Raw genomic sequence first — 56,341 nt, forward strand, 5'->3', positions numbered from 1 at the left:
GCCCTCGTGTGCGCCATCGTGAAGGAGCCGGTGCGGCTGGCGGCCACGGTGGCCCTGATCGGCGCGGCCGTGAACGCGGTGACCACCATCGTCTATGCCGTGACGCTCCAGTTTTTGGAGGGCTCGTTCACTACGGTGGGCTACTATTCCGACCCCACCATGCCCACCGCGCCTTTGGTGGACGTGACGGCCGTGGGCAATGTGTTCACCGGTGAGCTGGCGCCGCTCATGTGGATCGGCGTCATCCTGGTGGGCGCCGTGGTGCCCCTCATCGCGGCCCTGCTGGAGAAGCGCTCCGGTGCCACCCCGGCCGCCGACGGCACCGCCGTGGCCTCCCGGGCCGAGCTGTGGATGGCCGTGGCCGTGATCGCCGCCGTCATCGGCGCCATCTGCATGCGCGTCGTCTTCTACGAGCTGGGCGCCAGCGTGTTCATGCTGTACTAGGCTCGATTTTTCTCAGGGCCATCCTGAGACAACGAAAGCCCCCGATGAGGGCGGGTTCGCATCCCCAAACCCCTTGCAAACGCGAACCGCCCCCACCGGGGGCTTTCTGCCTCTTACGGATGCATGGAATAGCCGATGAAGATTGAGATGACACCTACAGATATGTGCGGATGATAATTTCCTTCACTTCTTCTGGGGCATAGGCAGCCAGGCCGATGTCCTTCATGAAATGCGGGGGACATTCGACGATCTCCACGAACTCCTTCACATCCGTTCGCAATGCCCCTGGTAACTCCACACGAATTGTCGGTGGCAAAAGCGAGCACAGGCGGAAGATATCGCGTCGGTGCTTTCCGATTTCCCCCGAACGTACGGGCTCTCCGTTGGCTCGGGCTTCTCGAAGATTGAGATACGCCTTCATTTTGAAGAGGGGCAAATACTCGTGGGAAAGGGTGGGGAAGCCGTAGCGGTGCGTGACGGCCTCCTTCGAGGCGAGAAGCCCGTAGTAGGCCTCATCCAGCAAAATGGCGGACAGACTGTAGGCGGCGTTTTCTACGGGAACCTTTCCGATACGGGCCTCGATGCCTTCCAGGTAGTCGGGTCGGCGACTGAGCAGTTCTATCTGATGGGGGTAAGCTGAACTCGCCGGACGGCAGAAGCGGAACATCTGCGCATCCCCGCTCTTGGTGACGTGGGTGTAGTGGGCTTCCCGAACGAACTGGATGAATTTCGCGACGAATGGGGCATCGAGCGCCTCCGCGATGAGCACCATATCGAAGTCCTTGGTGCCCGATTCTTCCCAGAGCCCCGCTTCGCGGTAGATCATCTCCCGCGCCACACCGCCGATAACAACGTAGCGCGTCGCATCTTCGGCGAACCAGCGCGTGAACTCTGCCAAGCCGGGAATGGCGTCTTCTAGATGGGCCATCCTTCGGCCTCCTTGATTTCGTCTACCGCCATGTCAATGCGTTCGTCGCGGCGGTCGATGGTCTTCAGCATGGTGAAGGGGTCAACGGCTTCGTCTTGGGCGAAGGGAGCTGGATCAAAGGCAAGGACTTGGATTATAACTGCTGGATCGCCCTCTTCGACGGCTAAGGGCGTGAGATTCGCGGCTTGTTTGGGGCCTATCGCAAAAACAGACGTCTGCGGTGCCATGAGAAGAGTGCGAGCGGCGAGGGCGGAAAGGCCGCTTCGGAACGCATCCTCTGGAACGGCGTCGCGGGGCAAAGACAGTGTCTTCTTGACAGTTCGGCCAAAGAGCCGCCAGCCTTTTTCAAAGTATGCGGCAGGGTCGGCGACGGTGTAGTAGGCGGTGCGGTTGGTGGGGCCTCCTGTCCTTCGCTGCAGCAGCCCGTGGCGGAGAAGTTCCTCGCAGGCCCGCTGGGCTCCCCCTCGCGATAGGCCGGTGCGAGCGCACACGTCCTTGATGGTCGAGGGGGTTCCCCCGTAGTAGAGAAAGTGCAGGAACGCGGTTTTCCCCATGGCGGTCAGCTCAGTGTCGAGGGGGCGCGGCTTTGTCGCGGGCGATGGTATCGTGCGAAGCAGTCCGGGAAGGTAGAACTCTCCCGCCTGCGTTAGGAACGGCGCACGAGCTGCAATGAGGCGTTTTCTCAGGTAGGGAGTTATGGTGTCGAGATGGCACACCACAGGTGCCTGAAGTGCCGACGATATAAGCTCGCTCTGAGAGAGGAGGATCTCAGGTTTGATGGAAGCGGTAGGGCGGACGAACAGCGTGCGATTTCCGAAGAGCAGAACCGAATCGAACGAGAAAAGCGCGCACGTGGCGAGAGGTAGCTTGTCGCGCAGGGCGGCATGGTCAAAATCCACGTCAGGGGCGATGGCCTCGTTTCCGACGATGTCTCTCAACTGATTGATGAGATCACTTTCTTCCATATGATACCCTTTTGTAGCAATTAAAAATTTTGAGTATCAGTTTATATGAGAGAAGATGGGAGCGCAAGCGCGGCACCACGCAAAAGCCCCCGGTGGGAGAGGCTCGCGTTCCCCAAATCCCTTGCAACGCGAATCTCTCCCAGCGGGGGCTTTCTGGCGGATGGGACACCCTACCGGGTAAGGTGTCCCACTGGCTTTGGAAAAGTGGGCTCCGCATCCGGCGAAGTGAGACGCGTTATCCGGTAGGGTGTCTCACTTCGCGGCGGGGGCGTCCCGGATGGTGCGGGTGCCGGTCCCGGCGGGCGAATGAGTGCCGGGACCGACGTGTGACGGCGAGGGCGGCCGCCCCAGGCCGCGTGGGAAAGACGCAGCGGGAGGGGGAAGGCGGGGCGGCCGCGTCGCTTACGCGGATTGGTCTTCGGTGGGCTCGATCTCCTTCAAGTAGATGCTCGGGCTCGTGGTGGCGATGCGCTCGCCGCGGCGCAGGCGCACGCGGCCGATCTCCAGCTTGAGCTGTTCGGCCCCCACCAGGTCGATGGAGGTGAACCAGCTGGCGACGAGGCGCTCGGTGGGCTTGCCCGCGGCGGCGTAGAGGCGGCGGATGTCGGTGGCCCGGGCGAGCTTCTGCTTGTCCGGGGTCATGACCGTGGCGTCGAAGTAGTCGCGGCTGGGGAAGAAGCCGTTCACGAAGCCGGCCAGCACGAGCACGGCCGGCGAGCGGCCGACGAGGTGCTCGGGGGCGCCCACGAGCACCCGGCCCGCGGTGTCGCCGAAGGCCGCGCCGCCCAGGGCCCGCCGCGCCCGGCGGCTCAGGGTCGCGGCATCGGTGCCGCCCTCCTCGCCGGGGGCCGGGGCCGTGAGGGCACCGACGAGGGCCCGCGCCCGCGCCGCCCCGTCGCCTTCCAGGCCGAGGCCGGCCGCGAGGGCGTCCAGCAGCCCGTCACCTTCCAGGCCCTGCACCGAGGCGACGAGCTCGCGCCCGGCGCGGTAGGCGTCCACGATGCGGCCGATGCCCGTGTTCGGGAAGCCCTCGGCGGGCGCGGCGGCCGACGCCTCCTCCAGCAGCGCCACGAGGCCCGCGCCCTCGGCGGCGGCCCCGGCCCGCATATCGGCGAAGGCGGCGCTGTTGGCCAGATAGTCGCCGAAGCCGCACCAGGAGCGCCAGGCCAGAGCGTTGGCGGGGTCGGCTGCCAGGTCCAGGGCCGCCAGCAGCCGCGCCGGGGCGCAGCGGTCAAGGTCGCGGTAGTCGCCCACGGAAAGCCGTCCCTCCACGGGCGCGGCGGCGGCAATGTCCCGCGCGGCCAGGGCCCGCAGGACCTGGCGCATCCAGGCGGGATGGAAGGTGAGCACGTACACGTCCTCGGGGGCGCAGCCCGCACCCAGGGCCGCTTCCACGGCCTCGGCCACGGCGGCCACCTCGGCGGCGGGGTCGGCGCTCTCCCGGGCAGTGAAGGAGTCCGTCGCCGGGGCGTCGCCGACCCCGGTGATCTCCGGGGCACCGGGGGCCGCGTCCTCGCGCAGGCGGCTCGCCGCGTGGGCGGCGGCCCCGCAGGCATGGCTCTCGGTCAGCACGATGCGCTCGCAATCGGCGTTGGCCTGGGTGAACTCGCCCACGCCCTCACCATAGGGGTAGGAATCGAAGACCTCCACCACGGCCGCGGGATCGGCGGCCACGGCGATGGAGTCGCGGGCCAGCAGGTTCGCCACATGTTGGGAGGCGCGGGAGAGCATCTGGTAGTCGTCCACGAGCACGTGGGCCCGCTGGGCGCCGGCCAGCGCCTCGCCGTCGGCCAGCAGGTAGCGCACGGCCAGGGCGGACAGCTCCGGTTCCAGAATGCCGCCGGTGAAATCGAGGATGCCCTTCAGCAGCCCGTGCACGTCGGCCTCCTCGCCGGCCAGCAGCCAGTCGGCGTTGCCGTCGGCGTCCTCCACCAGCTCGGTCCAGCTGCGGTAGAAGAACTTCAGCATCTCCTTGAGGCGGCGGTTCTTCAGGCCGCAGGTCTTCATGTCCTCCATGATGAAACCCATCTCCACCGGGGTGACGAGGCGCCCGGCCCGGTCGCTGAACGCGCGGCCTCCCTCGGTGGCAAGCAGCCCCAGGGCCACTTCGCGCACGCAGGTCGCTTCCACGGCCGCGCCGCAGGCCGCCTCCAGACGCGCCGCCAGCATGCGGGCCGCATCGGGCGTGGCCGCCAACACCAGCAGATCGCTCGGGGCCGCGCCGCCTTCCAGCAGCGCCGCCGCCCGTTCCACCAGGCGCGTGGTCTTCCCGCAACCGACGGCGCCCTCCACCAGCACGGCTTCGGGGGTCGGGGTCAGTTCGATAGCCATAGCCTTCCTCTCTTCCGTCGGCGCGGAGAAGCCCCCGCGCCCGTCGTGTCTTTCCCCGGCAAAGAGTACCGAATACTCCCTGCCGGGGAAAGACCGCTGAAACGGTCTTTCCCGTGGGTTGCCTTTGTCGGCGGCAAGGGCAGAGCCCTTTCCCTACGGCTCGGGGCAAGGGGGGCGGCGCCTTCCGCCTCCCTTGCCCGGGCGGCCCTGGGCCCTGCGGCCCGGGCGCGTTCCCGGTCGCAACGCCCGATCCGCGCGGGTTCTACGAAGCCGTCACCGCGTCCTCGTCCTCCACGACCACGGTGGATGCGCCCTGCACCTTCTGGGGCAGGAAGGGCATCTTGATGGCCTGGGTGGGGCAGGCCTCCACGCAGGCGCGGCACTTGGTGCACTCGCTGAAGCTCATACCGGCCTCGGGATGGCGCACGTTGATGCCCTGGGGGCACACGGCGGCGCACACCTCGCAGGAGGCGCCCTCCACGGTCTCGCGGCACTTCGCGTCGTTCACCTGTGGCACGAAAGTACGGTTCGCCTTGCCGATGAGGCTCATGAGGGCGCTGATGGGGCAGAAGGTGCTGCACCACTTGCGGAAGAACACCACCTCGGCCAAAAGCAGCGCCGGCACGAGGATAACGCCCCAGGCCACGTCGCCGAAGGCGAACAGGCGCATGACCAGCACGATGGTGGCGAAGGTGAGGCCGATGGGGCAGATGAGGCAGAACACGGGGAACCCGAACACGGCCGCCGACAGCAGCGAGCCGCCGAGGATGACGTGGCGCGAGTCCAGCGCGGCCCGCTTCTCGGCGCAGGAGGAGCAACCGGCCTTCGAGCCGCAACCCTTCAAGGCCGCCTGCTCGTCGGCGGAAAGCGGCGCGGGCTCGGCCGCGGCTTCGGTCCCCGCCCCGGCGCCGTCGGCCACGGCGGCCTTCACCAGCGGGTTCTCGCTGGCGGGCAGCACGCCGGTGCCGGTCATGTCGGTGTTTGAGGTCTTCTTCGAGAAGATGCCGCGGATCTTCGACACCACGGGCACGGGGCACACCCAACCGCAGAAGGCCCGGGCGAACAGCAGGATGAGGGCGATGGCGATGACCACCGAAATGACCGCCCGGGGAATCATGGTCTTGGTGGCGATCATGGTCATAAGCGCCCCCAGGGGGCAGAGCAGCGAGATGTCCTGCCAGCCGATGGCCGACAGGGTGCCCACGCCCACGTGGGTGGCGAATCCCACGGCCACCACGGCGATGACCGCGAGGGGAATGATAGTGCGGAGTCGCTTGGTATTCACAGCGCTGGCCTCCTTTAGGCTTCGAGGGGACGGACGACGATGGCGCGCTCGGTGGCCCCGGCGGAAATGGAGCCGTTCTGCAACGAGACGCACACGCTCTCGCAGGCGCCGCAGCCGTTGCACGCGTCGTTCAGCACGTAGGGGCGGTTGTTCTCGTCCAGCGCCATGGCCTCGTACTCGCAGGCGTCGTAGCAGAAGCGGCAGCCGATGAGGCGGTAGGCCAGACACAGGTCCTGGTTCAGCTCGGCCAGGCCCAGCACGCCGGTCTCGGGGGTGCTTCCCGGTTTCAGCGCCTCGGTGGGGCACGACGCCACGCACAAGGGCTCGCCGCCGTTCTCCTCAGTGCACCAGTCGCACCAGTTCGCGCTGAAATCCATGACGGGGGTGCGCATGTTCAGCAGACCGTCCTCCAAGTGCGCCGGGGCGATGACGCCGCGGGGGCACACCTCGTAGCACTTCTCGCAGCGGATGCACGCCGACACGAGGGCGTCCTCGTCCTGGCCTCCGGGCGGGCGCACCAGCGGAGCGCTGCCGGCGTAGCGCACAGCCCCCAGCCCTACCAGCGCCGCCGTGCCGCCGAGCCCCACGCAGAGCGCCCGGCGCGTGATGACCGGCCGCCCGTCCTTCTTCGGGGCGGCCTCGGCGGCCTTCTCGTCGTTCTCAGCCATGGTCTTCTCTTCCTCTCTCATTCGCCCTTGGGTTGCAGTACGCAGTTGGCGGGAAGGACCCAGGGCCCTTCCCCGTGATGGGGCTTATTCGCCGTCCTCGTCCCCATCCTCGAAAATCTCGTCGAAGAACTCCTCTTCCACCTGCAGAAAGCCGTCGGTGAGACTCGCGAGGCCCTGGTAGAGGCCGCACTGCGCGAAGCGTCGCAGATCGGCGGTCATGAGCGGCACCCAGCTGGACAGGTGATCGGCCAGGAAGTTGCGCTGGGTGGCCAGCAGGCGCTCCACCTCGGCCTCGTCGTCGGCCTCGGCCGCCGCCACGATGCGGTCGCCGAGGGCCGCCATGAACTCCAGCTCCAAGGCGATGTGGTCCTCGGCCTCCTTCCAGGTGGGCAGCTTGTCGAGGCCCTCGCTGCGGTACACGGCCAGCACCTCATCGCGGGCCTCCTGCATCATGAGGCGCTTGGGGCTGGTGTACACCGACTCGAAGGGGTAGGCGGCGGAATAGGCGTCGATGCCGTGGCCGATGAAGGCCCGCACGTAATCGACGGCCAGGTCGGTAATGGCGTGGGCGTCGGCCCCGGACAGGTAGGTGGCGATGGTGCGGTAGCCGGTGTCCACGGCGGTGTTGCCCGTGGCGGCCGGGAAGCGCATGGTCTTCAACTCGGCCAGGAACTCCTCGTCCACTTCCACGCGGTAGAGGCGGGCGAGCAGGCGGTACACCGCGGAGCGCTGGGCGGTGAGCTCGGCCAGGGCGGCCAGGTCGGTGGCCTCCTCGGTCGCGGGGGTTGCTGCGGCGGCAGTGGCTATGGTGTCGGTTTCGGTCATGGGAATCTCCTCTGTTCTCGAAGGGGCGTACTCGACCGCCCTCTGGTTACCGGAAGGGAAGCGGTGGAAGGCGCCGCGCTACTGGGCGTCCGCGGTGGTCTCGCCGGTCTCGGCACCCTTATCGGCCTGCGCCTCGGGCTCGGGCGCGGCCTGGGCCGCTACGAGGTCGGCCACGATGCGCTGTCCCGCGCGGCCGACTTCGGTAATGCGCCAGCTCTTGTCGCGCCATTCCACGGCATCGCATTTCTCCAGCTTGTCGATGAAGTGGGGCGCGTACAGACGGGGGCTCTTCAGCAGCTCGTCGTTGTCCACGGCCTCGTTGATGGTCGGCATCGAAGCGCCGGCATCCTGGGCGGTAAGGCCGAGAATGCGCTCGTAGATCGTGGCGTACTTCGCGTCCTCGGCAAGCAGGTTGGTCAGGCGGTCGAGGGGCTTGTCGGCCTCGGCGTACGCCGCGCCGTCCTCAGTGGCAAGCCAGCAGACCTCCGGCGCCTCGCCGGCCTCGTAGTAGGACACGCCGTCGACTTCCACGAGCACCGGCTCCGGGTCGCCCTCGGGGTATGGCTCGCCGTCGGCGGTCACGCGGGCGAGGGCCCCGGCGCGCTCGAGCAAGTTCGCGAGCGAAGCGGGGGAGTACACGGAGAAGTTGTCTGTCTGCAGGCGATCCACCTCGGCATCCAGGGCGTCGGTGGTCTGCGGCGCGGCGCAGAACGTGATCATGCCGAGCAGCGTGCGACGGCGCGGCGCCATAGCGCTGAACAGGTCGGCGATGCGCTCGGGGGCCGGGCGCGTATCCACGACGGGCGCCGGGACGTCGGTGTGGGGGGTGCCCAGATAGCCCCCGGTTACCTCCTCAGCATCTTCTTCGACATCGTCGTCGAAGGCGCCGAGGGGGTCGAAACCCATGGAATCGTCTAATGCGAGATCGAGGAACGAGGAAGTGTCTTTCATGTCATCCGCCCTTTGAACAAATGCTTGCAGTCTTCCCTCTCGCACGCAGCGAGAGATGAACCTCGCCCCCGAGGTTCGACTTTTGCAAACATTGTCCGTCCGAGAATTCGGGCGGTATCCCCACAGCGCATAGTAGCCGAGGCCCATCGAATCCGTCAAGGGGGAAATTCCCCTGCGTCATCAGTCTGCCTGGCAAAAAGCCGTACTGGGCTGCGGGTTTTTGCTTCGAGTCCGCAGCCCGACACGGCTTTTTGCCAGAGTATCCGCAGCCCGACCAGGGAAAATGTCGGGAAGTCCATGGATGCCGGGAGAACCCCGACCGGATGCGGCCCTACTCCCTCGTGACGCCTTCGATGACGTCGAGCATTTCCTGTTTGGAACGGACGTCCATCTTCTGGTAGATGTGGCGCAAATGGGTGCTCACGGTCCCCTTCGAGATAAACAGCTCCTCTTGAATGCGGGCGGCCGAGCGGCCCTTGGCGAAGAGGATCATCACCTCGGTCTCCTTGGGCGACAGCTCGAAGGCGGCGGCCACTTCCAGGCAGCGGTCCTGGAAGCGCGGGCGCGGCGTTGCTAGCGGCGTTGACGATTTTGGTGCTTGTAGCTCGGCGGCAGCATTCTTTGAAGAAGCCCTGTCGACTTGCGTCACGGTTCCCGAAAAATTCTCGCTCGACGGATCCTCCGGCTCTTCGGTCAGTGCGATGAGGTCGCTCTCGCGGAACACGAACAAAAACGACAGCAGCACCGCCATGGTGGCGACAAGGGCGATGAAGCTCAGGAACTGCGGTGAGAAGGGGGCGAACCGATCCACAGCGTCCCCCGCGACGGCACCGAGCAGCACGCCGAGCGTGACCATGCCCCAACCGATGCCGAATACGCGGGTGGAGGACAATCGGTAGTTAGCAGATATTTCTGCTAGCAACATCCATATGAGCACATTAAAGGTGCCGTAACCCGTCAGAGCCAGCACGCTCTCGATGTCCTGGGCGCCGGTGAAGATGGGCAACAGCATGAAGAAGAAGGCCATGACGACGATGGCTGCCTTGTAGATAGTACGGGTGCTCTGCTCAGAGCCCAAAAGGGCGGCGCCGTAGACAATGAGCATGGTGATGAGACCAGCACCGGCTAGCGGCCATTGCAAGAGTAAATGGATGCTCAGATTGTTCGAGGAAAGGAACGCTGCGCGCACCATGCCGTCGGCAATGCCCACCAGGCAGGCGCACAAGCCGATGCGCCAGGCGAAGGACTTCAGATCGAACTCGATGGGGCGCACGGTTGGTTGGCGCTTGCGTGACCAGGCGTGCTGCTGCACGAAGAGAATCCATCCAGAGACCACGGGCAAAAGAGCGCAGAGCACGCAGCTGGTGACGGGCGGGAGCATAGCGGTGAGGGAATAGGCAACAGCGGCGAGAAAGAAGGCCAAGGGCACTTCGAAGGTGGTACGGCCTGGTGGTTCGTTGCGGTACAGCTCGCCATAGCCCAAATCGATGATCCCGGAGCCGAGGCCCGTGGTTATCGCCCCTATGATTCCGCAGACGTCGCCTATCATGCCCTCGGCACCCGAGGAGGCCAAAAGGACAGTGCCCACGCCGGTGAGCGTTGGTCCGGCGGCGCGGGCTGTCGGATGCAGCATGAGTTTCGCGAAACGATCGCCGGTGAGAGCGCTTCCGAACAGCGCAATGCATAGAGCGCCCGCGGAAACGAGAAAGAACGCTGGTCGGATCGCCTCGCCGCTCCAAGTCATGAAGCTGGCGGCAGCGCCGACGAACATGAGGTACACCCAGGCCCGAATGAGCGCGAAGCCGAATACTCTATCGAGGCCTAGCGGGTGCCCTCCTGTTTCAGCACGATAGGCGAGCAGGTTCTCTTTGATATTGCAGAAATTCATGCGACCCCCCTCGGCGCGGCGGGTGACGCGGCCCTGACGAGACAGCGGATCGCGCCCTGGTCTCCTCGTCGGTCGATGAGGAGAACCCCTGTTGACGAAAGAAATTATACGGCGAAACAAGATTGCCCCATCTCACTTTTTAAATGATATGCAAGGCGATGAACTGGGAAAACTTAAAAATAATGGCAAATATATGATGTGGTACTAGCCTTCTTTTGACAAGATGTGGGCGCTGAGAGCCTCGATGCGGGGCTCCGAGGAGAATAGGAAAAGGAGGAGAGATGGGCAAGCTCAATCTGAGCCGGCGCACCTTCGCCAAGCTCACCGCAGCCACGGCTGCTACGGCCGTTGTCGGCTGCGCGGTGCCCGGTGCCGCCCTGGCCGAGGACGCCGAGGCGCCCAGCCGCGGAAGCGAGATCAAGCGCGTCCGCACCTGCTGTCGCGGTTGCGGCAAGATGGAGTGCGGCGTGTGGGTCACCGTGGAGAACGGTCGTGCGATCAAAAGCGAGGGCGACCAGTCGTCGTTCCAATCGTCGGGCAATCACTGCGGCAAGGGCCAGGCGTCCATTCAGGCGGCCTACCATCCCGATCGTATCTATCATCCGCTGAAGCGAACGAACCCCAAGGGCGAAGACCCCGGCTGGGTGCGCATCACGTGGGACGAGGCCATGGACACCATCGGTGAGAAGTTCACGGAGATCATCGATCAGTACGGCGGCCAGTCCATATTCAACATGTGCGGTACGTCTCGCCAGTGGGTTTACGGCCCCTACTGTTTCTACAAGTGGCTGTTCGATACTCCCAACGCCCATGTGGCTTCGGAAATCTGCAAGGGGCCGCGCCGCCTCATGGGCTCCATCACCTCGGTGGACGGCGCTCCGTGGATGGCGTTGCGTGACGGCCCGCGGGTCTATGTTCAGTGGGGTACCGCGCCGGAGAACTCGAACTACGACGACAGCTGCCGTAACTTGGTCGACCAGATGAACAATGCCGATGTGCACATCTGCATCGACCCGCGTCTGTCCGGCTCTGGCAAAGAGGCCGATTACTGGCTGAACCTGCGCCCCGGCACCGACGGTGCGCTGGCCCTGTGCTGGCAGCACATTATCCTGAAGCACGATCTTGTGGACTGGGAATTCGTCAAGCGCTGGTCGAATGCGTCCTTCCTCGTGGTGGAAGACATGGAACCCACGGGCGGCCGCTACTATGAGCTGTTCACCCCCATGGCGGGTTCGACGGCCGATTCGCCAGCACCCCCGGCCGATGTGGTGGGTACCAAGCTGAAGACGCGCCTTCTGAAGGAGAGCGATGTCGTCGAGGGAGGCAGCCCCCGCAAGTTCTATGCCTGGAACAAGAACGCCAATGGCGGTCAGGGCGGCCTGGTGCTGTGGGACGTGGACACGACCCAATGGGAGGGCTGCAACCACGTGGCTCCCACCCGCGATCAGATGGAGGTCATGTACGCCGGCACTTCCCAGGAGGGATACCTGCCTCCCATCTCCTATAACGAGCTGGTGGAAGCCGGTATCGATCTGGACATGCACGACTCCCATGAGGTGACCCTGGCCGACGGCAGCAAGCACACGGCTCGTCCCGTGTGGTCCTATCTCGAGGAATCCGTGGCCGACTGCACCCCCGAGTGGTGCGCGGAGATCACTGGCCTCGATCCGGCGCTCGTAGAGGAGGCTTGCGTGGTGTGGGCCACCCGTCCCGAGGGACAGACCTACGGCAACGGTGGCATCCACCTGCAGCTCGCCCCCGACCAGATCGGCAACTGCACGCAGTCGGTGCGCGCCATCCTGCACCTCATGTACATGACCGGGAACTTCGACGGGCCTGCCGGCAACCGCGGTCTTACACGCTCGCCCCTCGACGAGCAAGCCACGGGCGTTCCCGGCTCCAACATGCCCCAAGAGGTGAAGGCGCAGCTCATCTCGCTGGGCGTCATCCCCGTGGAGGGTGTCGAGCCGGATCCCATGAACGTGCCCGACCGCATCGAGACCTTGAGCAACATGGTCAGCGCCGACCGCTTCCCGCTTCTGGCCTACTACAACGAGTGGTCCGATGCCACCCGCATCTGGAACGCCTGCATCGAGGGAGACCCCTACCCGCTGAAGGGCGGCATCAACGAGTCCGGCTCGTTCATGAACATGTCCAACGCGAACCTGGCTTGGGAGGCTCTCTCTAAGCTGGATTTCTGGGTGGACATCAACATGTTCCATCACCCCGGCACCGAGATGGCCGACATCATCCTGCCCTGCCAGCATTGGCTCGAGCTGAACAACATCCGCGTGTCCCAGGGCGCCTCGGGCGGCATCGGACTCACCCAGCGCGCTATCGAGCCGCCGGCGGACACCAAGTTCGACTACGACATCAACCGTCTCCTTTTCGAAACCATGGAACGCCACGGCAGCCCGAACGGTACCTGGACCAACATCGCCGGCGACGGGCCGGGCGCCTATCATCATGATGATCGCCTGGAAGACTGGTTCCAGAACAATTCGAAGACCAACCCCAAGGTGAAGTGGGAGCACTGGGAGGACTTCCGTCAGGATTTCCAGGAGAACGGCTGGATCAACGCCAAGGAGATCGAGCCCGACCGCTGGGGCACCTACCGTCGCTTTGAAACCGGTTGGATGCGCATGGGCAAGGACGCTTGTACCGGCAAGCTTTTCACCTGCGATGAGAAGGGCGAGCCGGTCAACAACTTCGGTTGTCCCACGCCGACGGCCCTCGTCGAGTTTTGGCCGCTGCTCTTCGAGAACTACTGCGTTGACCGCGCTAACGAGATCGAGCCGGGTCGCTACGACCTGCTCCATGAGATGATGCCGCACTTCGACGAGCCGGCAAGCGGTCCGGGCGGCGGTCAGGTTGACCTGGAGGAGTACCCGATCATTCTCACTACCGGGCGTCGCATTCCCGTGTACTTCCATTCCGAGCATCGCCAGCTGCCCTGGTGCCGCGAGCTGTGGCCGGCGCCGCGCCTGGAGATGAACCCCGCCGACGCCGAGAAGCTGGGGCTCAAGCAGGGCGACTGGGCCTGGATCGAGACCGAGTGGGGCAAGGTACGCCAGTGCGTCGATCTGTACCACGGCATCGCGCCCGGCTGGGCCAACGCCGAACACGCCTGGTGGTTCCCGGAGCTGCCGGCACCGACCCATGGATTCACACTCTCGAACATCGAGTGCATTTGGGATCCCTATGGGCAAGATACCCATATCAGCTCGCACCACATGCGCGGCGTGCCGGTGAAGATCTACAAGGCCACGCCCGAGAACTGCCCCGACGGCAAGGTCATCCCCTGCGCGCCGGAGGACGGCACCCAGATCATCTGCGATGCCTCCGACCCGCGCCTGAAGGAATGGCTGCCCAACTACGACATTCGAGAGGAGGCGTAGGGCATTATGGCAACGAACGCTATCGTCACCGACCTGAACCGTTGCGTGGGCTGCCTCGCATGCATGGTCGCGTGCAAGGCCGTGAACAACGTGCCTATCGGCAGCTACTGGAACAAGGTGCTCCGCATCGGCCCGAGCCTGAAACCTGGCGCCACGAGCGCCCACGACGTGGAGATGTACTACCTGCCCGTGCAGTGCCAGCACTGCGAGAATCCGGAGTGCGTGAAGGTATGCCCGACTCAGGCATCGCACGTGACCGAGGATGGCACCGTGCAGATTGACAAATCGAAGTGCATCGGCTGCCAGTTCTGCGCCATGGCCTGCCCCTACGGCGTGCGCTATCTCAACGAAGAGGAGCGCGTCGTCGAGAAGTGCACGCTCTGCGAGCAGATCACCGCCCAGGGCGGCCTGCCTCAGTGCGTCATCCAGTGCGGCGGCCGCGCCCGCTTCTTCGGCGATCTTGAGCAGGGCATCGACACCTTCGAGGCGCCGGCGGTGGGCTACGACGTCGACCGCTCCTACGACAACCTGTATACCGGCAACCGCGTGACGCTGGGCGAGCTGGCTGTGGAGTACGGCGATGCCGACGTGCACCATCTGCCTGACGTGGGCAATGGCCCGCACTTCGCCTACATCCTGCGCGACCGCGAATGGAAAGGCGGCGAATAATGGAACTGCAATGGCCCCTTATCTTATTTACCACGCTTCTGGCCTGGGCAGCCGGCCTGTTTGCGGCTCAGTGCGTCTGGGCGCTTCGCGGGAAGGGCGCCCGCGCCCAGATGCCGGCGCTCATCACCTCGGCCGTGCTTCTGGTCGTCGGCGGTATCGCCGTGTTCTTCCACCTGGAGCACTGGGAGCGCATCTTCAACGGCTTCGGCCACATGACCAGCGGCATCACCCAGGAGCTCATCGCCATCGTGGTGCTCGCCGTGGTGATGGTGGTGTACTTCGTGTACCTGCGCCGGGGCGGCGATGAGGCCAAGGTGCCGACGTGGCTGTCCATCGTGGGCATCGTCGTGGCGGCGATTCTCGTCATCGTCATGGGCCACTCCTACATGATGGCCTCGCTGCCCGCCTGGAACTCGCTTCTGCAGATCGCCTCACTGCTCGGTGCGGCCTGCGGCTTCGGCCCGGCCACCATGGCGCTCATCTGCGCCGTGCGCGACGAGTCGTCCGACCTCGACGCGAAGGCGAACCTCATCGGTCAGGCCGTGAACGTGGTGCTCGTGGTGGCCTACCTCATCGCCATGCAGGCCACGGCCGGCTCCTACACGGCGGTGGAGTTCTGGTTCGACCCGACGAGCCCGACCATGGACATCACCCCCGACGGCTCGACGGCGCCCTTCTCCGGCGCATCGCTGGCCTGGGCGGTCGTGGCCATCGTGGCCGCTGTTGCCGGCTTGGGCTCCGCGCTGGCCGGGCGCGCCAAGGGCGACTGGAAGGTGTGGGGCGCCGTGGGCGCGGCCTGCGTGCTCGTGAGCGCGCTTGCCCTGCGCGCGGTGTTCTACATGACCGGCGTGTCCATCTACCCGTTCTTCTAGAGCACGGGGGAGGCCGGTCTCCCGGTCGGCACCCGTAGGGGGCGACCTCGGTCGCCCCTCCCGACTGGGAAACTTATGCTGGTCCTCCCCCGTAGGGGGCGACCTCGGTCGCCCCTCCCGACTGAGAAAGATTGTCTTTGTCGAGGAGGGCCGACCAAGGTCGGCCCCTACGGAAGAGCGGTCGCAGGTCTCCTACTTCGCCCCGATATCGAAAGCCCCCGATGGGCGCGGTTCGCATCCCCAAACCCCTTGCAAACGCGAATCGCCCCCACCGGGGGCTTTCTGCGTTTTCCTGTTTTGCGGAACTCCTTGCTATCGCATGAGAGCAGGGAGTTATAACTGACGAGGGCCTAGAGCCGGGTCCCTCTCTTAACGGCGATCCTGTAGCGGCTGTTTCACGAGCTGATTGCCCGCGGCGCGAGCAAAAGACGCCACCGATCCGCATGCTCCGGACGTTGTTGGTGGAGATGGGCGAAGCTGGGTGTCGGGGGCGCGATCTCTTGAGGGTCAATATTGCATAGAGACCGGTGAAGTAATGGCTTCATTTTCTCTCGTTCGAGCAGGCGGCTTCGTCGAGGCGGTCGAGCAGATCTTGCCGGCTCGAGATACCGATTTTTCTATAAGCATTGGACATATGGTAGTTGACCGTTCCTCGTGCAATGACAAGCGTCTCTTGGATGCGCTCATAGCTCCTACCTCGCGCGAAGAGGAGAAGCACCTCGCTTTCGCGAGGCGTAAGGTGATAGAGGGCCGCAAAGTCATCCCACCGTTCGAACGGGTCCGCTACGGCTTCGGCGTTTGCGCAAGCATCCCCTTCAGCTGAATGATCTGTTGCGGCTTCCTGCATGGTCTCACTTGGCTCTGACCATATGGCCGAGCGGTGGTTGAATACGAGTTGGTAGGCAGCGAAGGAGGCGAATGCCCCGATCAGGCAGAGGGTGTTGAGCTCTATGGGGGACGAGGTGATTCCGCTGAACGCATCTCGAGCAATGGCGCGGGCTATAACAATTTGCAATCCGAGGAACGAGCCTATTGCGCAACCATACACCATATTTGAGCTGAGCTGATAGGCCTGGCAGATCTGAGCAGAAAGAGTCCAGGTGAGTACCGACAATGCCGCGAAGCCAAGAAACAGGGCATAGAACGGTGCCGTATTTTGTATGCCAAGAATTGGAACCAAAAGAAAGGCGAGCAGTACGGTGGCGAATATGATTGTGTAGAGCTGGGTGTCCTTCACCCTTTGCCTACTAGCTACAACGAGAAGAAGTCCTAACAATGCTATCTCGATTAAGGCGGCTGGGGCCGATAGATCTTCAAAGTCGAGAGGTGCGCAATAGCGATAAATGTTGTAGAGCAGATTGATTGCGGCGCCCCAAAGGTTGATGGCGATAATGAACCGAACAAACGGCTGCCATTTTGTTGCCGATTGACTGTGGTCGTGCTGTCCGCTCAGGAGATGGGAGAGTTTGGTTGGTTGAGTGGCTTTCGCTGCGATCGCGAACATGAAAGCCGATCCGATAAGGTAGATCCCGCGCAGAACGGCTTCGAGATGCGGCGGCTGAAGGCATCCTGTCAGATGAATGGCTGACATGAGGAGTTGTGCTGCAATGGTTTCCAGAATGACCGTAGGCATACTTCGCTTGCTAAAGAGAGAACCCCAACCGAGAACAAGAAAAGCAAGACCGGGCGCGGTGAGCAAGGAGCAGATTATACTAATGATGGGGCTGTCGGCAGTGAAGGAAGGAACAATAGTTCCAACTGCAGCTACTGCGCTGAAAACTGGACAGAGTATTGTCGCCTGTCGCCTGATGTCGCGAGATCGACCGACGAAAGCTGCGATGAATAGCAGCGCGGTGAAAGCTACCAAGGTAAGAAAGTCCGCACTGTTTGCAGTGGCGGAGGAGACCAAAAAACCGCTTGCGCTGAACCATGCCAAGAGGAGCGCAAATCCCACGATCCGAGCGCCCTCTATAGCGATGGGCCCCTTTTTCCGAGGACGGGTAGTATTGTCTGCTGTCATGCTCATTCTGCCATTATATCTTTCTTGCTTTCTCCCTACACCCATACGTTTTTCTCGGGGGCGTTTTGGGATAAACAGAGAGTTCGATATGATCACGGCGCATGGCTCTCTTCATATTATTTTGCCAGCGTCGGCATGACGCCGGCGCGATACAGCTAAGGTACAGCTAAGGAAGGGAGATGCTATGGCGATTTGTCACAATGGCAAGGAGGGCGGACTCGTTAGTCGCCGCTCTTTCCTGAAAGGAGGCGTCGCGGTCGGCGGAGCAGCGCTCGTTGGAGGGGTGCTCGGTGGCTGCAGTCCCCAGCAGTCTGGAAGCGATGCCGCGCCTTTGAGTCCTGTTGGGCTTCCGGAGACGTGGGACGCGGAGTCGGATGTGGTAATTGCTGGTTTTGGCGGCGCGGGCGCAGCGGCGGCTTGGGAGGCGCTAAATGCAGGCGCTACGGTAACTATCTTGGAGAAGCAAGGTAAAGCTGGTGGATCTACCAACATCTGCGGAGGTCTAATTTACATGGGCGGGGGAACTCCCACTCAAGTAGCGGCTGGGTTCAACGAGACAACGGATAACTACTATCAATATCTTGTTGCGGCAACGGGACCTGGCGTGAGCGAAGACCATTGTCGTGTTATGGCTGACGAGTCTTTGGATTTGTACCATTGGCTTGTGGACACGCTTGGCGTCGTATTTAAGCCGGGATACAACCCTCCCTGGCCCGAGGAGGAGAATTACGACGCTGGATTATCATGCACGGGCGATGAGTTCAATCTGGATTACGTCGGGTACTGCGAGGCGGTGCCCCACAGTCACTGGGTCGAAGGCTTGACCGATAATTTGGAAGGTACGCTCACCGGGGCAAAAAACGGCTCGGGCTTCTTTGCCCCCCTTCAGAAGGCTGTGGAAGATTTGTCGCCCGAGATTCTCTATAAGACACCTGCCGAACGTCTTATCGTGCATCCTGAAACAGGTCGTGTGGTCGGAGTGCAGGCTAAGAAGGATGGAAAACCCTACAACATTAAGGCCAACAAGGGCGTCGTTCTTTGTACGGGTGGATTCGCTTGCAATGACGCCATGGTTGATCAGTATGTCCCGTATGCTGCCGGAAGCTTCATCATAGGCACTGAGGGGGATACCGGTGATGGCATCCGCATGGGTCAAGGGGCTGGCGCCGACACGCGTCATATGAACTTTGCTTACGGCCAGCTTTCCCACGGTGCTTGGATAGCGCGCGATAGCGTAGTTGGCGGTCCTCTCCTCTTTAGCGCGCTTGTGAATAAGCGCGGCGTACGGTTTATCGCCGAAGACCATTACGCGGGCTCTTACTATGCGCAAGTTGCTCGTAATCCTTACTATTTCCGTGATTATGAGACGTGCTACATGGTTTTCGATCAGCAAACTTATGATCAAATGGAAGAGATTTCCGAGGTGGGCGCCGATGTTATCGTGGCTCAGGCCGAAACCATCGGTGCTTTGGCCGAGGCTCTCCAAATGCCGGCAGGAACTCTCGAGAATACCATTGCATATTATAATGAGTATGCTCAAAAGGGAGAAGACCCCCTGTGGATGAAAAGGCCAGCGTATACGAGACCAATTTCTCAGCCACCTTTCTATGCGGTAGCTGCCACGACGCTTAATGGTCTCTTTACTTATGGCGGTCTCAAGATCAACACTGATGCGCAAGTGCTTTCAGCGATGGACGATTCCCCCATTTCTGGGTTGTATTCTGCGGGCCGTAACGCGAGCGATATTCTCGGAACTGGCTATTGCGGCAGTGGTGCGTCTGTGGCCAGTTGCTATACCTTTGGGCGTATAGCGGGTAGGAAAGTTGCGGGCGAAGAGGCCTGGGCCTAAATCTGCAATTTGTTGCCTCCCCTTGCGAAGGGGGTCGCTGCGGCGGCCCCCTTCGATTGTTGATGTATAAGTTGAAGTGTTGTCGGTTTACGTCCCGTAGCGCTCGGCGACCCATTCTCGGGTGACTTCGGCGAAGGCGCGGGTGGCGGCCGAGGCGGTGTCGCGCGAGCGCACGGCGAGCGAGATGCTGCGGGAGCACTCGCGCTCGGCAGGCAGGACGGCGAGCGGGAACAGAGGGCGCGACAGAATGAGGCTCGGCAGCACGGAGAAGCCCAGGCCGGCGCTGACCATGGACATGACGGCGTAGTCGGAGTCCACCGTGAAGCGCACGTTGGGGGTGACGCCGTTGGCCTCGAACAGCGCCTCCATCTCGGAGGGGCGCGCGTTACCCTGCAGCTGCACGTAGGGCTCGCGGGCTAAGGCTTCGGTGGGGAAGAAGGGGGCGCCCGCGAGGGGATGGTCCGGCGGCAGCACCACGAGGAGCGGGTCGGTATGCAGCGGCACCGCCTCCAGGTTGCGCCGCTCGGGCGCGATGGAGAAGGCGCAGTCGGCGCGGCCCTCCCACACGGCGTTCACGAGCTCCTCCTCGTCGTCGATGCACAGAAGCTTCAGGTCGATTTTCGGATACTGGTCGAGGAAGGCCCGCGCTATGGAGGGAAACCACTCGATAGCGACGCTCGTGAAGGCTCCCACGCGCACAAGGCCGCCCTCCCGATCGGCGAGCTCGCGCACGCGGGCGGCCAGGGCGTGCTCGTCGGCGTTGATCGCCTGCACAAGACCGAGCACTTCGCGGCCCTCGGTAGTAAGATGCACGCCGCCGTATTCGCGCAAAAAGAGCGTCAGTCCCAGCTCCTTTTCCAAGGCGTTCACCAGGTAGCTGATGCCGGCCTGAGTGTAGCCCAGTTCCTCGGCGGCGGCCTTGAAGCTGCCGAGGCGCGCCACTGTGAGGAACGCGTCGTATTTCTGGTTGGCCATAAGGCGCCTCCTGGGGTGCGGATAAGCCTGCTCTGTGTTGTGCGTCTGCACAATTATAAGACTTTCTTAAAATGTTTTACAAGAAGTCTCGTTTTACTTTTTTCTGCCCGGAGCTTAGTATAGCCATCGTTCCAAATTCAGAGAAAGAACGCCCCAGGTGGGGCTTGGATTTTTGCGCTTTGAAGGAGGTTGCGCGCCGCCATGTGCCGGATGCGGGCCGCGACGAAGCTGAGAGGAGGAGCCATGAGTCATTGGAAGCAGGCGCGTTGGCCGTTCGTGGTCTTCGTGCTCATTGAAGTGGTCATTTTCGGATCGGGCAGCGCTGTGACGAAGTTCGCCTACGACTCCATCACGCCTCTGTGGTGCCTGGCCGCTCGCTTCGGCTTGGCCACGGCGGTGTTCGCCCTCTTCTTCGGGCGCCGCATCGTCGCGCGGCTTCGCAACGTGAAGGTGCGGTTGTGGCTGCCCCAGGCGCTGTGCATGGGCATTTCGTATCTGTGCTGCAACGTGGCGCTCGACCTTACCACCGCCACCAACGTGGGATTCCTCGTGGCGCTGCCGGTGGTGTTCGCGCCTCTGCTCTCGACGGTGGTGGAGCGCTCCCGCTACCCGCGCGCCATCATTCCCTTTCAGGTGGGAGTAGCCGGCGGCCTGTACCTTCTGTGCAGCCAGGGCGGCAGTCTCGCCGTGGGGCCGGGCGAGCTTCTGGCTTTAGGGTCGTCGGTGGCGCTGGCCGGCGCGCTCGTGTTCGGCAAGCAGGCGCTGGCCGAGCTTGACGCTGTGACCGTGGCCGGCACGCAGATCGCCGTGGCCTTCGCGCTGTGCCTGGGGTGCGCTCTGGCATGGGAGCCGATGCTGGACGTGGCCGCCGTGCGGCCGGTGGCCTGGGGCATCATCGTGTTCTTGGCGCTGTTCTCCACCTGCCTGGCGTTCTTCCTGCAGAGCTTGGCGCTCGACCGCCTCTCTTCCACGACGGTGTCGCTGCTGCTGACGGGCGAGCCGGTGTTCACGGCCCTGTTCGCCTACCTGTTCCTGGGGGAGACGCTTTCGGCGATGGGGCTTCTGGGTGCCGCGGTCATCGTGGGCACGGTGGTGGCCGCCACCTGGGCCGACGGACGCACGGGCGCTCCCGCAGCTCCGGCTGCTCCCGTCGTCGTTTCCCGTCGAGCCGTGCCGCGCCCGAGATTGCTCGTGTCGAAGCGCCGCGACGACAGGATGGCGGCTTAGGCTACTCCGCCACGATGACGCCGAGGCGGCGGGCTAAGGCTGCGGCCTGATAGACGTTCATCTTCGTGCCGTAGATTTCCGCCATGGTGTCGGAGAGCGCCACGCCCTCCAGCTGACAGGTGGAGAAATCGAGCCCGAGCAGGGGCGTGCGGAAGAAGCTCGTGCCGATGAAGCGGTCGTCGTCCAGCGTCACGTAGTGCAGCTCCATCTCGGCCATGTCGGCACCGGAGAAATCGCAGCGCGTGGCCGATACGGCCCAGAAACGGCAACGGTTGAAGGCGCCGAAGTCCAGCGTGCAGTCTTCAAGGGCCACGTGCTCCAGGTTCGCTTCCATAAACGACGCGCCTGTGAGCTTGCAGTTCTTGAAGGTGCAGCGGGTGAATCCGGCGCTATCGAAGTAGCTGTTGGCGAAGTCGCATCCCTCGAATACCGTATCGGTAAACAGCGAGCCGGAAAAGTCGCAGCAGGAGAGGAAGCAATTCGCGAACCGGGCGTGGGCCGCCTGCAGCTCCGAGAAATTCTCGTCGGCGATGATGAGGCCGCTCGCGTCGATGGCCTCCAGCGGTTCCTCTGCCCCGCCGCGCAGATCGTCGGCCTCCAGGGCGCGCAGCTCTTCCGGAATGGTCGGCAGCGACAGGGTGCGCTGGGCGGCGGCCGCCTCGTAGGCGGTTTGGACGGGATCGGGAATAGCGGCCACGGGGGTCCTTTCTTCGACATGGCGATGGTGGTGCGTGAGGGCCATGCTGCTGGTGCGAGCAGCGATCCCTTGACGCTCCGGCCATTGTACTACGTCTACGAAGAGGAGGGCGAGGCGTGGCCGCGGCGTTGCCCTCGGCGAGAGCCTTTGCGGTTCGAAAGCATGAGGCCGGCGATGGTGAGGGCGACGCCGCCGACGATGGGAGGCGTCATCGGCTCGCCGAGCACGAGGGCTGAGGCGGCGCCCGTGAGCGCCGGTACCAGGTAGATGTAGGTGCTCGTGACGACGGCGCCGAGATGCTTCACGGCGAAGTTCCAGGTGGCGAAGCAGGCAGCTGAGGCGCCGAGCCCCAAGAAGAGCAGGTTCGCAACGACGAGGGGGTCGACCAGGCCCAGTGCGGGGAAGGCCCCTGCAAAGGGAACGGCCGGCATCATGAACAAAAGGCCCCACGCGAAGATGCGCTTGGTGGCGGCCAGCGTTTCGTAGCCCGCGTCGGCGATGCGATCGACGAGGGTGGAGTAGACCGACCACACGAGGGCGGCGACGAAGGTGGTGCTCCAAACGAGGATGGTGAACAGGGCGAGCGCGTGCGCTTTCATGGGCGCACCTGCTCTGGCGACGAAGCAAGCGCGTCCGCAGGATCGGCTCCGGCGATGGCGCGCTGGTAGAAGCCGGGCGTCATGCCGAGACGCTCCTTGAAGGCGCGGGTCAGATGAGCCTGGTCGGAGAAGCCTGCCGCCCAGGCGGCGTCGGCGCAGCTGGCCCCGGCGGCGAGCGCCTCGCGGGCCGCTTCCACCCGCAGCGAGGCAAGGTAGCGCATGGGCGTGAGGCCGAAAGCGGCGGTGAACGACCGCAGGGCGCGGTACTTGTCCAGGCCGGCCGCAGCGCACGGTCTCGTGATGTCGGGATGAGCGGGGCTGTTGGGTATGTGGGGCGCGGGGCATTTCCATAACAGGGAGAGATGATAGCCATTTGCCCGTAGATTTCTTGCATGAAATTGCAGCGGCGCACCATGCGGTCTTGCGGACGATGAGGGCGCCGGGGAACGTCGCGGGCGGTGGGGAGCGGATGACGCTGCGACCTACCGCCACCAGGCGATGGCGATCTGGGTACGGTTTCTCAGGCCGCACTTCTGCAGGATGGCCGAGATGTGGTTGCGCACGGTGCCCTCGGACAGGTACAGCGCCTGCGCGATCTCGCGGTTGTCGAGCCCCTCGGCGATGAGCTCGGCGATATCGCGCTCGCGCTGTGTGAGCCCCTCGGCGAAGGCGGGGGCGGCCTGGCTGTTATCGGGGTGCGACAGAGAGTCGTCGAAGGCGGCTCCGGCGCCGTTCGCTGGCCGTTGCCCGATGAGCGCACTCACGCGGTCGGTGACATCGGATCCCAGGACAATTTGGCCTTCCATGACGGAATGCAGCGCTTCGGCCAGACCACGAGCTTCCTGCTTGATGAGGTAGCCGCGGGCCCCGATCGCCAGCGCGCGCACGATGTAGTCGTCGTCGGCGAAGGTGGTGAGGAAAACGATGCGCGCCTTCGGGTGGGCGGCGAGGATGGCCTCGCCGGCGGCCAGACCCGACAGATCGGGCATGCGGATGTCGAGGAGCATGATGTCGGGGTGGTGCTCGTTGAAAAGCGCCGCCGCCTCGGCCCCCTTCGTGCCGAGGCCCGCCACGCGCACGCTACCGCGCGCCTCCAGTATCGTGCGCAGCGATTGGGCCACGAACTCGTCGTCGTCCACGATGACGACGGAGAGGGGAGATGGGGCGCTCATGGGCGAACCTCCTGGGTTTTGGGGAAGGTGGCGAAGACGCGGGAGCCGGTGCGCGGTGGGGGCAACGGTTCGAACGAGAAGGTGCCGCCCAAGGCCGTCGCGCGCTCTTCCATCGAGGCGAGACCGAGGCCGCCCTCGCCAACCAGGTTCGCCGCGCGCCCGTTGTCCTCGATGGCGAGCTGATAGAAGCCGGGGAACTCGAGGAGGGAGACGGCGACGCTCGTGGCGCGCCCGTGCGTGCGGGCGTTCGCGAGCGCCTCGCGCACGATAGCCACGACGGCAAGGGCGACAGGGCGCGGAAGGCTTTCGGCCTCGAAGGCGAGCGTGCCGGCAATTCCCGGGAATTCCCCGATCAGCTCGGCCAAGGTGGTCTGTGGATCGAAGGCCTCGTCGTGCAGGTCGTGCACGCTGGCCCGCACGGTGCCGAGGGCCTCGTGGAGGGTGGCGCCGACCGCCGCCAGCTCTTTGGCGAGCGCCGGATCGTCCTCGTGCGTGACGGCGAGCGCCTCCATTTGCAGCACCGAGCGGGTGAGCAGGTGGCCGACGTTGTCGTGGATCTCCCGCGCGATGCGGGCTCGCTCGGCCAGCACCGCGCAGCTCACTTCCAAATCTTGCCGCTCGGCGAGGTCGCGAGTGCGCTCGGCCAGGGCGAGGCGGTCTTCCTGCACGGCGTCGCGCCATTGGCGGAGCGAGGCGCGCTCGGTTTGAACTTTGGTCGTGCGCCGGGCGGCCAGGCAGGCGAGCGCTCCCAGCAGAAGGGCGGCTGCCGCCAGCGCGCCGCTTCCGGACACTGCGGCGCCCAGGAGGGCCGCGGGCCATAGAAAGCGCAGGGGGCCGAGGTTCTGCGCCACGGCGGCGTAGGCCAGAAGCGGCACGAAGGCGGCGAGGGCCGGCGCGGCAAGTGCGGCGATGAGGTAGGCGGCGGCGATGACGGGACGTGCGACGCGGATGAAGCGCGCGGCGCGGACGGGGCTTGCGGCGCTGGCAGGGGCCTGGCGCTGCGCACCGCCTTCGCCGCGATCGAGCAGTTCGAGCGCGCCCGTGGCGATGAGGGTGAGAAGCGGCGCCGCTACGGCTGCGGGGGCAGCGGGAGCGAGCAGAAGGAGGGGAAGCCCCAGCCCGAAGAGAACGATCTCGTCAACAATTCTGTCCATGGGGCCATTATAAGGCGCACGTTCGCGAAGCAAGGGGCACGTCGACATTCGTGACATTTGGCACTTCTGCGGCGCGGCGGTTCTTGGAATAATGGGGCCATGACCGATAGGGGAAGGAGCGCTCATGGACGGCGAGCTTACGAACGGCAGCGCGCGGACCGGCGCGCTGAGGATCGATGGCACGCAGGATGGCGCGCAGGGCGACTGCGCGAGAGACGATAGCGCACGGGCCGGCGCTATGTCGGCGCCCATCGTCGAGGTGCGCAACTTGGTGAAGCGCTACGGAGACGTGGTGGCGCTCGACCACTTCGATTTGCGCATCGAGCCCGGCGAGATCTTCGGGCTTTTGGGCCCGAACGGTTCGGGCAAGACGACGGCCATCAATTGCATATTGCAGCTGCTCACCTTCGACAAGGGCGACATCTGCCTGTTCGGCGAGCCCATGACGCCCACGCGCTACGACCTGAAGCGCAAGATCGGCGTGGTGCCGCAGAACGTGGCGCTGTTCGAAGAGCTCACGGTGCGGGAGAACATCGACTTCTTCTGTGCCCTGTACGTGGACGATCGGCGCGAGCGGGCGCGGCTCGTGGACGAGGCCATCGCGTTCGTGGGCCTCGAGGACTACGTGAAGTTCCGCCCGCGCAAGCTCTCCGGCGGCCTTCTGCGGCGGCTCAACATCGCCTGCGGCATCGCCCACAGGCCCCGGCTCGCCTTCTTCGACGAGCCGACGGTGGCGGTGGATCCGCAGAGCCGCAACGCCATTCTGGAGGGCATCCGCCGCATGAACGCGCAGGGCTGCACCGTGGTGTACACGAGCCACTATATGGAAGAGGTGGAGGAGATCTGCTCGCGCATCATGATCATGGATCGCGGCCGGTCGGTGGCCGTGGGCACCAATGTCGAGCTGAAGGCCCTAGTGGGGGCCGGCGAGCGCATCATCGTGGAGGTGGCGGCGCTTGGTGATGCCGTGCGCGGGCGCCTGGCCTCGCTGCCCCATGTGCGGCGCGTGACCTACACCGAGCCGGAGCTGGTCGTGCAGTGCGAGCAGGGCGGCCACAACGTGGGCGACGTGCTGGGCGTGCTTGCGGACGCGGGGTGCGCCGTGGGCCGCGTCTATGCCGAGCCGCCCACCTTAAACGATGTGTTCCTCGAGATCACCGGTAAAGAGCTGAGGGATTAGGAGCGGGCTATGGGCACGTTGTTCGCAAGCACGTTGCGGGCGCTCGTTCGCGAGAAGAGCCTGTTCATCTGGTCTTTGGCCTTCCCCATCCTCATGGCGACCATCTTCATGTTCATGTTCGCGAACTTGGACGGCGCCATGGAGTTCGACCCCGTGCCCACCGGCGTGGTGGCCGATGAGGCGTGGGACACGTCGCCGTTTTCGGCGGTGGCGGAGGCGCTGGGGGAAAGGGGCGACGATCAGTTGCTGGACGTGTGCCGCTTCGCCGATGGGGAGGCGGCCGCATCGGCCCTCGTCGACGGCGAGGTGATGGGGGTGTTCTCCGTCGACGAGGACGGCGAGCCGGTGCTGTCCCTGGCGCCGGGGCTGCAGATCGGCCAGACGACAGATATGGATGCTATCGATCGCAGCATCCTGGAATCGGTGGTGGGCACCTACGTGCGCGACGCCGACCTGATGACATCCATCGCCCGCGAGAACCCCGGGGCCTTCGCCGATCCGGGCCGTCTGGAGGCGCTGTTCTCGAGCGTCGATGCGACTGAGGAGGTCTCGCTCACCCACGCCGCGCCCAAGGAGTCGGTGCGCTTCTACTACGCGCTGTTCGCCATGGCGGCCCTGTTCGGCGCCCAGATCGCCGTGGTGGCCGTCTGCTGGACCCAGCCGAACCTCTCGCCGTTGGGCGCGCGGCGGGCGTTGGGGGCCATCGGGCGCACGCGCACGCTTCTGGCGACGCTTCTGGCCTGCTGGCTGCTGTCGTTCTGCTGCCTGCTCATCGCGTTTCTGTACACGCGTCTTGTCGTGGGGGTCGACTTCGCCGGCCGCGAGGGCCTGTGCGTGGCGGGACTGGGCGCCGCATCGCTGCTCGCCTGCGCCCTGGGCACGGCGCTCGGGTCACTCCCCAAGTTGGATGTGGGATCGAAGACGGGCATTCTCACCGGGGTGGTGTGCCTGCTCTCGCTGTTCACGGGGCTCTACGGCGAGCCCTGCATGGAGCTGGCCGACATGGTCTCGCGGGAATTCCCCGTGCTGGCCTCGCTGAACCCGGCGAAGGCCATCTGCGACATGTTCTACAGCCTGTACTACTACGACGGGCTGGAGGTGTTCGCGGGGAACGTGGCGCTCATCGGCCTGTTCTCGGCCGCGCTGTTCGCCGTAGGGGCCCTGTTCGTGAGGAGGCAGCGCTATGCAAGCCTGTAGATATGCCTTGGAAGTGGTGGCGAAGCATCCCATCTATCTGCTGGTGTACGTGGGCTTTTTGAGCCTCATGGGCCTGTTTATCACCAGCGGCGTGTACCCGCCGGCGACAAGTGCGGGCTACGAGTCGGCCGAGGTGCCCTTCGCGGTGATCGATCGGGATCAAAGCGACTTATCGCGCTCGGTGGCGGCGTTTCTCGAAGAGCGGGGAACGTCGGTCGAGGTGGCCGATGAGGCGCGGGCCTGCCAGGATGCCGTGGCCACGGGCTTGGTGGACTATCTGCTCATCGTGCCCGCCGGGTTCGAGGAGGGCTATCTGGCGGCGGCCCGCGACGGCGGCGACGGCCCGCGCCTTGAGACGGTGTTCAGCTTCCAATCGATGGCGGCCACGCTGGTTGATACCCAGGTGAACCAGTATCTGGGGCTGGTGCGGGCCGCGGCGGTGCTCGAGCCGGACTCCTCGCCGGAGGTGCTGGTGGCCCAGGCCGAGGCCTCCGCGCAGAAGGAGCCGCGCATCGAGGAGGTTTCCGTCCCGGGCGTGGCGGTGGGGAGCGAGGCCTTCGTATTCTATCTTATGTGGAGCGCCTACCCGCTCACGGTGGCCGTGGTGGTGTCGGTGGGCATTCTCATGGGGGCCTTCAACCGCACCGACGTGCGGCGGCGCGTTGCCGTCTCCTCCACCTCGGGCTTGGGTCTGGGGCTGCAGAAGGCGGCGGCGGGGCTCGTCGTGGCGCTTCTCGTGTGGGCCGTTATCATGGGCATCGGCCTTGTCGCATTCGGCTATTCCGCATTCACCCTCGCACCGGCCGATCTTGCCTGCGTGCTGGCGGTGGAGCTCGTGTTCGTGCTCATCCCGCTGGCCATCGCGTTTCTGCTGGGGCAGCTGGGCTGCGGCGAGAGTGTGTCGAACACCGTGGGCAACATCACCGGCATGGTGCTGACGTTTCTAGGCGGTACGTGGATCAGCCTGGATCTTATGCCCGAGGCGGTGCGCGTCGTGGCCACCTTCACGCCGGTGTACTGGCTCGGCGAGGGCCTGCGCGCGGCGGTGGGCGATGCGACGGGGTCGGCGGCGGAAGGCGTCGCGCTTGCGGTCGACGTGCTCTTGCTGTTCGCGGCGGCCATCTTCGTTACGGCGCTCGTGGCGGGCCGGATGCGCGCGACCAGCGACGACGCCGGCGGCAATGCCGCGGCCGCTGTGCCGAGGTAGCGCCGTGGGCGCCGTGCCGGGATCGCGCCGCACGCTGCGCCGTGGGCGCTGTGCCGCGAGGTACGTGGGATGCGCTATCGTCTCGGCGCCCTGCTTTCCATTTGCTCCGGCGGGGAACTTGTGGCACAATACGGACTCGCGCATTTAGGCGCGTAATATGTTCGGTCGCGTGGCGCAGCGGGAGCGCAGGTGCCTTACAAGCACAAGGTCGGGGGTTCAAATCCCTCCGCGACCACCATGAATTGAAGCAGAAAGCCCCAGGTTGCCTGGGGCTTTCTTGTTTACCCTGGCATTTCCCTTCGCCCTTGGGACGCCAGTGCGGTCGAGGATGCGACTCCATGACGGTCGGCGCGAGGAACGAAACGGGACATTCCCGCGTCATTTTTACGGTCGTGATCTTGCATGATGTCATCGTTTCCGAAAGTCAGGAGAAGCGATGGCAATCAACAAGACGAAATGGGGTGCTCTGGCCTGCGGGCTGTGCTGCGCGTTGTGCGTGGCCCTCTACTTGGCCAGCGTGCGCGGGGAGGTGGACGCGGCCCGAGCCGAGGCGCTTGAGCGCTATGGGGGCGATCAGGTGGAAGTGTGCGTGGCCAAGCGCGACTTGGCGGCGGGCGAGGTGGTGGACGCCTCGGCCGTCGTCACGAAGATGTGGGTGGCCGATCTTCTGCCCGACACTGCCGTGACTGATTCCTCCCAAATCATCGGTAAACGTCTGGGTTCGAACGTCATCAAGGGAGAAGTCCTCTGCTCCCGGCGCACCGAGATGTCCGACTCCGAACTGGCGGTGCCGGCGGGCATGGCCGCCATCAGCGTGCCGGCGCGGCCCGTGCAGGCCGTGGGCGGTTCGGTGGAGCCGGGTATGGAAGTGGACGTGTACGCCACGGGCCCCGTGTCCACGACCAAGCTGGTGGGCGGCGCTCTGATTCTGGCCACGAGCGCTGCGTCCGAATCGGGGGCGACGGCGGAGTGGGTCACGCTGGCCGTCGAGCCCGAGCGGGTGCAGGAGGTTGTGGCGGCGGCGCAGAACTTGGAACTTTATTTCGCGCTGCCGGCTTTGGGTGGCAGCACGCCATCGGACGGTTCGACGGGAGAGGGGGTTCGCGATTCGGCGCCCCAGGGGCAGGAGGCGGCAGAGCCGTCGGCTTCGGCGGAGGCGCCTTTGGAGGGCCCCGCTGCCGAGACGCCTCCCGCTTCTGGGCAACCAGCGGCGCCTGAGAATGGGGCGATGGGGGAAGGAGCGAACCTATGACGAAGCGCAAGCGTTACTTGCTCTGCGGCCACGGCGAGAGTCTGCCGATGGCGGAAGACGGCACAACCTCGCTTTCTTCGGTGCTGGAGGAGCTGGCTGTGGAAGTGTGCGCCGAGGCGGTCTCAGCTCGGCGGTGCGTCAACGAGGAGCATTTCGATTTCGTGTGGGTGTCGTGCTGTGAAGGGGCGGAGCCCATCAATCTCGCGGCGGCTTGCAAGCGCGACAGCCCGCAGACGGCCGTCTATCTTGTGACGGCGGATCGCACGGGATCGGTGGCCTCCCGGGCTCAGGCCGCCGAGCTGGACGGCATCGTGTCCCCCGCGGAGCTGGGGGAGTATTTGCTGAAAGAAGCTGCGCGCAACATCGATGGCGACAGGGGCGATGGGGAATCCGTCGCGCTGGCGCTACCCGACTCCGAAGGCGTCCGACAAGCTCTCACGACGGCAAAAACGCAGGAAGAGAATCGCGCGGGCTTTCTGCTGACGGTGGTGAGCGGGAGCGGTGGTGCGGGTAAGAGCACGGTGGCGACCCTTGCGGCCCTTCTCGGGGCTCGGCGCGGCCTGCGCACGGCGCTGCTCGACGCTGATCTGCAGTTTGGGGATCTCGCGGCCCTGATGGGAGACGCTCCGTCGGTGCCGGTTGAAGAAGTTGCGAGAACGGGAGCAGTGCCCGATGAGCTGAGTGGGGCGCCGCTGGTGCTCGTCAGCGCTCCGCGCGCCCTGGAGCGCTCGGAGGTCGTAGCGGCCTCCATGGGATCGGTCGTCGACGTCCTCGTCGCCTCCTTCGATTTCGTGATCGCGAACACGGGAGGCGGCTGGGACGACGTGCATCTCCTTCTGCTGGAACGGGCTGCCGCCTCCCTGTTCCTCGTCGACCAGCGCGCCTCCTCGGTACGTGCCTGCCGCCATGCCCTCGATTTGTGCCTGCGCTGCGGCATTGCAACGGGATCGTTTCTGCTCGCCGTGAACCGCTGCACGCGTCATGCGCCCTTCACGTCCATCGACGTGTCCAGTGCGTTGGATGGGGCCCATGTAGCGGAGCTGGCCGACGGCGGTCGCGAAGTGGAGGAGCTGCTCGGCGCGGGCATGGCGCAGAGCCTGGTAGAGGCTTCGAGCCCTTTGTGCATAAGCATCGAGGGTGTTCTCGACGAGCTGCTGCCCTTGGCTTCTCGTCCTGCAAGTGCGGGGGTGCAGGCTCCTCTCGCCCGCATCGGCTTGGCGCCCAAGGCAGACGCGGGGTTGCGGGGCAAACAGCGCAAACGCAAGGGTCGCGCGAGCCGTCGCGAGGCCGCCTTGGCCAAGGGCGCATCGTAAGGAGGTGAGGAAATGTCTCTTCTGGAATGGGTTCGCGTGGCGGAAGACGCCCGCGATCAGCAAGACGATGAGCGCGTGGCAACGGGGCTCGAGTCCTTGCGGATGGCCGTGGGCGAGCTGGTTCCCCTGGATAGGGTCGCGCTCATCGCCGTCGACAGCCCGGAGCGGGCGCGCAACGAGATCCGGGCCGCCTGCCGGAGGCTCTCGACGCGAGATCCGTGGAAGGCGCTTGCGCCCGCGGTGTTCCGCGACTTGGTGGAGGGCCTGATCAGCACGGTGTTCGGGCTCGGGCCGCTGGAGGATCTGATTGCCGACGAGACGGTGACTGAGATCATGGTCAACGGAACGGACAGCGTGTACATAGAGCGCGACGGCCGCCTGTCCCGAGCGAGCGTGAGCTTCGAGAGCGACGAGCAGGTGCGGGCGCTCATCGATCGCATTTTAGGCCCTTTGGGCCGGCGGGTCGACGAATCGTCGCCCATGGCCAGCGCCCGCTTGCCCCAGGGCCATCGCGTCAACGCGGTGCTGCCGCCGCTCTCCCTCAATGGGCCGCTGCTCACCATTCGCGCCTTCACGCGGCGCGTCATGACGCTGGCCGAGCTGAAAGCGAGAGGTTCGTTCGACGAGACGGTAGAGCAGTTTCTCATTTGGGCTGTGGGGTCGCGCCGTTCCATTGCGGTTTCCGGTGGCACGGGCAGCGGCAAGACGACGCTCTTGAACGCCCTTTCCTGCCATATCTCCCACGAGGAGCGCGTCATCACCATCGAGGATGCCGCCGAATTGAAGTTCGACGAGCACCCCCACGTGGTGCGCTTGGAAGCCCGGGCGCCCAACGCCGAAGGCACCGGCGAGGTGACCATACGGGAGTTGGTGGTGAACGCCCTGCGCATGAGGCCCGATCGCATCATCGTGGGCGAATGCCGCTCCGACGAGGCCATCGACATGCTGCAGGCCATGAACACGGGCCACGACGGATCGCTGACGACGCTGCATGCCAACGCCCCGCGCGAGGCGGTGGAGCGCCTGGTGACCATGGTGCGGTTCGCCGTGGAGCTGCCTCCCGATGCCATCGAGGCGCAGATCGGCAACGCTTTAGATCTGATCGTGCAGACGGCGCGCCGTCCTGGGGGCGCCCGCTGCATCTCCGAGATCGCCGAGGTGTCCTTCGACCACGGGCGCCGCCGCTGCGTCGTTCGCACGCTGTACCGGTGGGAAGTGGGCCAGGAAGCGGGCTTTTGGCTGGACTATCCGCAGTGGGTCGACCGGCTGGCTCCCATGGGCCTGGCGGACAGACGGGAGGTGAAGACATGGATGCGGTCGTTGGACTTGCGGCAGTCGGCGTAGTCTCGTCGGGGGCGGCGGGGTATCTGGTCGCGCGGCTTGCGACGATCCGGCACGAGCGCCTTCGCCGTACCTGGGCCCTTGCGGCCGAAGGTGGTCGGGGAGCCGCCCACCCCGGGCTTGCTTGGCGCTTGCGCCACGGGGTGTCGGGCTTGCGGCCGGTCGCCGAGGCGCTCCTGCGCCGCGAGCCGGTGCGGCGCTATGTCCTGTGGGCGCGGATGGCCTTGGAGCAGCGGGGCTATGCCTCGACGTCCGACGCCTTGCTCTCGCTGGTTCTGGGCGTTTGCCTTGCCTTGCTTGTCGCCTGCTGGGTGGTGGCCGCATCGCCGGTATTCGGGGCGGCGGTGGCGGGGTGCGCCCTGGTGGCGCTCTGCGCTGCGGTGAAGAGCGATGCAGAACGGCGCGAGGCCGCCTTGAGAGACGAGATTCCCGATGCGCTGCGCTCGTTGGGCGTGTGCTTTCGGGCGGGGCTCTCCCTCATGCAGACGCTGGAACAGACGGGCTCGGAGATGAAGGGTCCTTTGGGCGAGTTGTTCCTCTCGGCGGCCCTGGTGCTTCAGACGGGGGGCACGGCCTCGGAGGCACTGGCGCTGTTTCGTCAGCGGGCCGATGTGCCGGAACTCGCTTTCGTGGCCGTTGCCCTGGACGTGCAGCATCAGAGCGGCGGCAGTCTTGCGGCGGTGCTCGATGCGGCCCGGGAGTCGGTGGAAAGCGAGATCGACCTCGCTCGCTCTCTCAAGGTGCAGACGGCCCAGGCCCAGCTGTCGGCGCGCATCGTCACGGCGATGCCGTTCGTGCTTATCGCCCTGTTCTCGCTTATGAGCCCCGGTTTCCTCTCGCCGTTCTTCGAGAGCATGGCGGGTATGGCTCTTCTGGCGGCGGCTCTGGTCATGCAGGTGGCCGGCGTCGTCTTGGTGCATCGGATGCTGGACGCGGGCGGGAGGCGGTCGTGATGGATGTAAGTTGGGCGCAGGGAGCGGCGGCGGTCGTTGCGGTCGGCTCGGCGGCGCTGCTCGGAGGTATGGCCTCGCGCATCGTCGGGGCATGGCGGCGTCGCATCCGTCATCGCGCGGCGGTGGTGGAAGGGTCGTCCGCGCTCCAGGCCGGCCGTGCCGCAGCGGTCGGGGAAGAAGGAGTGGATGCGCGGATAGTCGCCTATGCGGTGGAGCTGTCCCAGCGGGCCCGAAGTCCGCTGTTCCGCTTCCTGTCGCCGTCGTCTCTACGGGAGCGGCCCTTGCCTGACCGTCGCTTGGCCGCAGCCGGTCTTGGCGGCGCGCTGTCGCCTGCGGGCTATGGGGAGGCGCGAGTGCGCCTGATGCTCGGCGGCGCGGTTCTCGGCGGTGCAGTGGGGCTGACGGCGACGACCGAGCTGGCGGTTCTGCTCGCTGTCATCGGCGCCGCCGCCGGGTGGAGGGCGTTGCCCTGGGCGGTGAAGCGGCGAAGTTGCCGGCGAGCCGAGGCCATGGAATGCGACTTGTCCGAGATGCTCGACGTGGTGGCGCTCGGCATGCGCAGCGGAATGTCCTTCGACCGCAGCCTCGATTTGTACACCGGGTATTTCCGCACGCAGTTGGCCGATGCGTTCCGAAGCGCCCAGCGCCAATGGGCCTGCGGCCTGGCATCGCGGCCGGAGGCGCTGCGCGAGGTGGCCGACTCCTACGCCTCCCCGCTGCTCGCCCGGGTGATCGAGAACATTGTGCGCTCCCTGCGCTTCGGCGCGACTATGGCCGACAACTTGGAGGACGCGGCGCGGGAGGCTCGCAGCGGATACAAGGCGCGTCGCCAGGAGGCGGTGGCGAAGGCGCCGGTGAAGATGATGGTTCCCACCGGCGTGCTCATCCTGCCCGCCATGCTCATGCTCGTGCTGGGGCCGGTGCTCCTGGAATTGGCGGGGGGCTTTTGAAGATGAAACGAACGAGAAAGGAAGTGCGACATGAAGAGGCTCGAATCCGTTGTGGGAAAAGTAGCGGGTGCGCGGGAGGCGGTCGATCGGCGCACACGCGCGTGGTGCGCCGCGGTGCGCTCGCGCTTGGTGGACACGCGCGGCCAGGGGACGACCGAGTACGCCATTCTCGTCGGGGTGCTCGTGGTCATTGCCATCATCGCCATCACCCTGTTCCGGCCAAAGCTGCAAGAGCTCTGGGACGCCATCGCCTCGGGAATAAACAGCCTTTAGGGAACGAGTGCGGTCAGGGCACGGTGGAGTACGCCATCGTCACGGTGGCTTTCCTATGCGTGATTGTTGCCGGGGCGGCGCTCTGGCGGGCCTTGTCCCAAGGGCTTTTCGTCGATCACGGGCTCGCCTCGGCGTCGCATCATCTCGCTGGGGCGGCCACGTGGATCGCCGATGTGCTCGTGTTTTAAGGAGGTGCGAGGCAATGGGGCGGATGGGTGCGAGGGCCCGCGATGCGCGCGGCCAGTCGACGGTGGAGGCCGCCGTGGCCCTGCCGGTGGTTTTCTTGCTCGTTCTTCTGCTCGTACAGCCGGGCATCGTGCTGTACGACCGCATGGTCATGGCCGGTGCGGCGGCCGAGGGCTGCCGGCTTCTGGCGACGAGCGACGGCGATGCGGCGACCTGCGAGGAGTACGTGCGCCGCCGCTTGGGGGCGATCCCGCCCCTCGACGTCTTCCATGTGCATGACTCCGGCTGCACATGGGAGGTGCGTTGCGAGGGCGGCGGTGCGGCGGATGTCGCGCGGGTGACCGTGCGGACGGAGGTGAGGCCGCTTCCCCTGCTGGATGGAGGGGCGACGCTGCTCGGGATGGTGAACGAGCGGGGCAACTTGGTGGTGGAGGTGACGGCGACGGCGCCGACGCGCGCCTCGTGGGCTCAGGAATCATTGAATGGCGCGAGCGTCAATGGAAAGGCAGGTGAATGGCGCCATGAAGGATAAGTCGATATTCCGCGACGAGGAGGGCTCGACGACGGCCGGCATGGCCGTGGCGCTGCTCGTCACTCTGTCGCTGCTGTTCTCAGCGGCTCAGGTGTACCGCATCCACGCCGCTGGTGCCGAGGTGCAGGAGGTGGCCGATGCCGCCGCATGCGCGGCCTTAAACCCCGTGGCCGAGTTCATGGTGGCCGTGCGCGTGGCCGATGCCGCCGTGCTGTCACTCACGCTTCTGGGTGACATTGCGTACGGGGCCGGCGTCGTCGCCCTGTGCGTCCCGCCGGCGGCGGAGTTGGGCAGCCAGCTCGTTTCGGCCGGTCAGAAAGTGATCAAGGCGCGCGACGCGTTCTCCCAGAAGGCCTGCGAGGGGCTGGAGGCGCTGCAGCGGGCGCTGCCGTTTCTCGCGGCGGCCAACGGTGCGGCGGTGGCGGCGGCCAATGGTGAGGGGAGCGGCTATGCGGCCATGGCCCTGCTGCTGCCCGGCGAGGGATCGTCTATTGCGTCAGGGGCGAGCGCGGTCGAGGAGTCCATGGAGGAGGCCGTGGAAGCGGGCAAGGGCGAGCTTGCCGAGGCGGCGTCCCGGGCCGAGGAGGCGGCGCGTGCCGCCGAGGAAGCCCGGGCTCGGGGTTTCGCCCGCGACTGCGGCGACAATCCGTCCTATTGCATGTACGAGCGCGCGGGGCGCCTCGCAGGGCTGAGCGGTGCCGATAACCCTCTGTTCGCCTCGGTGGACAGTTGGTCGTTCTCCGTGCCTCTCGAACGGGCGCGAGTCTATTACCGCGAGAGGCTGCTGAGCGAGCGTCCTGGCTCGGACTCTGCCGAGGAGCAGGCCCGCAGCGCCCTGCGCAAGCGATTCTACGCCTATGCCATAAGCGAGCTGCGCGAGGCCTTCGTCCACGAGACGGCCGACAGCTTCTCAGCGTCGTTCCCCCGCTTTCCGCGGAACATCGAGCAGATGCGGGCCACGCGGCTGTATACCGAGCCCGTCTATCCGGTGGCCGTCGATGGAGAGCTGCCGGTGATGCATGCCTGGGACGGCTGCCCGGAGGCGGGGCTCGTGGACTATTACGGGTCGGCCGAGGAGTGGGAGTCCGGTTCCTTCGAAACCTGCCCTGCCTGCAAGTTCACAGCGAGCGCCTTAGGATCGGTGGCCTCGGCCTCCACCTCCATTGACAACGGGTTCGAGTACCACTACGACGCCGTCGCCCAGGCTGCTGCCGACTACCAGAAGGCGAGAGCGGATGCTGAGCCGTTGAGTCGCGCGGCGAAGGGCAAGGCGGAGGGCCTTTTGAACGAGGTTCTGGCCGCGCTCGGTGATGCGGGCGCCTTCCGCATTAAAGCGGATCCTCCCGGAGCGGCGGGGTGCATCGCCTTCGTCGTCTCGACGGGAACGTCGGAGCCGACCGCCTTCGAGAGCGCTTTTGCGCCCTCGGGCACGCTGGGCACTCGGGCCGCGGTGTCGGCGGCGACGCTCATCCGGGACGAGGGCGAGGAGGCGTCGGTGATAGGCGACTTGCTCGACGATCTGTCGGGGTCGGGCTCTGCTCTCTCCGGCGTCGGCGGTTTGGTGCTGGACGGATGGGCCGGCGTCCTGGAGGCCTATAGCAGCGGCACCGAAGGGTTGAAAAACGGGGTGGAGGCCGTGCTTTCGGGCATACCGCTCGCCGGCTCGACGGGATTGGGAGAGTGGGCCGCCAATGGCCTTCGCGAAGGGCTCGAGGCGGTGGGCCTCGAGCCGGCCGACACGGCTCCCCTCAAGCCAGTTCTTGCCGGTACGGAAGCCGTGGCGCGCGCTGGCGGCGGCGACTGGTCAGCCCGGTACCTCTCTCTGCGCGAGCAGGCATTGGCGCGCCCCGAGGCCTCCAGCGATGCCCTCGGTTTGCTAGCGGAGCGGGTGAGCGACGAGGCCTATCAGCGCTTGGCCTCCCTGGAGATCACCCTTGCGGTTGTCGAGATTCCTCTGACAGGGGTCTCGGTTCCGTTGACGGTGACCCTCCCCGCCACCTTGGCCGAAGGAGCGACCGGACTTGTCGATGGCGCTTTCGCAGCCCTGCGCAACATCGTCGGCGCTCCGACGTATCTCGAGAGATGGGAGTGAGCTATGGACGTTCTGCGAAAGGAGCGCGGGGATGCGGGTCAGGCTACCGTCGAGCTGGCTGTCGTCCTTCCCGTGGCCATTGTGCTCGCCGTCATCGTCGTGAACGCGCTGTCGTTTTTCGAGGCATGCGCGGCTTTTGACCAGCTGGCCCGTCAAGCCATCTGCGCCTATGCTCCGTCGCCCGATGCGGGCCAGGGGCCGGCCGAGGTGGCCGCTCTTGTGGAAAGCGAGCTGGAGGGGGCTTTGGGTACTTCCAACCTGGCAATCGAGGTAACGGTTCAGGGGCGGGCAGGCTCCTATCAGCGCTATTGCGGACGTCTCTCCTTTGCCCCTACGCTTTTCGGGCTGGGGCTTAAAGACGAGGTGTTCGGTGTCTCGCTTCCGAGGCTCGTCCACGAAGTCGATCTGACGGTGGACGCCTATCGGCCGGGGGTGCTGCTCTGATGGGTGCCGGGAAGACATGGCGCCGTCGATTCGGGTGTGCCCTCGCGCTTGTCCTGGCCCCCCTGCTCGCTCTGGCTTTGGGGCAACCGATGGGGGAGGCCATGCTGCCCGGGGCGCCAGGGGAGCTTGAGCCCGACGTCGGTCTGCGCGCGGCGTGGGAGGCCCCCAACTGGTTCGCCGAGGAAGTGGTTGATGTGGACGGTCGCGAGGAGCTGCGGGCCAACGACGACTGGTCGGTGGTCTCCTTCGTTGAGGAGGGGGACGGCCTGCCCGATCGCCTCGTTGGCGAGCTGGAGGGACGCGGGTGGGCACTGGTAGCCAGCGGCCAAGAAGGAGTATGGACGGGAGTCAAGGAAGGAGGGCGGTGCTCATGGCTCGCACTCAGCTGCACATGGGTGGGCGACGTGCTATGCGTGGTCCTTCAGGTAAATGCGCCGATGGGATGAGGGGAGACGCAAAAACGGCGTTTGCGCGCCTTTGCACGGTAAGGGATGGCGATCGGGCCCCGTTCGAGGGCCGATGGGTGGTAGCTTCAAGCCCGCTTCTGCGGTTGCGCGGATTGGCGGGACGCAGGCCGGATTCTACGGTCATGGTGTTCCCGCGCTGTCGCGATGTGCACACGCTGACGATGCGGCATCCTCTGGACGTTGCCTTTCTCGACAGGAGGGGCCGGGTGATAGCGGTTCATCGTCTCGTGCTGCCGGGGGCGCGCCTGCGTTGCGGTCGAGCCTGGGCGGTAGTGGAGCGCTTTGCCCGGCCGGGGCCCTGGTTCGTCCGAGGCGATGTGTGCCTGCTCCCCGATGCTCCGCGACGCAGAAAGCCGAGGGCGCCCGCTCTCGCAAGAACTCAGGCCGCTCCGGAAACGTCGGGCGGCAGAGGAGCGGTTAAGAACGAAACCAAGAGAAGGAGACATCGATGAAAATCTGCCCAGTTTGCGAGAGCACCCTGTTCGATGACATGGATACGTGCTTCGGGTGCCTGTACCGTTTCGGCAGCGATCCGGCTCTCGAGGCCGCTCGCTCTGCAGCGGCGGTGCCCTGGCCCGTAGATGGCGGGGAGGGGGATCGTGCTGGCGGGGGCGGCGAAGGCGGTTCTGCCGCCCCCGCCGCCCAGGAGATGAGCGTTCCTGGCTGGCGTCTGCGCGTGCGCTCCGAGGGGCTTCAGCCCCGGGGGAGTTCGCTTACCATAGAGATCGAGCCCGTCTAGCGGGTCATCTCCTTGAAGAGACGATCGGCCTCGGCTGAGAGGTGCTCCTCGATGGCCAGGTAGGCATCGAGGAGGCGGTTTCCGTCCTCGGTGAGCGTGGAGCCGTGAGCCCCGTCGCGCAGAAGGAGCTGCACGTCGAGCGTCTCCTCGGTGTCTTTGATGATGCGCCAGGCCTTGCTGTAGGCCATGCGCATGCCCTTGGCGGCCGCGTTGAGGGAGCCCATCTCGCGCACGCCCAGGCAGAGCTTGGCGATGCCCGGTCCGAAGGCGGACTTGTTCTCGGAAGAGGGGTTCGCCACGGTGAGGCGGACGGTGGTGGAGAGGTTCTTCAACTGGCCCATGGTGGCATCGCTTCCGTTCTCGGGAGGCCTAGCGGGCGAGGAACGCCTCGGCGGCGCCCTCGATGGCCTCGACGTCGTTGTCGATTACTTCGGTGAATCGTACTTGCATTGTATCCAAGTTGGCAAGTCCGGCGGGGATGTGATGCTTGCCCGTTTCCTCGGCGATGAGCTTGTTCAGCTCGCAACCGGTGAGCGCGGCCACGGCCGCGGGCAGCTCGCCAGAAGGCTCGATGCCGTGAAGCGCCCGGTAGACGTTGTTGCCGAATTTTGCCCAGTGGGCCGTGGAGGCGATGAGGACGGGGTTCTCGCCGCGCAGGTTCTGAGCGGCGGCGTAGGCCACGGCGGTGTGGGGATCCAGCAGGTAGTCGTGGGCGTCGAGCACTTCGCGGATGGTGGCGAGACAGGTGGCGTTGTCCACGGAGTCGGCGCTGAAGTTCTCCCGCACGCGGCGGAACGTCTCGGCGTCTACACGGAAGCAGCGGGCGTCGGCCAGATCGGCCATCCACTGGCGAATAGCCTCGCCATTGCGGCCCGTCAGTTCGAAGAGCTGGCGCTCGAGGTTGGAGGAGACGAGAATGTCCATCGAGGGAGAGGAGGTGAGAATGAACTCGCGGTCGGAGATGTCGTAGGTGCCGGTGTTGATGAAGTCGGTGAGCACGCGGTTGTCGTTGCTGGCGCACAGCAGCCGTTCGATGGGCGCACCGATTTGCTTGGCGTACCAAGCGGCCAGGATGTTGCCGAAGTTGCCCGTGGGAACGCACACGTCGATGGGGCATCCGGCTTCGATCTTGCCCGCAGCCACGAGTTCGGCATAGCTGGAGATGTAATAGACCACCTGAGGCAGCAGCCGCCCCCAGTTGATGGAGTTGGCGCTGGAAAGGGCGATGCGGTACTCGTTCAGCAGCTTCTCGGTGAACTTCTCGTCGGCAAAGGTTCGCTTGACGCCGGTCTGGCAGTCGTCGAAATTGCCGCGCACGGCCCACACCTGCACGTTGTCGCCGGTGGTGGTGACCATCTGCTTGCGCTGGATGTCGCTCACGCCGCCATCGGGGAACAGCACGCCGATGGAGACGCCGTCTACGCCCTTGAAACCCTCCAGGGCGGCCTTGCCAGTGTCGCCGGAGGTGGCCACGAGGATCATGAACTCGTGATCGAGCGTTCCCTCCTCGCGCAGCTTCTCGGCGCTGGCCGAGAAAAAGTGGGGCAGGCACTGCAGGGCCATGTCCTTGAAGGCGCTCGTCGGCCCGTGCCACAGCTCCAGGATGTGGGTGCTCTCGTCCAGCGAGGTAATGGGGCAGATGGCCTCATCATCGAAATTGTCGCCATAGGCGCGGCCCATGAGCTCGTCGATGGCCTCGTCGGGCAGATCGACGTTGAACGCCTTGTAGATGGCGGCCGCCCGCTGGGCGTAGGGGAGACGCGCCAGAGCGCAGATCTCGTCAAGGCTCAGCGTCGGCAGCTCTTCGGGAACGTAGAGACCGCCGCCTTGGGCCAGGCCGTTGATGACGGCTTGGGTGAAAGGCACCGGCTCGCCGGCTGCTCCACGCGTGTCCACGTACAGGTTCTGGCCGAACGAGGCGGCCCGATCGATGCGTTGCGCCATGAATCATCCTTCTTCAAAGAGGTCAGATAGGATAAAGGATACCACGTCGCCCGCTCTTTGGCGGGGCGTTTCAGACGGACTGTGCGAGTTTCGCGCTCACGGAACAAAGTATGAAAAAGTAAACTTTTAGGGTTTACATAGTCTAACTTTTGGCTACAATACAATGTTGCATGCATCTAACATTGATTGGAGTCATCATGAGCAATGCGATGGTTATGGAGAGCGCCGTCTGCCGGGCCAGCAGCGTGGGCGCGTCGTGCCAGCCGATGCCGCTGACGTTCCTGCGTCGCGGCGATGCCGCTCAAGTTGTCCGCGTGCGGGGGAAGGGCGATGTGCACCATCATCTCGAGAACCTCGGGTTCGTCGAGGGAGCGAAGGTGTCCGTCGTTTCCGAGCAGGCAGGAAACTTCATCGTGGAGATCAAGGGCGCGAGTGTGGCGCTCGATAAATCGGTGGCCGCGAAGATCATCGTTTCATAAGAAGAAGGCACGCCCGTCGCGCTCCCGCAAAGATGGGCGTCAAGGGGCGATCGCGTCGTCGCGCGATCGCAATGACGGACGCCGCGGGGCGCCTACGTTGTCGTACCGACTCGTACCGACCCAATCAACCGGAATCGCCGAGAGGACAGAAAGGAAGAACATGGCTGAGGACAAGACCCTGCGCGATGTGCCCGTGGGGCAATCGGCGACGGTGCGCCGCCTGGTGGGCGAGGGCGCCATCAAGCGCCGCATCATGGATATGGGCATCACCAAGGGCACCGATATCTACGTGCGCAAGGTGGCGCCTTTGGGAGACCCCATCGAGGTGACTGTCCGCGGGTTCGAGTTGTCGCTTCGCAAGGACGAGGCGCAAAACGTGCTCGTATCCTAGGGGAACCGCACCCCCCTGCGCCCGAGGGCGCATTTTTTCTCCCCTCTAGTTAGATTTATCTAACTTCTGTCTTCGCCGCGGCGCGCATTGGGAGGCGCGAGAAGGGCCCGGCGAACAACGGTTTTTTTTGGAGAAGGAAAGGCTGATCATGGCTATCAACATTGCGCTTGCCGGCAACCCCAATTGCGGCAAGACGACCATGTTCAACGATCTGACCGGCGCGAACCAGTATGTGGGAAACTGGCCCGGCGTGACCGTTGAGAAGAAGGAGGGCCGCTACCGCGCCGATAAGGAGGTGGTCATCACCGACCTGCCCGGCGTGTACTCGCTCTCGCCCTACACCCCCGAGGAGATCGTCACCCGCGACTACCTCATGAGCGGCAAGCCCGACGCGGTCATCAACCTGGTGGACGCGACGAACCTCGAGCGCAACTTGTACCTCACCACCCAGATCATCGATTTGGGCATCCCCACGGTCGTGGCCCTCAACATGATGGACCTCGTGGAGAAAAACGGCGACAAGATCGACGTGGACGCCCTCGCGAAGCGCCTGGGCTGCCCTGTCGTGGAGACCTCCGCGCTCAAAGGCCGCGGTATGGAAGACGTGGTGAAGACCGCCATCGAGGCGGGCAAGAAGGGGACCGTCCCGGCGACCACCCTGCGCTTCACCGATGATGTGGAAGAGGCCCTGGCCCAGGTCATCGACGTGGCTGGCGCGGCCATCAAGGGCCGCCACGCCCGCTGGTACGCCATCAAGCTCCTCGAAGGCGAGCAGCTCACCATCGATAAGCTGAACCTGCCGGCTGCCGCGCTCTCGAAGATCGCCGCCATCCGCGACCGCCTGGAGGAGGCCGAGGACGACGACGCCGAGTCCATCATCACCAACGAGCGTTACGACAACATCACCGACGTCTGCGACGCCTGCGTGAAGAAGTCGCCCAAGGCGATGACCACCACCCAGAAGATCGACCGCATCGTCACCAACCGTATTCTCGGCATTCCGATCTTCATCGTCATCATGTTCCTGGTTTACTACATTTCGGTGTCCACCGTGGGCACCATCGTGACCGACTGGGCCAACGACGGCCTGTTCGGCGACGGCTGGCTCTACACCGGCACCGAGCAGTACGAGGCCGCCGTCGAGGAGTTCGAGGGCATCCTTGAAACCGACGAGGGCGTGGCCGCCTTCGAGGCCGGCGAGCTGGAGGAGCCCGACCCGGCCGACTACGGCTTCTACCACGTGGGCGTGCCCGTCGTGGTGGGCGGCTGGCTGGAGTCCATCGGCGCCGCTCCCTGGGTGCAGTCCCTGGTGCTCGACGGCATCATCGCCGGCGTGGGCGCCGTCATCGGCTTCATCCCGCAGCTGATCGTGCTGTTCATCCTGCTGGGCTTCTTGGAAGGCTGCGGATACATGGCCCGCGTCGCCTTCATCATGGATCGCGTGTTCCGCCGCTTCGGTCTGTCCGGCAAATCCTTCATCCCGATGCTCATCGCCTCCGGCTGCGGCGTGCCCGCGGTCATGGCCACCAAGACCATCGAGAACGAGAAGGATCGCCGCATGACCATCATGACGACCACGATGATCCCCTGCGGCGCCAAGCTGCCCATCATCGCGCTCGTCTTCGGCGCTCTGGCCGGCGGCGACTACGAGGCCACCTGGTGGGTCGCCCCCGTCTTCTACTTCCTGGGACTGTTCGCCATCATCCTGTCCTGCATCATCCTGAAGAAGTTCCGCGCCTTCGCCGGCGAGGTGGCCCCCTTCATCATGGAGCTTCCCCAGTACCACCTGCCCACGGTGAAGAACGTGCTGCTTTCCATGTGGGAGCGCGTGCGCAGCTACGTGGTGAAAGCCGGTACCATCATCTTCCTGTCCTCCATGGTCATCTGGTTCCTGCTGAACTTCGGCTTCTACGAGGGCTCCTTTGGCCTGCTCGACCCCGAGGTTGACGATTACATCCAGTACAGCCTCATGGCCGGCCTCGGCAACCTGCTCGCCTGGATCTTTGCGCCGCTCGGCTTCGGCAACTGGGAGTCCACCGTCACTTCCATCACGGGCCTGGTGGCCAAGGAGAACGTCGTGGCTACCGTGGGCGTCATCACGAGCCTCGGCGAGGAGATCGGCGAGACCGACCCGTCGCTGTGGGCCGCGTTTGCCGCCATGCTCGGCGGCAGCTCGGCGGCTATCATGGCCTTCTGCGCCTTCAATCTGCTGTGCGCGCCGTGCTTCGCGGCCATCGGCACCATCCGCCGCCAGATGATGTCGGCGAAGTGGACCTGGGCCGCTATCGGCTACATGTGCGCCTTCGCCTGGTGCGTCGGTCTTATGATCTACCAGTTCGGCGGCCTGATCGCCGGCGAGATCACCTTCGGTCCGTTCACGGCCCTGGCCATCGTGGTGGCTGCGGGCATGTTGTACCTGCTGTTCCGTCCGGCCGCCAAGCCCAAGGGTGCGGGCAAGCTTGAAACGGCGAGCAAGAACGCCTAAGTCGTAAGGAACTATCATGCAAGAGCTCAGCCTCAATTTCCCCACCGTTGTCATCCTTCTGGTCATCCTGGCCCTGGCGGTGCTCGCCATCCGGCGCATGACGCGCCGCGGCCTGTGCGACTGCGGCGACCACTGCGGCGATGGGGAAGGGGGCTGCGCCGGCTGCTCCCACTGCGCCTCTGCCGGCCGACCGGATACTTCGGGTGGTGCGGATGCCGCGGGCGCGGGAGACGTGGTGCCCCCATGCTGCCAGGCGGCGGAGGCCATGGCCCAAGCCGCCGCCAAGGCCGTGGAGGGAAAGGCCCCGCGCCGTCCGTAACCGTTTGGCGAAGACAATGTGAAAGAGGCTCGGAAGTTTCGGCTCCGAGCCTCTTTTTTCTTCGCGCGCCGTGCTATGATGATCTGACTTGTTCGATAAGGAGATTGCTGTGGTGAAAACGTCCATGTCCCACGAGGATTATCTCGAGGCCATCGTCATGCTTGGCGGCACGACCGACGCGCCCGTGCGCTCGGTGGATGTGGCCAACAAGCTGGGCGTTTCCAAAGCGTCGGTGAACAAGGCCATCTCCGCTCTGAAGGAGCAGGAGCTGGTCGTGCAACCGCATTACGGCGACATCACGCTGACCGAGGCGGGCTACGCCTACGGCCAGTCGGTGCTCGACCGCCATCGCATGCTCTTCGACTTTCTGACCAAGGCCCTGGGAATCGAACCCGAGGTGGCGGAAGTCGAGGCCTGCCAGATGGAACACGCCATCAGCGATGCCTCCTTCGAGAAATGGGGCGCGTTCGTCCGCAGCCTCGACTTGTGAGCAAGGGGCGCCTCGGCGCCCGACCGATAAACCTACCCGCTTTCGACTGACTACCCGCACTAGAAACGAACCCCGGCAGCGAAAGGACGAGCGAGCTCCCGTGCCACGACAGGCGAATATCGTTTCCTTCGACACAGCGCGACGCGTTGCGTCCGATCGCCGTGCGCGGCAGACGGGTGCGACGGCCGTGCGCGCCCATGCCGGACGTTTTGCCGACGACCCAGATTTCGAGGTGCGCGTGTCCGGTCGAGCCGCAAGCGCCGGGCGCTCTTCGGCCCGGTCGTTCGCCGCGCCGGCATCTGGTTCTCGCTACGCGCCCCTTTCCATGAGCGACGCCCACCGCGGGCCGGGCTCTTTGGAATCGCGCGGAGCCGCACGAGCCGCGGACGTCGACGACGAGGAGCTGGAGGCGCCTTTGGGCCCCTTGGGGCGTCTGACCTCCCGTTTCGGCAAGAAGCGCCGTCAGCGCGCCAAGGAGCGGGCGGGGCGCGCCTATTACCGCCAGTACGAGGCGGGCAAGCCCTCAGACGCTTCCCAGGCCGGCCCGCGCGCCGCTGTGTACAAAGGGGAGATGGGCGCGTCCCACCGCCGCTCGTCCCGCATGCAGCAGAAGGAGGCGGGCGCATCCAGGCGCGTCAAAATGCCCGAGGCCAAGCCCCCCTTCTTCACCCGGGCACCTTTCATCGTCACCTGCGCCACGGTGCTGTGCCTGGGGCTGGGGGCGGCCTTCCTCTACGGGCCGGCCCAGCAGCTCTACACCGATATCCGCGAGCGCGACCGCCTCGCTGCCGAGTACGAGGCCGTCACGGAGCGCAACGCCGCCATCGAGGCGTCGGTGGATGCCCTTTCCACCGAGGCCGGCATCGAGGACGCGGCCCGCACGCAGCTCGGCTGGGTGCACGAGGGCGAGCATGCCGTGTCCGTGAGCGGACTGGCCGAAAAGGACGAGGCCTCCGAGTTCCGTGGCAATATCGTATCCGAGGACATCACTGCCCCGGATACCTGGTACTCCGACCTCCTCGATCCGATCTTCGGCGTGGAGTAGATCCGAACCGTTAAGAGGAGCATGCCATGACCTATGCTGACGGGCGCTATGGGGCCCTGGATATCGGGACGGTGACCTGCCGTCTTCTTGTGGCAGACGTGGAAGACGGACGCATCATCGATGTGGATAAGGAGTACGCCATCACCGATCTGGGCGTGGGCGTGGACGCTACGGGGCGCCTGTCCGAGGCGGCTATCGAGCGGGTGCTCGCCTGCGTGGATCGCTACTTGGAGGTGCTCGCACGCTACGATGCTCCCGAGCATCCCGTGCGACGGCTCATCGCCATGGCCACCTCCGCCTCCCGCGATGCCGAAAACGGGCCGGAGTTCGCGGCCCGCTTGGCAGAGCGCGGCGTCACGCTGGCGGTGATCCCCGGCTCCCGTGAGGCGCAGCTCACGTTCTTGGGCGCCTCCAGCGATTTCCCCGACGAGAAGCTGCTCGTCGTCGATATCGGTGGCGGTTCGACGGAGGTGGTGGCTGGGAGCTTCGGCACCGATCCGGTGGCCTCCCGCTCCTTCGATATCGGCTGCCGTCGCGTGACGGAGCGGTTCTTCCACGACGATCCGCCGACGCCGGGCCAGATGGACGCGGCCCGTCAGTGGATTCGCGAGGCCATGGCGCCGTATTTCGAAGGCTTGGCCGACATCGGCTTTGCCATCGATCGCGTGGTGGCCGTGGCCGGTACGGCCACGAGCGTCGTGAGCATTCGCGAGGCTATGGAAACCTACGACTCCTCCCGCGTGCACAAGGCCGTCGTCACTGCCGATGAGCTGCGGACCATCGAGGAGCGTCTGGCCGCCGAGCCGCTGGAAGAGCGCAAGGCTACGGTGGGCCTCGACCCGAAGCGCGCCGGCGTCATCGTGGCCGGATTCGTCATTTTGGAAGAGGTGCTGGCCTTGGCCGGCGCGTACGCCTACACGGCCAGCGAATCGGACATCCTCCACGGCATGATCTTCGAAGCCGCTCGGGAAATCTCGTAGGGGGCGACCTCGGTCGCCCCTCCTCGAGAACGACCATAGCGCTTGATGAGGGCAGACCAAGGTCTGCCCCTACGGAAGGGGCGACGAAGAGCTGCAAAATTTCCGTTGTTGTAAGGCTGGTAGGGGCGGTGGGACTCGAACCCACAATCCGAAGAGGCGGATTTTAAGTCCGCTGCGTATGCCAATTCCGCCACGCCCCCGCGTGTCGAACGCCGTCCGATGACGGCGAATGTACGCATGATACCACGACACGAGAGCGCTTCGCGCGACGTTCGCGCCCCTCGTCCCTAGCGGGCCATAACGCAGCGCACCCGCTGGTTGTCTCCGGTGCAGGTCTGCAGAGTGATGGTCTCGCCGGTGGGCGCGATGCGGCCCTCGTAGACGAAGTAGTTCGAGCCGTTGGGTAGAAAGAGCGTGTCGAAGACGTAGTAGGTGCGCGAGGCGCCGTCGTCGTCGAACACGGTGATCTTATCGCCGATATCTAGGTCCATGACGCGCTCGAAGACGCCGGGGTTGTGCCCGATGAAGTAGGTGTTCGCGTTGTCGGAGACGCACCCGGTGCCCACCCAGGTGCTCGCGTATCCGTCGGGCGCGGTAATGTCGGCCGGCTCGCCCTGGCGGTAGGGCACTTCCTCGCCGAGGAAGCAGATGAGGCTGCTTGCGGAATCGGGCGTTCCGTCGTCGTCGCCTGCGGGCGCGGGCTCGGCCTGGCGCGCCGCTTGAAGGGCCTGCTCAGTCAGCACGTCCTGGCTCGCCTCGTCCAAGCGGTGGGTCCATACCCACAAGGTGTCGCACACGCCCTGGCCGAAGCGCCCCGTGAAGCGGAAAGGCGGCACCTCGCTTTCGTCCCCTTGGGGCGCTGCGGCTCCAAGCATGATGGACAGCCCCAGACACACCGCGAGAACCAGGGCCGAGGCCCGGGTCGTCTTTCGCGATGCGAAGAGGGGGCGAATGCTCACGATGGGGTGCCTTTCTTGCCGAAGAGTTTTCTCGATGCGGGTCGGCGCGCAGCTTGCAAGGACGCGCTGAACCTGTCATCTCTACTTTATCGACTTCCCGTCAGGATTTCCACCCTCTATCCCTTAATATCCTGTTAACCGAAACCTTAGGCAAAACTTAGGCTGCGGTGCACAGGCGTCGGGTTACCATGGGAACTTGGAGAATCTTGTCGGTGCGAGGGGGTGGCCATGAAGATACGCAATATCAGCTTGCGGGTAGTGTCGCTGCTCGTGCTCACCTTCGTGTTCGTGGTGGCCACGGCGGTGTTCACCGTTTTCGACATCCGCACTCAGACGGAGAACATGGAAACCTCCCTCGCCGAGGAGGCGCGCACCTTCGCTCGGGAGATGGACGCCGTGTGGGAGTTCATGGACAACTCCCAGTACACCATCAACAATACCACGACCGGCGTCTACGAGTTCAAAGGGCTGCACTGCGCCATCGTCGGCAAGAGCGTCGGTGCCATCTTCTCGGCGGGCAACAACTACTCCATCCGCTACACGAACTTCGAGCCGCGCCGGGCCCAGGACAAGCCCGATGCCTTCGAAGCTGAGGCGCTGACCCTGTTCAACGAGCAAAAGGAAACCCAGGAGTTCTTCCGCATCGTGAGCGACGATCCGGCTGAGGTCAATCGCGCCCAAACCTCGGCCGATGACGGCGCCGCGCAGTTCCGCTACGTTCAGGCGCTGCGGGTGAACGAGAGCTGCCTGGAATGCCACGGCGAACCGGCCGGGGAGATCGACATCACCGGGTTTCCCAAGGAGGGCTGGACGCTGGATTCCATCGGGGGCGCCATCAGCATCGTCATTCCGCTGGAACAGCAGTACCAGGCGCTGCGCGAGAACGTCATTCGCGACGTGGGGTTCTTCCTGCTTTTGGCCACCTTCATCGGACTGGTGGTCTTCGGGCTCATGACCGTGTTCGTGCTGCGGCCCCTGGAGGCCATGAAGCGGGCCTTCGGGGAAGTGGGCGAGGGCCGGCTCGCGCAATCCATGGACGATGCGGGCACGGCGCGGGAGATGGCGAGCCTTATCGACCGCTTCAACGCCATGGCCCGCGAGCTGCGCATCACCTATGAGGGGCTAGAAGAGCAGGTGGAGGCCCGCACCCAGGATCTGCGCCGCGCCAACGAGGAGCTGGCCGCCCAGCGCGACAGCCTGGAGGCCTTAAGCGAGAAACTGGCGAAGGAATCCCAGGTGAAGAGCGACTTGCTCTCCATGGTGAACCACGAGCTGCGCACGCCGCTCACCTCCATCATCACGCTGGCGCAGATCGCGCTGGAATCGGGCGGGGCTGATGCGGAGGAGCGGCGCAGCTGGGAGGAGGTGCGCAAGTCCAGCTCGGTGCTTCTGGGGATGATCAACGACATGCTGGACATCGCGCGGTCGGACGCGGGGGCCATGGCGGTGTCCATGGAGCTGATGGACTTGGGCGACATCGTGGCGTCGGCCCAGGGAACCATCGGCCCTCTGGCCGTGGGGGCGCGGGTGACGCTGACGACGACGGTGGCGCCGGACGTGCCGCTTGTTTCCGGCGATTACGAGAAGATGCTGCGCATTTTGGAGAACTTGGGCAGCAATGCGGTGAAGTTCACGCCGGCCGGGGGCACCGTGGCCATCACCGCGATGCGGGAGGAGGCCACGGGAGATGTGCTGGTGACGGTGTCCGATGACGGCATCGGTATCGCGCCGGAGAACCAGGAGCGCATCTTCGAGCGGTTCTTCCAGGTGGACAGCTCCGCGACGCGCATCTACAGCGGCAGCGGACTGGGGCTCGCCCTCGTGCGCGAGTACGCCGTGGCCCAGGGGTATACGGTGACGGTGGAAAGCGTGCTGGGGGAGGGAAGCGCGTTCACCGTGCGCATTCCCGTCGCGGCCGTGGTAGAGTTGGACGAGGACGAATAAGCGGGCCGGGCGAGGGTGCCGGTCGGTAAGTGGCCGGCGCGGCGGCGCCCTGGGGCTGCGTAGCACGAGAGACGAGGAGGCGGCTGTGTACAAGGTGATGCTCATCGACGACGAGAAGAGCCTGCATATGGCCATCGAGAAGCTGCTCACGAAGAGCGGCTACGAGTACTGCGGGGCCACCGACGCCGAGTCGGGACTGGAGATGCTCGCCACCGAGAAGCCGGATCTGCTGCTTTTGGACGTCATGCTGCCGGGCATGAACGGGTTCGACTTGTGCACGCGCATCCGCGCCGAGGGCCGGCGCATCCCCATCATCTTCCTGTCGGCGAAAAACGATATCGTGGACAAGTCCATCGGGTTTCGGGCCGGGGGCGACGACTACGTGACCAAGCCCTTCGACGCCACCGAACTCATCCTGCGCATCGAGGCCCACATCCGCCGCCACAAGGACACCATCGAGTTCGCCCGCTGCACGGCCCGCGACGGATCGGTGACCATCGGCGACTTGGAGGTGCGCTTCGACGAGTACCAGGTACTTGTGGGCGGCCGGCCTGCGAACTTGACCACCAAGGAGTTCGAGATCGTGGCTTTCCTGGCGACGCATCCGGGCAAGGTGTTCACCCGCAGCCAGATTCAGGAGTACATCTGGGGCGAAGGAGAGGTGGACGCGCATTCGAACTCCATCACCGTGTTCGTGCGCAAGATCCGCGAGAAGATAGAGGAGAACCCCAGCGAGCCCAAGTACCTGCTGACCGTCCAGCGCGTCGGCTACAAAATGGCCGACACGTTGGGATAGCGGCGATTTCGGCGCGAGTTTTTCGGGTCGCACCGAGTGCCAAATCCTAAAGTAAAACGTCGCCAAATCCTAAAATGAAACGTCGCCAAATCCTAAAACGCCCTGATCGAAACCATTGCCGATTGGCGTCTTAATCTCCGGTTAAGGTCAGCTTAACGCAAAGCTTAGACGCGGCGTATCGCTATTAATCGGGGGCTTGGGCAGAATGGGAACATCGAAAAGTCCAACGAGGAGACTTTTCCTGCTCGAACGACGTGACGCTACGACCCCTCCCCTGCGTCGCGTCGTCCGAGCCCGCGAGGGAGAGAGAGGAGTCAGAACATGACCGAATCGAAAACGGGCATGAGTTTCTCGCGCAGAAACTTCATCAAGGGGGCGGCCGCACTGACGGCAACCGGCGCGCTTGTCGGTTGTGCTCCCGCCAAGGAGACGCTGGCGGAAACGGGCGAGGAGCCGGTGGAGGTTCCGGAGACCCAGATCTATGCGGGCGCATGCCGTGCCCAGTGCGGCCAGGGCTGCTATCTGAATGTTCATGTGCGCGATGGTCGCGTGGTTCGTACGACAGCGGGTCACTTCGATGACGGCCCCGAGTTCGATCGTATTTGCCCGAAGGGCCTTGTCCAGCCTGCTCGCGTGTACAGCTCCGAGCGTCTGCAGTACCCCATGCGTCGCGTGGGCGAACGCGGAAGCGGGGAGTTCGAGCGTATCACCTGGGATGAGGCGATTGCTGAGATCGCTGAGAAATGGAAGAGCTATCGGGAAGAGTTCGGCCCCACGTCCATTGCGTTCTTCTTGGGCAGCGGCAACACTGGTACGCTCGGCGGCGGTGCGCCGGAAGGTTCTGTCATGGCCCGACTTCTGAACGTCATGGGTGCGAGCCGGGTCCTGCCGGATCGCGATATCGCTACGCCGATGGCCTGGGCCTACATGTTCGGAGCTGGCCCCTACGGCAATCGCTCATCAGACGCCATCAACGCCAAACACCATGTGATTTGGGGTGGTGACACGGCAGTGTCACAGAAGCAGCTCGCTCACTTCTTCCTCGAAGCCCGTGACGCCGGCACTGAACTTGTTGTTATCGACATCGCTTATCGCACCATGGCCTCGAAGTCCGACTGGTTCATCCCTGTTCATCCGGCTACTGATGGCGCTTTGGCGCTCGGTGCTATTCGCGAGATCTTCGAGCAAGGTTGGGAGGCGACTGATTTCCTGCGCGACCACACCGAGGCGCCCCTGCTGATCAAGGAAGACGGTATGTTCTTGCGCATGAGCGATTTGGGCGTGGAGCCAACTGAGACCACTACTAATGCTCAGGGCCAAGAGATTCCCGTCGACCCGTATGTAGTGTGGGATGAGGCGAGCTCCAGCGCCGTGCCTCTGGCCCAGGCCACTAAGCCCGCGCTTGGCGGCGTGGCTCCGATCGAGGGCATCGCGGTGCGCACAGAAATGGAGATGATTCGGGAAGCTGTTGAGCCGTGGACGCTGGAGCACACTTCTGAAGTGACTGGTGTGAGCGTTGAGGACATTCAGCATCTCGCGCACCTTTACACGCAAGAAGGCGATGTTCAGACGGACATGAAGTTCGGCCTGAACCACTACAACAACGGCATGTACAGCTCGAAATGCGTCAATTCCCTCTTGCTCGTGTCCGGCCAGATGGGTCGGTCGGGTTCGGGTCTGTTCACCGGCGAGCCGAACTTTGGAGAGGGCAACGTGCAGGCCTGCATTACGATGCCGAGCGCCACGGGCGAAGTTCCCCAAGGCGTCGGCGCCATTCTCAACTGGACCGACTTCTGCAATAACATCGTGCCCACGGGCAAAAAGCTTGGCGAGGACTTCCCCATCAAGTCTTTCTATGCCTCTTGCACTAACGTTGTTTCGAATCAAACGGATCAGAACAAGACTTTGGAGCTCATGAACGCGATCGAGTTCATCGTCATCCAGGATATGACTATGAACGATACCGCGCTGTATGCCGATATCCTGCTGCCCGCTTGCCATTGGTTCGAGACCGAGGATTTGCGCGTGCGCTACTACTGCAACCCCTATCTGCTGTGGAACGAGAAGGTCGTCGAGCCGCTGTACGAAAGCAAGCCCGATTTTGAGATATACAAGCTCATCGCCGAGGCTATGGGGTACGGTGACTTCTTCCAGTTCACCGCCGACGAGTATCTGAACGTTGTCCTCTCCACCCCCTATGGGCAGGAAAAGGGGATCACCATCGACAAGATTCGCGAGAAGAATTACCTGCGCTGTGACAACGATCCCACTATCGCCTTCGAGGGCGGCGTTTTTGGAACCGCCACGGGACGCGCCATGTTTTACCGCGAGGCGCCGCAGCCCGATTACAATATGGGCCAGGAATTGGATTTGGAGAAAGAGAAGTTGTCCGTGTTCTGGGAGCCGGCTCGCGAGGCCGATCTCTCCAATCCCATTCGCGAGAAGTTCCCCTTCACCATTTGCTGTGAGCATATGCGCACCCGCGCTCATACTCAGTGGTACGACGTGGACTATCTGAAGGAGTTCGAGGCCGCGCCAGTTTGCCGCATCAATCCGGAAGACGCCGCCGAGCTCGGCATCGAAGAGGGGGACACCATTCGCCTCTACAATGATCGCGGTTCGGTCACCATGCTGGCTGTTCTTAATCCCGGTCAGCAGCGCAAAGCGGTTCATTGCCCGCGCAGCTTCCTGACCCGTGAGCACATTGACGGTGATCTTGCCCGCACGACCTTCAACGACTACAACCAGGCTTGCAGAAACCAGTCCTATTTCGACTGCGCTGTGGCCATTGAGAAGCTCTAGGGAGGCTGAGATAGATGACTCGATACGGAATGGCGATCGACCTTCGTCGTTGCATTGGATGCCAGGCGTGCGCTGCGGCGTGCAAAATGGCGAACAATCTGCCGAAGGAGCTGACGTACAACGTTGTGTACACCAAAGGCGATGACGATTTTGACAGCATTGGCACCGCCGTGTCGCGCGGCGCTCTTGCCAACGACAACGCTGGCGGCACCTTCCCCAATTGCACGCTGAACTTCCTGCCTATGCAGTGCCAGCATTGCGCGGAGCCTGCTTGCCTGAGCGCGTGCCCCACCGGCGCGACCCAGCAGCGAGAAGACGGTATCGTGTTCGTCGATACTGATCTGTGCATTGGGTGTGAGTCGTGCATCAAGGCTTGTCCCTACGAGGGTGTTCGCAGTTTGATTAGCGACAACCCTGAGTATTATCTTGAGGTTGAGGTCGGCGAGTTCGATGCGCCGCCCCATACGCCCGGCACGGTGGAGAAGTGCACGTTCTGTAAGAATCTCATCGATCGGGGGGAGGAGCCGGCTTGTATGCAGTTGTGCCCAGGGCGTGCCCGCTATTGGGGCGATCTCGATGATCCCGATTCTGCGGTATCGAAGGCTATCGAAGGTCGCGACTTCCATCTTATGATGGAGTCGGCGGGGACAAGTCCAAACGTCTACTACTTGAAGTAGACGCCGGCGTTAAGGCGGTACGTAAGGCGGGTGTCGATGGGTGCGGTGCCCGCCTCTTTGCAAGGAGGCTTCGTGGGTGCGGGAAATATGAGAGAGACGATCGGTTTGGCCGATGGCTGCGAGCTGATGGGTGCCTTGACGCGTTTTCCCGATAGCGATTTGGCTTTGGCCGTGACAAGTGGGCTGGTACGTGACGATGCAATAGGCTGCGCGCGAGATATCGTCTCAGAGCACGGCGACGGGCAAGGAGACGCTGTCGAGATACTCTGTGAAGGGTTCGGGTGCGTTGGGAACGAGGAGGTAGACGCCTTGTGCAGCGCCCTTCGACGAGCGTGGTCGCTCCTCTACGTTCGCCAGGGAAGCGGGGTGGCTGTCTTTCCCTACGAGAGCGCGTTTATCCATGTGCGTGCGGGCGTACCTGGGGAGCCGGCGCTGTTTCGCTCGGCGCTGACCCTGCGCGTCGAGCGGACTATGCGCGAGAGTGGCGTCCTCCCGAAGGATGCCGAGACTGAGCCTTGCGATAGCGTCTGGAACGAATGGGCGTTTCTTTCGTTTCTGATCGGCAGCGAGGCGAAGGCGCTGCGTGAGGGCGACGAGGAAAGCGCGGCGTTCTGGCGGGATCGGTCTGCGGATTTCGTTTGCGCGCACGTCTCCCAGTGGATGCCGGATTTCTTCAAGCGCACCGCCGAAGAGGTCGATCGTCTCGCTGAGGCAGGTAAGATCGATGTCGTAGCCAAGCGCTTCTATGACGCACTCGCTGCTTACGGGCATCTTCTGCTGGCCGCGCTCAATGAGCGCGAGGGCCTGCAACAAAGGTAAGGGGTAGTCCGTGACGTTTCTTGTGGTTCTCGTGGCGACTATTGTTGCTGTGCTCGCGCTGCGGCAGCCGTTGCATAAGTGGCCCGTGGCGTTCTACGCCCTGGCCGTGGTGGCGGATGTGGCGTATATCGCGGGTATTGAGGGGCTGCTGCCGCGCGCGGTGGCGAGTCCGCTCACGCTGCTTATGGGCAAGTGCATGCTGTCGCTGGCGCTGTTCGTGGTGGTTATGTACATCGGTGTGTTTGCGAAAGGCTCGCGGGTTCACCAGTGGCTGAAGCCGGTGCGTGCAGAGCTTTCCATTCTCGCGTGTATTTTGGCCTGCGGTCATATGGCGGTGTATCTGGCCTCCTATGCGCCGCGGCTTGGAGGCGCGCTGGGAGCGAACGTGCTGAGCGCTTTGGTGGTGGCGCTGGCGTTGCTCGTGCTCCTGCTGGTGCTCGGTGTGACGTCGTTCGGCTTCGTGAAGAAGCATATGCGCACGGATAGCTGGAAGCGCTTGCAGCGGTGGGCCTACGTGTTCTTCGGTCTGGTGTACGTGCACCTGATGCTGATGCTTGCGCCGGCCGCGAGCCGCGGTGGCGAGGCGGCGGTGGCGAGCGTGGCGGTGTACACGGTGGTCTTCGGCGCCTACGCCGTGCTGCGGGTGCGCCGCGCCCTCGTTGACCGTCGCGCCGGCGCAGCGATAAGCGTCTCGGACACTGCGCCTGTTGACGATTTCGAGACCGGAGATTGCGCCGCCTAGCTGCTGCGAACCGAATAGTCTCCCAAGAACGGGCCCTGGCGTTTTCAGCCGGGGCTCGTGTGGTTCATGATTGCGACGCGACTGCGGTCGGCGCGGGGAGCGAAACGGGACTTTCCCGCGTCATTTCTGCGGTTCGGCTCTGTTAGGCTCCTTTATTGAAAGAGCCAGCAAAGCGATTCCGAAGAAAGTTGGTGGGCAATGGGATATGGTGAGAGTGGTCTGGCAACGGGGGCGATGACGGGCGCCATGAAGCCTTTCGTGGATGTGGTATAATTAGGCCACGCTATGAAGGGAGTCTTTATGTCAGTGTGCGTTCCCGTAAGAAGCATGAAGAACACGGCCGAGTTCGCCGAACTCGTCGAGCGCGAGCGCGATGTGACCGTGACGAAGAACGGCTGCGAGGTATTCCACTGTCTCAGCGAAGAG

Annotated in this window: 54 protein-coding genes and 2 tRNA genes (2 of these 56 only partly in view); 37 read left to right on the forward strand and 19 right to left on the reverse strand. The window is 64.5% G+C overall.

What is annotated here, in order from left to right; all coding sequences use genetic code 11:
- On the forward strand, window positions 1-444 hold the 3' end of the coding sequence (locus GO707_RS05115; protein ID WP_114539492.1) for a dimethyl sulfoxide reductase anchor subunit family protein. It extends 468 nt beyond the left edge of the window; the window shows 444 of its 912 coding nt (coding positions 469-912); the start codon falls outside the window, past its left edge; its stop codon occupies window positions 442-444.
- A 154-nt stretch (window positions 445-598) separates the two neighbouring features.
- On the opposite strand, the gene GO707_RS05120 is transcribed toward GO707_RS05115, so the two are convergent.
- The 8 genes from GO707_RS05120 to GO707_RS05155 form a co-directional block, all read right to left on the reverse strand.
- Window positions 599-1,372: a hypothetical protein gene (locus tag GO707_RS05120; RefSeq protein WP_114539491.1), complete on the reverse strand. Its 774-nt coding sequence runs from the start codon at window positions 1,370-1,372 to the stop codon at window positions 599-601.
- Window positions 1,360-2,337, reverse strand: a complete 978-nt coding sequence (locus tag GO707_RS05125; RefSeq protein WP_114539490.1) for a MarR family transcriptional regulator — start codon at window positions 2,335-2,337, stop codon at window positions 1,360-1,362. Before GO707_RS05125 ends, GO707_RS05120 begins: the two co-directional genes overlap by 13 nt.
- A gap of 402 nt (window positions 2,338-2,739) precedes the next feature.
- Window positions 2,740-4,668, reverse strand: a complete 1,929-nt coding sequence (locus GO707_RS05130) for a UvrD-helicase domain-containing protein (protein WP_114539489.1) — start codon at window positions 4,666-4,668, stop codon at window positions 2,740-2,742.
- A gap of 262 nt (window positions 4,669-4,930) precedes the next feature.
- A complete protein-coding gene (locus GO707_RS05135) occupies window positions 4,931-5,953 on the reverse strand; it encodes a 4Fe-4S binding protein (RefSeq protein ID WP_114539488.1) in 1,023 nt (340 codons plus the stop codon).
- A 14-nt stretch (window positions 5,954-5,967) separates the two neighbouring features.
- Window positions 5,968-6,621 (reverse strand): 4Fe-4S dicluster domain-containing protein, encoded by a 654-nt coding sequence (locus GO707_RS05140; protein ID WP_114539487.1) that lies wholly within the window; start codon window positions 6,619-6,621, stop codon window positions 5,968-5,970.
- Between the two features lie 84 nt (window positions 6,622-6,705).
- Window positions 6,706-7,446 (reverse strand): TorD/DmsD family molecular chaperone, encoded by a 741-nt coding sequence (locus GO707_RS05145; protein WP_114539486.1) that lies wholly within the window; start codon window positions 7,444-7,446, stop codon window positions 6,706-6,708.
- Window positions 7,447-7,524: 78 nt separating this feature from the next.
- Complete coding sequence (locus GO707_RS05150) at window positions 7,525-8,397, reverse strand: hypothetical protein (RefSeq protein ID WP_114539485.1); 873 nt, start codon at window positions 8,395-8,397, stop codon at window positions 7,525-7,527.
- A gap of 331 nt (window positions 8,398-8,728) precedes the next feature.
- Entirely contained in the window at window positions 8,729-10,285 is a 1,557-nt protein-coding gene (locus GO707_RS05155) for a helix-turn-helix transcriptional regulator (RefSeq protein WP_157012422.1), read from the reverse strand.
- A 281-nt stretch (window positions 10,286-10,566) separates the two neighbouring features.
- Between GO707_RS05155 and GO707_RS05160 the strand changes: the two genes are divergently transcribed.
- From GO707_RS05160 to GO707_RS05170, 3 genes are read left to right on the forward strand one after another with little or no spacing between them, the layout of a single operon-like run.
- The gene (locus tag GO707_RS05160; protein ID WP_114539483.1) at window positions 10,567-13,683 is read left to right on the forward strand and encodes a molybdopterin-containing oxidoreductase family protein; all 3,117 of its coding nucleotides are present in this window, start codon (window positions 10,567-10,569) and stop codon (window positions 13,681-13,683) included.
- 6 nt (window positions 13,684-13,689) lie between these two features.
- Window positions 13,690-14,352: a 4Fe-4S dicluster domain-containing protein gene (locus GO707_RS05165; RefSeq protein WP_114539482.1), complete on the forward strand. Its 663-nt coding sequence runs from the start codon at window positions 13,690-13,692 to the stop codon at window positions 14,350-14,352.
- Window positions 14,352-15,224 carry a dimethyl sulfoxide reductase anchor subunit family protein gene (locus tag GO707_RS05170; protein WP_114539481.1) on the forward strand — a complete coding sequence of 291 codons (873 nt, stop codon included), beginning with the start codon at window positions 14,352-14,354 and terminating at the stop codon, window positions 15,222-15,224. Before GO707_RS05165 ends, GO707_RS05170 begins: the two co-directional genes overlap by 1 nt.
- 541 nt (window positions 15,225-15,765) lie before the next feature.
- Here the strand turns inward: GO707_RS05170 and GO707_RS05175 are convergent.
- On the reverse strand, window positions 15,766-17,250 hold the full coding sequence (locus tag GO707_RS05175) for a LuxR C-terminal-related transcriptional regulator (RefSeq protein ID WP_181815538.1): 1,485 nt from the start codon (window positions 17,248-17,250) through the stop codon (window positions 15,766-15,768).
- A gap of 178 nt (window positions 17,251-17,428) precedes the next feature.
- Here GO707_RS05175 and GO707_RS05180 point away from each other — a divergent pair, with 178 nt between their 5' ends.
- Entirely contained in the window at window positions 17,429-19,093 is a 1,665-nt protein-coding gene (locus tag GO707_RS05180; RefSeq protein ID WP_114539479.1) for an FAD-dependent oxidoreductase, read from the forward strand.
- A gap of 87 nt (window positions 19,094-19,180) precedes the next feature.
- On the opposite strand, the gene GO707_RS05185 is transcribed toward GO707_RS05180, so the two are convergent.
- A complete protein-coding gene (locus GO707_RS05185; protein WP_114548852.1) occupies window positions 19,181-20,068 on the reverse strand; it encodes a LysR family transcriptional regulator in 888 nt (295 codons plus the stop codon).
- Window positions 20,069-20,311: 243 nt separating this feature from the next.
- Between GO707_RS05185 and GO707_RS05190 the strand changes: the two genes are divergently transcribed.
- Window positions 20,312-21,295, forward strand: a complete 984-nt coding sequence (locus tag GO707_RS05190) for a DMT family transporter (protein WP_114548851.1) — start codon at window positions 20,312-20,314, stop codon at window positions 21,293-21,295.
- 1 nt (window position 21,296) lies between these two features.
- On the opposite strand, the gene GO707_RS05195 is transcribed toward GO707_RS05190, so the two are convergent.
- The 5 genes from GO707_RS05195 to GO707_RS05215 form a co-directional block, all read right to left on the reverse strand.
- Window positions 21,297-21,992 carry a pentapeptide repeat-containing protein gene (locus GO707_RS05195; protein ID WP_181815537.1) on the reverse strand — a complete coding sequence of 232 codons (696 nt, stop codon included), beginning with the start codon at window positions 21,990-21,992 and terminating at the stop codon, window positions 21,297-21,299.
- Window positions 21,993-22,087: 95 nt separating this feature from the next.
- A complete protein-coding gene (locus GO707_RS05200; RefSeq protein ID WP_157012423.1) occupies window positions 22,088-22,591 on the reverse strand; it encodes a DMT family transporter in 504 nt (167 codons plus the stop codon).
- Window positions 22,588-22,995 (reverse strand): helix-turn-helix domain-containing protein, encoded by a 408-nt coding sequence (locus GO707_RS12285; RefSeq protein ID WP_114548848.1) that lies wholly within the window; start codon window positions 22,993-22,995, stop codon window positions 22,588-22,590. Before GO707_RS12285 ends, GO707_RS05200 begins: the two co-directional genes overlap by 4 nt.
- Window positions 22,996-23,073: 78 nt before the next feature.
- Window positions 23,074-23,763 (reverse strand): response regulator, encoded by a 690-nt coding sequence (locus GO707_RS05210; protein WP_114548847.1) that lies wholly within the window; start codon window positions 23,761-23,763, stop codon window positions 23,074-23,076.
- Window positions 23,760-24,917: a sensor histidine kinase gene (locus GO707_RS05215; RefSeq protein ID WP_114548846.1), complete on the reverse strand. Its 1,158-nt coding sequence runs from the start codon at window positions 24,915-24,917 to the stop codon at window positions 23,760-23,762. Before GO707_RS05215 ends, GO707_RS05210 begins: the two co-directional genes overlap by 4 nt.
- Window positions 24,918-25,041: 124 nt before the next feature.
- Between GO707_RS05215 and GO707_RS05220 the strand changes: the two genes are divergently transcribed.
- The 17 genes from GO707_RS05220 to GO707_RS05300 all read left to right on the forward strand — a co-directional run bounded on the left by GO707_RS05220 (window position 25,042) and on the right by GO707_RS05300 (window position 39,043).
- On the forward strand, window positions 25,042-26,097 hold the full coding sequence (locus GO707_RS05220) for an ABC transporter ATP-binding protein (RefSeq protein ID WP_347231199.1): 1,056 nt from the start codon (window positions 25,042-25,044) through the stop codon (window positions 26,095-26,097).
- Between the two features lie 9 nt (window positions 26,098-26,106).
- Window positions 26,107-27,294 carry an ABC transporter permease gene (locus tag GO707_RS05225; protein WP_114539470.1) on the forward strand — a complete coding sequence of 396 codons (1,188 nt, stop codon included), beginning with the start codon at window positions 26,107-26,109 and terminating at the stop codon, window positions 27,292-27,294.
- Window positions 27,281-28,501 carry an ABC transporter permease gene (locus GO707_RS05230; RefSeq protein WP_114539469.1) on the forward strand — a complete coding sequence of 407 codons (1,221 nt, stop codon included), beginning with the start codon at window positions 27,281-27,283 and terminating at the stop codon, window positions 28,499-28,501. The genes GO707_RS05225 and GO707_RS05230 overlap by 14 nt, the downstream gene beginning before the upstream one ends.
- 163 nt (window positions 28,502-28,664) lie before the next feature.
- Window positions 28,665-28,739: transfer RNA gene (locus GO707_RS05235), tRNA-Val, on the forward strand.
- A gap of 198 nt (window positions 28,740-28,937) precedes the next feature.
- A complete protein-coding gene (gene cpaB / locus GO707_RS05240) occupies window positions 28,938-29,753 on the forward strand; it encodes a Flp pilus assembly protein CpaB (protein WP_114539468.1) in 816 nt (271 codons plus the stop codon).
- Window positions 29,750-31,066 (forward strand): CpaE/TadZ family protein, encoded by a 1,317-nt coding sequence (locus GO707_RS05245; RefSeq protein WP_114539467.1) that lies wholly within the window; start codon window positions 29,750-29,752, stop codon window positions 31,064-31,066. Before cpaB ends, GO707_RS05245 begins: the two co-directional genes overlap by 4 nt.
- Before the next feature lie 12 nt (window positions 31,067-31,078).
- Window positions 31,079-32,410 (forward strand): CpaF family protein, encoded by a 1,332-nt coding sequence (locus GO707_RS05250; protein ID WP_114539466.1) that lies wholly within the window; start codon window positions 31,079-31,081, stop codon window positions 32,408-32,410.
- On the forward strand, window positions 32,374-33,360 hold the full coding sequence (locus GO707_RS05255; protein ID WP_157012424.1) for a type II secretion system F family protein: 987 nt from the start codon (window positions 32,374-32,376) through the stop codon (window positions 33,358-33,360). The genes GO707_RS05250 and GO707_RS05255 overlap by 37 nt, the downstream gene beginning before the upstream one ends.
- Complete coding sequence (locus tag GO707_RS05260; RefSeq protein WP_232325621.1) at window positions 33,360-34,310, forward strand: type II secretion system F family protein; 951 nt, start codon at window positions 33,360-33,362, stop codon at window positions 34,308-34,310. The genes GO707_RS05255 and GO707_RS05260 overlap by 1 nt, the downstream gene beginning before the upstream one ends.
- 30 nt (window positions 34,311-34,340) lie before the next feature.
- Window positions 34,341-34,583 carry a class III signal peptide-containing protein gene (locus GO707_RS12290; RefSeq protein WP_222705434.1) on the forward strand — a complete coding sequence of 81 codons (243 nt, stop codon included), beginning with the start codon at window positions 34,341-34,343 and terminating at the stop codon, window positions 34,581-34,583.
- A gap of 23 nt (window positions 34,584-34,606) precedes the next feature.
- The gene (locus tag GO707_RS05270; RefSeq protein ID WP_241520668.1) at window positions 34,607-34,771 is read left to right on the forward strand and encodes a hypothetical protein; all 165 of its coding nucleotides are present in this window, start codon (window positions 34,607-34,609) and stop codon (window positions 34,769-34,771) included.
- Between the two features lie 14 nt (window positions 34,772-34,785).
- Complete coding sequence (locus GO707_RS05275) at window positions 34,786-35,301, forward strand: TadE/TadG family type IV pilus assembly protein (RefSeq protein ID WP_232325605.1); 516 nt, start codon at window positions 34,786-34,788, stop codon at window positions 35,299-35,301.
- The gene (locus GO707_RS05280) at window positions 35,291-37,393 is read left to right on the forward strand and encodes a molybdenum cofactor biosynthesis enzyme (RefSeq protein WP_114539463.1); all 2,103 of its coding nucleotides are present in this window, start codon (window positions 35,291-35,293) and stop codon (window positions 37,391-37,393) included. Before GO707_RS05275 ends, GO707_RS05280 begins: the two co-directional genes overlap by 11 nt.
- Window positions 37,394-37,396: 3 nt before the next feature.
- Complete coding sequence (locus GO707_RS05285) at window positions 37,397-37,837, forward strand: hypothetical protein (protein WP_022740661.1); 441 nt, start codon at window positions 37,397-37,399, stop codon at window positions 37,835-37,837.
- Entirely contained in the window at window positions 37,837-38,283 is a 447-nt protein-coding gene (locus GO707_RS05290; protein WP_114539462.1) for a hypothetical protein, read from the forward strand. The genes GO707_RS05285 and GO707_RS05290 overlap by 1 nt, the downstream gene beginning before the upstream one ends.
- Complete coding sequence (locus tag GO707_RS05295) at window positions 38,280-38,756, forward strand: DUF192 domain-containing protein (protein ID WP_084280629.1); 477 nt, start codon at window positions 38,280-38,282, stop codon at window positions 38,754-38,756. The genes GO707_RS05290 and GO707_RS05295 overlap by 4 nt, the downstream gene beginning before the upstream one ends.
- Window positions 38,753-39,043 carry a hypothetical protein gene (locus GO707_RS05300; RefSeq protein ID WP_114539461.1) on the forward strand — a complete coding sequence of 97 codons (291 nt, stop codon included), beginning with the start codon at window positions 38,753-38,755 and terminating at the stop codon, window positions 39,041-39,043. Before GO707_RS05295 ends, GO707_RS05300 begins: the two co-directional genes overlap by 4 nt.
- On the opposite strand, the gene GO707_RS05305 is transcribed toward GO707_RS05300, so the two are convergent.
- Window positions 39,040-39,384, reverse strand: coding sequence for a winged helix-turn-helix domain-containing protein (locus tag GO707_RS05305; RefSeq protein ID WP_022740658.1), 345 nt, complete (start codon window positions 39,382-39,384; stop codon window positions 39,040-39,042). The genes GO707_RS05300 and GO707_RS05305 overlap by 4 nt on opposite strands.
- A 28-nt stretch (window positions 39,385-39,412) precedes the next feature.
- A complete protein-coding gene (thrC, locus tag GO707_RS05310) occupies window positions 39,413-40,987 on the reverse strand; it encodes a threonine synthase (RefSeq protein ID WP_114539460.1) in 1,575 nt (524 codons plus the stop codon).
- Between the two features lie 197 nt (window positions 40,988-41,184).
- Here thrC and GO707_RS05315 point away from each other — a divergent pair, with 197 nt between their 5' ends.
- From GO707_RS05315 to GO707_RS05345, 7 genes are all read left to right on the forward strand, one after another.
- Window positions 41,185-41,466: a FeoA family protein gene (locus tag GO707_RS05315; protein WP_232325606.1), complete on the forward strand. Its 282-nt coding sequence runs from the start codon at window positions 41,185-41,187 to the stop codon at window positions 41,464-41,466.
- 160 nt (window positions 41,467-41,626) lie between these two features.
- Window positions 41,627-41,857: a FeoA family protein gene (locus GO707_RS05320; protein WP_114539459.1), complete on the forward strand. Its 231-nt coding sequence runs from the start codon at window positions 41,627-41,629 to the stop codon at window positions 41,855-41,857.
- Between the two features lie 148 nt (window positions 41,858-42,005).
- The gene (gene feoB, locus GO707_RS05325) at window positions 42,006-44,342 is read left to right on the forward strand and encodes a ferrous iron transporter B (protein ID WP_114539458.1); all 2,337 of its coding nucleotides are present in this window, start codon (window positions 42,006-42,008) and stop codon (window positions 44,340-44,342) included.
- Between the two features lie 16 nt (window positions 44,343-44,358).
- A complete protein-coding gene (locus GO707_RS05330; protein WP_114539457.1) occupies window positions 44,359-44,661 on the forward strand; it encodes a hypothetical protein in 303 nt (100 codons plus the stop codon).
- A gap of 109 nt (window positions 44,662-44,770) precedes the next feature.
- The gene (locus GO707_RS05335; protein WP_114539456.1) at window positions 44,771-45,151 is read left to right on the forward strand and encodes a metal-dependent transcriptional regulator; all 381 of its coding nucleotides are present in this window, start codon (window positions 44,771-44,773) and stop codon (window positions 45,149-45,151) included.
- A 100-nt stretch (window positions 45,152-45,251) separates the two neighbouring features.
- Entirely contained in the window at window positions 45,252-46,196 is a 945-nt protein-coding gene (locus GO707_RS12710) for an FtsB family cell division protein (protein ID WP_181869681.1), read from the forward strand.
- 26 nt (window positions 46,197-46,222) lie between these two features.
- Window positions 46,223-47,176, forward strand: a complete 954-nt coding sequence (locus GO707_RS05345) for a Ppx/GppA phosphatase family protein (RefSeq protein ID WP_157012425.1) — start codon at window positions 46,223-46,225, stop codon at window positions 47,174-47,176.
- 117 nt (window positions 47,177-47,293) lie between these two features.
- On the opposite strand, the gene GO707_RS05350 is transcribed toward GO707_RS05345, so the two are convergent.
- Window positions 47,294-47,376: transfer RNA gene (locus tag GO707_RS05350), tRNA-Leu, on the reverse strand.
- Between the two features lie 87 nt (window positions 47,377-47,463).
- On the reverse strand, window positions 47,464-48,135 hold the full coding sequence (locus GO707_RS05355; protein WP_114539453.1) for a sortase domain-containing protein: 672 nt from the start codon (window positions 48,133-48,135) through the stop codon (window positions 47,464-47,466).
- A 228-nt stretch (window positions 48,136-48,363) separates the two neighbouring features.
- On the opposite strand from GO707_RS05355, the gene GO707_RS05360 reads away from it, so the two are divergent.
- The 7 genes from GO707_RS05360 to GO707_RS05390 form a co-directional block, all read left to right on the forward strand.
- Window positions 48,364-50,079: an ATP-binding protein gene (locus tag GO707_RS05360; protein WP_114539452.1), complete on the forward strand. Its 1,716-nt coding sequence runs from the start codon at window positions 48,364-48,366 to the stop codon at window positions 50,077-50,079.
- A gap of 85 nt (window positions 50,080-50,164) precedes the next feature.
- A complete protein-coding gene (locus GO707_RS05365) occupies window positions 50,165-50,875 on the forward strand; it encodes a response regulator transcription factor (protein ID WP_114539451.1) in 711 nt (236 codons plus the stop codon).
- Between the two features lie 321 nt (window positions 50,876-51,196).
- Complete coding sequence (locus GO707_RS05370) at window positions 51,197-53,677, forward strand: molybdopterin-containing oxidoreductase family protein (protein WP_232325607.1); 2,481 nt, start codon at window positions 51,197-51,199, stop codon at window positions 53,675-53,677.
- A 14-nt stretch (window positions 53,678-53,691) separates the two neighbouring features.
- On the forward strand, window positions 53,692-54,354 hold the full coding sequence (locus tag GO707_RS05375; RefSeq protein WP_041714674.1) for a 4Fe-4S dicluster domain-containing protein: 663 nt from the start codon (window positions 53,692-53,694) through the stop codon (window positions 54,352-54,354).
- A gap of 72 nt (window positions 54,355-54,426) precedes the next feature.
- Complete coding sequence (locus tag GO707_RS05380; RefSeq protein WP_198161019.1) at window positions 54,427-55,173, forward strand: TorD/DmsD family molecular chaperone; 747 nt, start codon at window positions 54,427-54,429, stop codon at window positions 55,171-55,173.
- 10 nt (window positions 55,174-55,183) lie between these two features.
- Complete coding sequence (locus tag GO707_RS05385; RefSeq protein ID WP_330039033.1) at window positions 55,184-55,915, forward strand: hypothetical protein; 732 nt, start codon at window positions 55,184-55,186, stop codon at window positions 55,913-55,915.
- Between the two features lie 300 nt (window positions 55,916-56,215).
- Window positions 56,216-56,341, forward strand: the 5' portion of a protein-coding gene (locus tag GO707_RS05390; RefSeq protein WP_157012427.1) for a type II toxin-antitoxin system Phd/YefM family antitoxin. 141 nt of this gene lie beyond the right edge of the window; only the first 126 of its 267 coding nucleotides appear in the window; it begins with the start codon at window positions 56,216-56,218; its stop codon lies off the right edge, out of view.

Origin of the sequence: Adlercreutzia rubneri (assembly GCF_009755265.1) — a bacterium.
In the GTDB taxonomy this organism is placed as follows: domain Bacteria; phylum Actinomycetota; class Coriobacteriia; order Coriobacteriales; family Eggerthellaceae; genus Adlercreutzia; species Adlercreutzia rubneri.

Bases quoted from the DNA above. Each gene is read 5' to 3' on its own strand.
- GO707_RS05170 (WP_114539481.1), top strand. From the start codon at position 14,352: ATGGAACTGCAATGGCCCCTTATCTTATTTACCACGCTTCTGGCCTGG.
- GO707_RS05280 (WP_114539463.1), top strand. From the start codon at position 35,291: ATGAAGGATAAGTCGATATTCCGCGACGAGGAGGGCTCGACGACGGCC.
- GO707_RS05230 (WP_114539469.1), top strand. From the start codon at position 27,281: ATGCAAGCCTGTAGATATGCCTTGGAAGTGGTGGCGAAGCATCCCATC.
- GO707_RS05345 (WP_157012425.1), top strand. From the start codon at position 46,223: ATGACCTATGCTGACGGGCGCTATGGGGCCCTGGATATCGGGACGGTG.
- feoB (WP_114539458.1), top strand. From the start codon at position 42,006: ATGGCTATCAACATTGCGCTTGCCGGCAACCCCAATTGCGGCAAGACG.
- GO707_RS05375 (WP_041714674.1), top strand. From the start codon at position 53,692: ATGACTCGATACGGAATGGCGATCGACCTTCGTCGTTGCATTGGATGC.
- GO707_RS05125 (WP_114539490.1), bottom strand. From the start codon at position 2,337: ATGGAAGAAAGTGATCTCATCAATCAGTTGAGAGACATCGTCGGAAAC.
- GO707_RS05155 (WP_157012422.1), bottom strand. From the start codon at position 10,285: ATGAATTTCTGCAATATCAAAGAGAACCTGCTCGCCTATCGTGCTGAA.
- GO707_RS05285 (WP_022740661.1), top strand. From the start codon at position 37,397: ATGGACGTTCTGCGAAAGGAGCGCGGGGATGCGGGTCAGGCTACCGTC.
- GO707_RS05305 (WP_022740658.1), bottom strand. From the start codon at position 39,384: ATGGGCCAGTTGAAGAACCTCTCCACCACCGTCCGCCTCACCGTGGCG.
- GO707_RS05180 (WP_114539479.1), top strand. From the start codon at position 17,429: ATGGCGATTTGTCACAATGGCAAGGAGGGCGGACTCGTTAGTCGCCGC.
- GO707_RS05330 (WP_114539457.1), top strand. From the start codon at position 44,359: ATGCAAGAGCTCAGCCTCAATTTCCCCACCGTTGTCATCCTTCTGGTC.
- GO707_RS05165 (WP_114539482.1), top strand. From the start codon at position 13,690: ATGGCAACGAACGCTATCGTCACCGACCTGAACCGTTGCGTGGGCTGC.
- GO707_RS05315 (WP_232325606.1), top strand. From the start codon at position 41,185: ATGAGCAATGCGATGGTTATGGAGAGCGCCGTCTGCCGGGCCAGCAGC.
- GO707_RS05160 (WP_114539483.1), top strand. From the start codon at position 10,567: ATGGGCAAGCTCAATCTGAGCCGGCGCACCTTCGCCAAGCTCACCGCA.
- GO707_RS05245 (WP_114539467.1), top strand. From the start codon at position 29,750: ATGACGAAGCGCAAGCGTTACTTGCTCTGCGGCCACGGCGAGAGTCTG.
- GO707_RS05225 (WP_114539470.1), top strand. From the start codon at position 26,107: ATGGGCACGTTGTTCGCAAGCACGTTGCGGGCGCTCGTTCGCGAGAAG.
- GO707_RS12290 (WP_222705434.1), top strand. From the start codon at position 34,341: ATGAAGAGGCTCGAATCCGTTGTGGGAAAAGTAGCGGGTGCGCGGGAG.
- GO707_RS05220 (WP_347231199.1), top strand. From the start codon at position 25,042: ATGGACGGCGAGCTTACGAACGGCAGCGCGCGGACCGGCGCGCTGAGG.
- GO707_RS05215 (WP_114548846.1), bottom strand. From the start codon at position 24,917: ATGGACAGAATTGTTGACGAGATCGTTCTCTTCGGGCTGGGGCTTCCC.
- GO707_RS05185 (WP_114548852.1), bottom strand. From the start codon at position 20,068: ATGGCCAACCAGAAATACGACGCGTTCCTCACAGTGGCGCGCCTCGGC.
- GO707_RS05210 (WP_114548847.1), bottom strand. From the start codon at position 23,763: ATGAGCGCCCCATCTCCCCTCTCCGTCGTCATCGTGGACGACGACGAG.
- GO707_RS05140 (WP_114539487.1), bottom strand. From the start codon at position 6,621: ATGGCTGAGAACGACGAGAAGGCCGCCGAGGCCGCCCCGAAGAAGGAC.
- GO707_RS05300 (WP_114539461.1), top strand. From the start codon at position 38,753: ATGAAAATCTGCCCAGTTTGCGAGAGCACCCTGTTCGATGACATGGAT.
- GO707_RS05275 (WP_232325605.1), top strand. From the start codon at position 34,786: ATGGGGCGGATGGGTGCGAGGGCCCGCGATGCGCGCGGCCAGTCGACG.
- GO707_RS05190 (WP_114548851.1), top strand. From the start codon at position 20,312: ATGAGTCATTGGAAGCAGGCGCGTTGGCCGTTCGTGGTCTTCGTGCTC.
- GO707_RS05290 (WP_114539462.1), top strand. From the start codon at position 37,837: ATGGGTGCCGGGAAGACATGGCGCCGTCGATTCGGGTGTGCCCTCGCG.
- GO707_RS05260 (WP_232325621.1), top strand. From the start codon at position 33,360: ATGGATGTAAGTTGGGCGCAGGGAGCGGCGGCGGTCGTTGCGGTCGGC.
- GO707_RS05360 (WP_114539452.1), top strand. From the start codon at position 48,364: ATGAAGATACGCAATATCAGCTTGCGGGTAGTGTCGCTGCTCGTGCTC.
- GO707_RS05320 (WP_114539459.1), top strand. From the start codon at position 41,627: ATGGCTGAGGACAAGACCCTGCGCGATGTGCCCGTGGGGCAATCGGCG.
- cpaB (WP_114539468.1), top strand. From the start codon at position 28,938: ATGGCAATCAACAAGACGAAATGGGGTGCTCTGGCCTGCGGGCTGTGC.
- GO707_RS05250 (WP_114539466.1), top strand. From the start codon at position 31,079: ATGTCTCTTCTGGAATGGGTTCGCGTGGCGGAAGACGCCCGCGATCAG.
- GO707_RS05175 (WP_181815538.1), bottom strand. From the start codon at position 17,250: ATGAGCATGACAGCAGACAATACTACCCGTCCTCGGAAAAAGGGGCCC.
- GO707_RS05200 (WP_157012423.1), bottom strand. From the start codon at position 22,591: ATGAAAGCGCACGCGCTCGCCCTGTTCACCATCCTCGTTTGGAGCACC.
- GO707_RS05120 (WP_114539491.1), bottom strand. From the start codon at position 1,372: ATGGCCCATCTAGAAGACGCCATTCCCGGCTTGGCAGAGTTCACGCGC.
- GO707_RS05130 (WP_114539489.1), bottom strand. From the start codon at position 4,668: ATGGCTATCGAACTGACCCCGACCCCCGAAGCCGTGCTGGTGGAGGGC.
- GO707_RS05295 (WP_084280629.1), top strand. From the start codon at position 38,280: ATGAGGGGAGACGCAAAAACGGCGTTTGCGCGCCTTTGCACGGTAAGG.
- thrC (WP_114539460.1), bottom strand. From the start codon at position 40,987: ATGGCGCAACGCATCGATCGGGCCGCCTCGTTCGGCCAGAACCTGTAC.
- GO707_RS05370 (WP_232325607.1), top strand. From the start codon at position 51,197: ATGACCGAATCGAAAACGGGCATGAGTTTCTCGCGCAGAAACTTCATC.
- GO707_RS05150 (WP_114539485.1), bottom strand. From the start codon at position 8,397: ATGAAAGACACTTCCTCGTTCCTCGATCTCGCATTAGACGATTCCATG.
- GO707_RS05145 (WP_114539486.1), bottom strand. From the start codon at position 7,446: ATGACCGAAACCGACACCATAGCCACTGCCGCCGCAGCAACCCCCGCG.
- GO707_RS05255 (WP_157012424.1), top strand. From the start codon at position 32,374: ATGGATGCGGTCGTTGGACTTGCGGCAGTCGGCGTAGTCTCGTCGGGG.